The sequence below is a fragment of the Pseudomonas sp. GM25 genome, from assembly GCF_000282255.1.
GTDB lineage: Bacteria > Pseudomonadota > Gammaproteobacteria > Pseudomonadales > Pseudomonadaceae > Aquipseudomonas > Aquipseudomonas aphyarum.
On sequence record NZ_AKJQ01000037.1, the window covers coordinates 170,195 to 225,291 of the forward strand.

At 60.4% G+C, this 55,097-nt stretch carries 57 protein-coding genes and 2 tRNA genes (2 of these 59 running past the window's edge); 32 read left to right on the plus strand and 27 right to left on the minus strand.

All coding sequences use genetic code 11. The features are described from left to right. The 20 genes from PMI24_RS13900 to recX all read left to right on the plus strand — a co-directional run. A protein-coding gene (locus tag PMI24_RS13900; protein ID WP_007954902.1) for a phage baseplate assembly protein crosses the window boundary here: on the plus strand, nucleotides 1-696 show its 3' portion. Its footprint begins 348 nt before the window's first position; 696 of the gene's 1,044 nt are visible here — the last part of the coding sequence; its start codon lies off the left edge, out of view; its stop codon occupies nucleotides 694-696. Between the two features lie 27 nt (nucleotides 697-723). Next, the gene (locus PMI24_RS13905) at nucleotides 724-1,233 is read left to right on the plus strand and encodes a phage baseplate assembly protein V (protein WP_007954905.1); all 510 of its coding nucleotides are present in this window, start codon (nucleotides 724-726) and stop codon (nucleotides 1,231-1,233) included. Further along, on the plus strand, nucleotides 1,233-1,631 hold the full coding sequence (locus tag PMI24_RS13910) for a phage GP46 family protein (RefSeq protein WP_007954906.1): 399 nt from the start codon (nucleotides 1,233-1,235) through the stop codon (nucleotides 1,629-1,631). Before PMI24_RS13905 ends, PMI24_RS13910 begins: the two co-directional genes overlap by 1 nt. Beyond that, nucleotides 1,621-2,667 carry a baseplate J/gp47 family protein gene (locus PMI24_RS13915; RefSeq protein WP_007954907.1) on the plus strand — a complete coding sequence of 349 codons (1,047 nt, stop codon included), beginning with the start codon at nucleotides 1,621-1,623 and terminating at the stop codon, nucleotides 2,665-2,667. The genes PMI24_RS13910 and PMI24_RS13915 overlap by 11 nt, the downstream gene beginning before the upstream one ends. After that, a complete protein-coding gene (locus tag PMI24_RS13920) occupies nucleotides 2,655-3,254 on the plus strand; it encodes a YmfQ family protein (RefSeq protein ID WP_007954908.1) in 600 nt (199 codons plus the stop codon). Before PMI24_RS13915 ends, PMI24_RS13920 begins: the two co-directional genes overlap by 13 nt. Before the next feature lie 11 nt (nucleotides 3,255-3,265). Next, entirely contained in the window at nucleotides 3,266-4,417 is a 1,152-nt protein-coding gene (locus PMI24_RS13925) for a hypothetical protein (RefSeq protein WP_007954909.1), read from the plus strand. Then, nucleotides 4,414-4,929, plus strand: coding sequence for a hypothetical protein (locus PMI24_RS13930; protein ID WP_007954910.1), 516 nt, complete (start codon nucleotides 4,414-4,416; stop codon nucleotides 4,927-4,929). The genes PMI24_RS13925 and PMI24_RS13930 overlap by 4 nt, the downstream gene beginning before the upstream one ends. 127 nt (nucleotides 4,930-5,056) lie before the next feature. Then, entirely contained in the window at nucleotides 5,057-6,154 is a 1,098-nt protein-coding gene (locus PMI24_RS13935) for a hypothetical protein (RefSeq protein ID WP_007954912.1), read from the plus strand. Nucleotides 6,155-6,161: 7 nt separating this feature from the next. Beyond that, the gene (locus tag PMI24_RS13940) at nucleotides 6,162-6,728 is read left to right on the plus strand and encodes a tail fiber assembly protein (protein WP_007954913.1); all 567 of its coding nucleotides are present in this window, start codon (nucleotides 6,162-6,164) and stop codon (nucleotides 6,726-6,728) included. 22 nt (nucleotides 6,729-6,750) lie between these two features. Continuing rightward, nucleotides 6,751-7,677 carry a glycine-rich domain-containing protein gene (locus PMI24_RS13945; RefSeq protein ID WP_007954914.1) on the plus strand — a complete coding sequence of 309 codons (927 nt, stop codon included), beginning with the start codon at nucleotides 6,751-6,753 and terminating at the stop codon, nucleotides 7,675-7,677. Then, nucleotides 7,677-8,144, plus strand: a complete 468-nt coding sequence (locus PMI24_RS13950) for a phage tail assembly chaperone (RefSeq protein WP_007954915.1) — start codon at nucleotides 7,677-7,679, stop codon at nucleotides 8,142-8,144. Before PMI24_RS13945 ends, PMI24_RS13950 begins: the two co-directional genes overlap by 1 nt. Nucleotides 8,145-8,185: 41 nt before the next feature. Then, on the plus strand, nucleotides 8,186-9,073 hold the full coding sequence (locus PMI24_RS13955; RefSeq protein ID WP_007954916.1) for a gp53-like domain-containing protein: 888 nt from the start codon (nucleotides 8,186-8,188) through the stop codon (nucleotides 9,071-9,073). After that, nucleotides 9,074-9,520, plus strand: a complete 447-nt coding sequence (locus tag PMI24_RS13960; RefSeq protein WP_007954917.1) for a phage tail assembly chaperone — start codon at nucleotides 9,074-9,076, stop codon at nucleotides 9,518-9,520. An 18-nt stretch (nucleotides 9,521-9,538) separates the two neighbouring features. Continuing rightward, complete coding sequence (locus PMI24_RS13965) at nucleotides 9,539-10,741, plus strand: carbohydrate binding domain-containing protein (protein WP_007954919.1); 1,203 nt, start codon at nucleotides 9,539-9,541, stop codon at nucleotides 10,739-10,741. 11 nt (nucleotides 10,742-10,752) lie between these two features. Then, nucleotides 10,753-10,995 (plus strand): hypothetical protein, encoded by a 243-nt coding sequence (locus PMI24_RS13970; RefSeq protein ID WP_007954923.1) that lies wholly within the window; start codon nucleotides 10,753-10,755, stop codon nucleotides 10,993-10,995. Nucleotides 10,996-11,051: 56 nt separating this feature from the next. Next, nucleotides 11,052-11,615: a glycoside hydrolase family 19 protein gene (locus PMI24_RS13975; protein ID WP_007954927.1), complete on the plus strand. Its 564-nt coding sequence runs from the start codon at nucleotides 11,052-11,054 to the stop codon at nucleotides 11,613-11,615. Continuing rightward, the gene (locus PMI24_RS13980) at nucleotides 11,597-12,127 is read left to right on the plus strand and encodes a lysis system i-spanin subunit Rz (protein ID WP_007954928.1); all 531 of its coding nucleotides are present in this window, start codon (nucleotides 11,597-11,599) and stop codon (nucleotides 12,125-12,127) included. Before PMI24_RS13975 ends, PMI24_RS13980 begins: the two co-directional genes overlap by 19 nt. A gap of 68 nt (nucleotides 12,128-12,195) precedes the next feature. After that, nucleotides 12,196-12,696, plus strand: coding sequence for a CinA family protein (locus tag PMI24_RS13985; RefSeq protein ID WP_007954929.1), 501 nt, complete (start codon nucleotides 12,196-12,198; stop codon nucleotides 12,694-12,696). Between the two features lie 83 nt (nucleotides 12,697-12,779). Beyond that, nucleotides 12,780-13,838 carry a recombinase RecA gene (gene recA, locus PMI24_RS13990; RefSeq protein ID WP_003222269.1) on the plus strand — a complete coding sequence of 353 codons (1,059 nt, stop codon included), beginning with the start codon at nucleotides 12,780-12,782 and terminating at the stop codon, nucleotides 13,836-13,838. Between the two features lie 8 nt (nucleotides 13,839-13,846). Further along, entirely contained in the window at nucleotides 13,847-14,317 is a 471-nt protein-coding gene (gene recX / locus PMI24_RS13995) for a recombination regulator RecX (RefSeq protein ID WP_007954930.1), read from the plus strand. An 80-nt stretch (nucleotides 14,318-14,397) separates the two neighbouring features. Here the strand turns inward: recX and PMI24_RS14000 are convergent, their stop codons facing one another. Beyond that, nucleotides 14,398-15,516: a TIGR00730 family Rossman fold protein gene (locus PMI24_RS14000; RefSeq protein ID WP_007954931.1), complete on the minus strand. Its 1,119-nt coding sequence runs from the start codon at nucleotides 15,514-15,516 to the stop codon at nucleotides 14,398-14,400. A gap of 353 nt (nucleotides 15,517-15,869) precedes the next feature. On the opposite strand from PMI24_RS14000, the gene PMI24_RS14005 reads away from it, so the two are divergent. Continuing rightward, complete coding sequence (locus PMI24_RS14005) at nucleotides 15,870-16,064, plus strand: hypothetical protein (protein ID WP_007954932.1); 195 nt, start codon at nucleotides 15,870-15,872, stop codon at nucleotides 16,062-16,064. Here the strand turns inward: PMI24_RS14005 and PMI24_RS14010 are convergent, their stop codons facing one another. Next, complete coding sequence (locus PMI24_RS14010) at nucleotides 16,065-16,490, minus strand: PA3611 family quorum-sensing-regulated virulence factor (RefSeq protein ID WP_007954934.1); 426 nt, start codon at nucleotides 16,488-16,490, stop codon at nucleotides 16,065-16,067. A gap of 189 nt (nucleotides 16,491-16,679) precedes the next feature. Between PMI24_RS14010 and PMI24_RS14015 the strand changes: the two genes are divergently transcribed. The 3 genes from PMI24_RS14015 to PMI24_RS14025 all read left to right on the plus strand — a co-directional run bounded on the left by PMI24_RS14015 (nucleotide 16,680) and on the right by PMI24_RS14025 (nucleotide 18,736). Next, nucleotides 16,680-17,423, plus strand: coding sequence for a tRNA-uridine aminocarboxypropyltransferase (locus PMI24_RS14015; protein ID WP_007954936.1), 744 nt, complete (start codon nucleotides 16,680-16,682; stop codon nucleotides 17,421-17,423). A 224-nt stretch (nucleotides 17,424-17,647) separates the two neighbouring features. Next, complete coding sequence (gene erdR, locus PMI24_RS14020; RefSeq protein ID WP_007954938.1) at nucleotides 17,648-18,298, plus strand: response regulator transcription factor ErdR; 651 nt, start codon at nucleotides 17,648-17,650, stop codon at nucleotides 18,296-18,298. A 75-nt stretch (nucleotides 18,299-18,373) separates the two neighbouring features. Continuing rightward, on the plus strand, nucleotides 18,374-18,736 hold the full coding sequence (locus PMI24_RS14025) for a diacylglycerol kinase (RefSeq protein ID WP_003222276.1): 363 nt from the start codon (nucleotides 18,374-18,376) through the stop codon (nucleotides 18,734-18,736). Here the strand turns inward: PMI24_RS14025 and PMI24_RS14030 are convergent. After that, complete coding sequence (locus PMI24_RS14030) at nucleotides 18,733-19,659, minus strand: LysR family transcriptional regulator (RefSeq protein WP_007954941.1); 927 nt, start codon at nucleotides 19,657-19,659, stop codon at nucleotides 18,733-18,735. The genes PMI24_RS14025 and PMI24_RS14030 overlap by 4 nt on opposite strands. 144 nt (nucleotides 19,660-19,803) lie before the next feature. Between PMI24_RS14030 and fpr the strand changes: the two genes are divergently transcribed. Next, entirely contained in the window at nucleotides 19,804-20,583 is a 780-nt protein-coding gene (gene fpr, locus PMI24_RS14035; protein WP_007908723.1) for a ferredoxin-NADP reductase, read from the plus strand. Nucleotides 20,584-20,652: 69 nt separating this feature from the next. Here the strand turns inward: fpr and tsaA are convergent, their stop codons facing one another. From tsaA to rimO, 6 genes are all read right to left on the minus strand, one after another. Then, entirely contained in the window at nucleotides 20,653-21,351 is a 699-nt protein-coding gene (gene tsaA / locus PMI24_RS14040; RefSeq protein WP_007954944.1) for a tRNA (N6-threonylcarbamoyladenosine(37)-N6)-methyltransferase TrmO, read from the minus strand. Nucleotides 21,352-21,410: 59 nt separating this feature from the next. After that, on the minus strand, nucleotides 21,411-22,181 hold the full coding sequence (locus PMI24_RS14045; RefSeq protein ID WP_007954945.1) for an SDR family oxidoreductase: 771 nt from the start codon (nucleotides 22,179-22,181) through the stop codon (nucleotides 21,411-21,413). A 127-nt stretch (nucleotides 22,182-22,308) separates the two neighbouring features. Further along, nucleotides 22,309-22,776, minus strand: coding sequence for a DUF1456 family protein (locus PMI24_RS14050; protein WP_007954948.1), 468 nt, complete (start codon nucleotides 22,774-22,776; stop codon nucleotides 22,309-22,311). Nucleotides 22,777-22,849: 73 nt separating this feature from the next. Continuing rightward, nucleotides 22,850-23,560, minus strand: a complete 711-nt coding sequence (locus PMI24_RS14055) for an rRNA pseudouridine synthase (protein ID WP_007954950.1) — start codon at nucleotides 23,558-23,560, stop codon at nucleotides 22,850-22,852. A gap of 83 nt (nucleotides 23,561-23,643) precedes the next feature. Then, nucleotides 23,644-24,117 (minus strand): GNAT family N-acetyltransferase, encoded by a 474-nt coding sequence (locus PMI24_RS14060; RefSeq protein ID WP_007954953.1) that lies wholly within the window; start codon nucleotides 24,115-24,117, stop codon nucleotides 23,644-23,646. Between the two features lie 111 nt (nucleotides 24,118-24,228). Then, complete coding sequence (gene rimO, locus PMI24_RS14065) at nucleotides 24,229-25,566, minus strand: 30S ribosomal protein S12 methylthiotransferase RimO (RefSeq protein WP_007954955.1); 1,338 nt, start codon at nucleotides 25,564-25,566, stop codon at nucleotides 24,229-24,231. A 347-nt stretch (nucleotides 25,567-25,913) separates the two neighbouring features. Here rimO and PMI24_RS14070 point away from each other — a divergent pair, with 347 nt between their 5' ends. The 3 genes from PMI24_RS14070 to PMI24_RS14080 all read left to right on the plus strand — a co-directional run bounded on the left by PMI24_RS14070 (nucleotide 25,914) and on the right by PMI24_RS14080 (nucleotide 28,520). Next, a complete protein-coding gene (locus PMI24_RS14070; RefSeq protein ID WP_407681997.1) occupies nucleotides 25,914-27,755 on the plus strand; it encodes a potassium transporter Kup in 1,842 nt (613 codons plus the stop codon). A gap of 175 nt (nucleotides 27,756-27,930) precedes the next feature. Then, complete coding sequence (locus tag PMI24_RS14075; protein ID WP_007954962.1) at nucleotides 27,931-28,221, plus strand: Phd-YefM; 291 nt, start codon at nucleotides 27,931-27,933, stop codon at nucleotides 28,219-28,221. Nucleotides 28,222-28,232: 11 nt separating this feature from the next. Continuing rightward, entirely contained in the window at nucleotides 28,233-28,520 is a 288-nt protein-coding gene (locus tag PMI24_RS14080) for a type II toxin-antitoxin system RelE family toxin (RefSeq protein ID WP_007954964.1), read from the plus strand. A gap of 68 nt (nucleotides 28,521-28,588) precedes the next feature. Here PMI24_RS14080 and PMI24_RS14085 read toward each other — a convergent pair whose 3' ends face one another. From PMI24_RS14085 to PMI24_RS14110, 6 genes are all read right to left on the minus strand, one after another. Beyond that, nucleotides 28,589-31,306 (minus strand): adenosine deaminase, encoded by a 2,718-nt coding sequence (locus PMI24_RS14085; RefSeq protein WP_007954966.1) that lies wholly within the window; start codon nucleotides 31,304-31,306, stop codon nucleotides 28,589-28,591. Continuing rightward, nucleotides 31,293-34,055: a hypothetical protein gene (locus PMI24_RS14090; RefSeq protein WP_007954968.1), complete on the minus strand. Its 2,763-nt coding sequence runs from the start codon at nucleotides 34,053-34,055 to the stop codon at nucleotides 31,293-31,295. The genes PMI24_RS14085 and PMI24_RS14090 overlap by 14 nt, the downstream gene beginning before the upstream one ends. A gap of 187 nt (nucleotides 34,056-34,242) precedes the next feature. Continuing rightward, nucleotides 34,243-35,535: a virulence factor family protein gene (locus PMI24_RS14095; protein WP_007954969.1), complete on the minus strand. Its 1,293-nt coding sequence runs from the start codon at nucleotides 35,533-35,535 to the stop codon at nucleotides 34,243-34,245. Beyond that, a complete protein-coding gene (gene mprF, locus PMI24_RS14100) occupies nucleotides 35,535-38,174 on the minus strand; it encodes a bifunctional lysylphosphatidylglycerol flippase/synthetase MprF (RefSeq protein WP_007954970.1) in 2,640 nt (879 codons plus the stop codon). The genes PMI24_RS14095 and mprF overlap by 1 nt, the downstream gene beginning before the upstream one ends. A 280-nt stretch (nucleotides 38,175-38,454) precedes the next feature. After that, nucleotides 38,455-38,531 (minus strand) — tRNA-Met (locus PMI24_RS14105). Nucleotides 38,532-38,743: 212 nt separating this feature from the next. After that, nucleotides 38,744-38,820 (minus strand) — tRNA-Met (locus tag PMI24_RS14110). 280 nt (nucleotides 38,821-39,100) lie between these two features. On the opposite strand from PMI24_RS14110, the gene dinB reads away from it, so the two are divergent. Then, nucleotides 39,101-40,162, plus strand: a complete 1,062-nt coding sequence (dinB, locus tag PMI24_RS14115; protein WP_007954971.1) for a DNA polymerase IV — start codon at nucleotides 39,101-39,103, stop codon at nucleotides 40,160-40,162. Between the two features lie 48 nt (nucleotides 40,163-40,210). On the opposite strand, the gene PMI24_RS14120 is transcribed toward dinB, so the two are convergent. The 4 genes from PMI24_RS14120 to PMI24_RS14135 all read right to left on the minus strand — a co-directional run bounded on the left by PMI24_RS14120 (nucleotide 40,211) and on the right by PMI24_RS14135 (nucleotide 44,957). Continuing rightward, nucleotides 40,211-41,164: a hypothetical protein gene (locus PMI24_RS14120; protein ID WP_007954977.1), complete on the minus strand. Its 954-nt coding sequence runs from the start codon at nucleotides 41,162-41,164 to the stop codon at nucleotides 40,211-40,213. A 17-nt stretch (nucleotides 41,165-41,181) separates the two neighbouring features. After that, nucleotides 41,182-42,897: a proline--tRNA ligase gene (locus PMI24_RS14125; protein WP_007954979.1), complete on the minus strand. Its 1,716-nt coding sequence runs from the start codon at nucleotides 42,895-42,897 to the stop codon at nucleotides 41,182-41,184. 115 nt (nucleotides 42,898-43,012) lie between these two features. Next, the gene (locus PMI24_RS14130) at nucleotides 43,013-44,572 is read right to left on the minus strand and encodes an AmpG family muropeptide MFS transporter (protein ID WP_007954981.1); all 1,560 of its coding nucleotides are present in this window, start codon (nucleotides 44,570-44,572) and stop codon (nucleotides 43,013-43,015) included. A gap of 43 nt (nucleotides 44,573-44,615) precedes the next feature. Continuing rightward, the gene (locus PMI24_RS14135) at nucleotides 44,616-44,957 is read right to left on the minus strand and encodes an MGMT family protein (protein WP_011332761.1); all 342 of its coding nucleotides are present in this window, start codon (nucleotides 44,955-44,957) and stop codon (nucleotides 44,616-44,618) included. Between the two features lie 176 nt (nucleotides 44,958-45,133). On the opposite strand from PMI24_RS14135, the gene PMI24_RS14140 reads away from it, so the two are divergent. Then, a complete protein-coding gene (locus PMI24_RS14140) occupies nucleotides 45,134-46,141 on the plus strand; it encodes a DUF481 domain-containing protein (RefSeq protein ID WP_007954986.1) in 1,008 nt (335 codons plus the stop codon). A gap of 118 nt (nucleotides 46,142-46,259) precedes the next feature. Here the strand turns inward: PMI24_RS14140 and PMI24_RS14145 are convergent, their stop codons facing one another. Beyond that, nucleotides 46,260-46,469 carry a cold-shock protein gene (locus tag PMI24_RS14145; protein WP_002554837.1) on the minus strand — a complete coding sequence of 70 codons (210 nt, stop codon included), beginning with the start codon at nucleotides 46,467-46,469 and terminating at the stop codon, nucleotides 46,260-46,262. 353 nt (nucleotides 46,470-46,822) lie between these two features. Between PMI24_RS14145 and dcd the strand changes: the two genes are divergently transcribed. Both dcd and PMI24_RS14155 read left to right on the plus strand, forming a co-directional pair. Then, nucleotides 46,823-47,389, plus strand: coding sequence for a dCTP deaminase (gene dcd, locus PMI24_RS14150; RefSeq protein ID WP_007954988.1), 567 nt, complete (start codon nucleotides 46,823-46,825; stop codon nucleotides 47,387-47,389). A gap of 106 nt (nucleotides 47,390-47,495) precedes the next feature. Then, the gene (locus tag PMI24_RS14155) at nucleotides 47,496-47,705 is read left to right on the plus strand and encodes a hypothetical protein (protein WP_007954989.1); all 210 of its coding nucleotides are present in this window, start codon (nucleotides 47,496-47,498) and stop codon (nucleotides 47,703-47,705) included. 39 nt (nucleotides 47,706-47,744) lie between these two features. Here PMI24_RS14155 and pdeM read toward each other — a convergent pair whose 3' ends face one another. The 7 genes in view from pdeM to PMI24_RS14190 are tightly spaced (at most 59 nt apart) and all read right to left on the minus strand, a layout consistent with a single transcriptional unit that may run on beyond the window. Next, nucleotides 47,745-48,401: a ligase-associated DNA damage response endonuclease PdeM gene (gene pdeM, locus PMI24_RS14160; RefSeq protein WP_007954991.1), complete on the minus strand. Its 657-nt coding sequence runs from the start codon at nucleotides 48,399-48,401 to the stop codon at nucleotides 47,745-47,747. After that, nucleotides 48,401-50,887, minus strand: a complete 2,487-nt coding sequence (locus tag PMI24_RS14165; RefSeq protein ID WP_007954992.1) for a ligase-associated DNA damage response DEXH box helicase — start codon at nucleotides 50,885-50,887, stop codon at nucleotides 48,401-48,403. Before PMI24_RS14165 ends, pdeM begins: the two co-directional genes overlap by 1 nt. Nucleotides 50,888-50,946: 59 nt before the next feature. After that, nucleotides 50,947-51,711 carry an ABC transporter ATP-binding protein gene (locus PMI24_RS14170; protein ID WP_007954993.1) on the minus strand — a complete coding sequence of 255 codons (765 nt, stop codon included), beginning with the start codon at nucleotides 51,709-51,711 and terminating at the stop codon, nucleotides 50,947-50,949. A 13-nt stretch (nucleotides 51,712-51,724) separates the two neighbouring features. Continuing rightward, nucleotides 51,725-52,843: a succinylglutamate desuccinylase/aspartoacylase family protein gene (locus PMI24_RS14175; protein ID WP_007954994.1), complete on the minus strand. Its 1,119-nt coding sequence runs from the start codon at nucleotides 52,841-52,843 to the stop codon at nucleotides 51,725-51,727. Nucleotides 52,844-52,855: 12 nt separating this feature from the next. After that, on the minus strand, nucleotides 52,856-53,566 hold the full coding sequence (locus tag PMI24_RS14180; RefSeq protein ID WP_007954996.1) for an ABC transporter permease: 711 nt from the start codon (nucleotides 53,564-53,566) through the stop codon (nucleotides 52,856-52,858). Beyond that, complete coding sequence (locus PMI24_RS14185; protein ID WP_007955000.1) at nucleotides 53,563-54,291, minus strand: ABC transporter permease; 729 nt, start codon at nucleotides 54,289-54,291, stop codon at nucleotides 53,563-53,565. Before PMI24_RS14185 ends, PMI24_RS14180 begins: the two co-directional genes overlap by 4 nt. 56 nt (nucleotides 54,292-54,347) lie before the next feature. Beyond that, nucleotides 54,348-55,097: the 3' portion of a transporter substrate-binding domain-containing protein gene (locus PMI24_RS14190; RefSeq protein ID WP_007955002.1), read on the minus strand. 33 nt of this gene lie beyond the right edge of the window; 750 of the gene's 783 nt are visible here — the last part of the coding sequence; the start codon falls outside the window, past its right edge; it ends in the stop codon at nucleotides 54,348-54,350.

Consider the following 55,097-nt stretch of genomic DNA (forward strand, 5'->3'; position numbering starts at 1 on the left):
AACATCGTCCAGGCCCTGGCCGGGGAGTACACGCAGTTTGTGGTCAACGAAATTCCCGAGACCGCACGCCTGAGCAAACACACCATCGTTCCGGGTGAAACGGTGTTTCAGTCGATCGACCGTTTGCTCTCGCTGTACCGGGTGTTTTCCACCGATGACGCCGAAGGCAGGCTGGTGCTGGCCAAACCGGGCAGCGGCGGCCGCGCCAGCGATGCGCTGGAGCTGGGCAAGAACATTCTCTCGGCCAATGCGCCGATGGATCACAGCCAGGTGTTCTCCGAATACCGGGTGATCGGCCAGCAAAAGGGCAACGACAAGAAGAGCGGGGCAGCGGTCAGCGAGGTTGAATCCAGCGCGACCGACCTGAGCTTCAAGCGTCGGCGCACGACGATCATCAACGAAGGCTCGCAACTGACGTTCGAACTGGCCCAGCAACGGGCCCAGTGGGAAAGCGCCACGCGCATGGGGCGGGCGCTGACTACCACTTATCAGGTACAGGGCTGGCGCCAGTCCAACGGCGATCTGTGGCGCCACAACACGCTGGTGAAGGTCAAGGATCCGGTACTCGGTTTCGATGGCGACATGCTGATCTCCAAAGTGACGTATTCGCTGTCGGCGCAAGGCTCGGTGACCACGCTGCAAGTGGCACCGCCGCATACCTTCGACGCCAATCCGACCCCACCGAAAAAAGCCTGAGCCGGCACCTCCCTCCAAGGAAACCCTATGAGCCTACTGACACGCCTGCTGGCGCGCGGCACTGTCGTGCTCGCCAATTCGGCATCCAAGCTGCAATCGCTGCAAATGCGCCTCACCGCCGGTGAAGTGAACGACGACATGGAGCACTTCGAACCCTACGGTTTCACCAGCCACCCGCTGGCCGGTGCCGAAGGCGTCGTCACGTTTCTCGGCGGCGACCGTTCTCACGCCATCGCCCTGGTGGTCGCCGACCGCCGTTACCGCCTGCAATCGCTGGCGGCCGGCGAGGTGGCGATCTACACCGACGAGGGCGACAAAATTCACTTCAAGCGCGGGCGGATCATCGACATCGAAACCGCCACGCTCAACATCCGCGCCACCACCGCCGTGAACTTCGAGACGCCGGTGATCAACCAGACCGGCAAGATCGTTTCCAAAGGCGATCAAGTGGCCGGCGGCATCAGCCAGATCAAGCACGTGCATGTCGGCGTGCAGGCAGGCAGTGGCCAGACCGGCGCGCCGGCAGGAGGTCAGTGATGCTTTTCAGTCAGAACCTCCACGCCGCGCTGACCCGTGCGGTGCTGATCAGCCTGTTCACCTGGCGCCGCGCCGCCGACGACGATGCCCTCGACGACGAGGAGCGTTTCGGCTGGTGGGGCGACACCTTTCCCACCGTGGCCGACGATCGTATCGGCTCGCGGCTGTGGCTGCTGCGCCGGGTCAAGCTGACCCGCCAGACCCAGATGGACGCCGAGTTCTATGCCCGCGAAGCCTTGCAATGGCTGATCGACGACGGCCATTGCAGCGCCATCGACATCATCAGCGAACGCCTCGACGCCCAGCGCCTGAACCTGCGCACGGTCCTGACCCTGGCCGACGGCGAACGCCTGGACATCAACCCCGATAACAGTTGGCAGGTGATCTATGCCGTTTGAAACCCCTTCGCTGCCGGTGCTGATCAAGCGCACCCAAAGCGACCTGGCCGGCGATTCGCTGCGCCAGTCCGATGCGCAAGTCCTGGCCCGCACACTCGGCGGCGCCGCTTATGGTCTGTACGGCTACCTCGACTGGATTGCCGAGCAGATCCTGCCCGACACCGCCGACGAGTCGACCCTGGAACGCATCGCCGCGCTGCGCCTGAACCAGCCGCGCAAACCGGCGCAGGTCGCCACCGGCAACGTCAGCTTCAACGCGACGGCGGGCGCGGTGCTGGACGCCGATACGTTGCTGCAGGCGAGTGATGGCCGCACGTTCAAAGTCACTGCCGCGCGCACCACCGTCAATGGCGTCAACAGCACCAGCATCGCCGCGCTGGATGCCGGCAGTCTGGGTAACGCCGAGGCCGGGCTGGCGTTGACGCCGGTGCAGCCGATCGCCGGTGTGGTCAGCAACAGTTTTGTGGTGCTGGCGCCCGGACTGAACGGTGGCGTGGCACGTGAAAGCCTGGAGTCGTTGCGCTCGCGGGTGATCCGTTCCTATCGCGTGATCCCCCACGGCGGTTCCGCCAGCGACTATGAAACCTGGGCGCTGGAAGTGCCGGGCGTGACGCGGGCCTGGTGTCGGGGTGGCCTGCTCGGGCCGGGCACCGTGACGGTGTTCATCATGCGTGATGAAGATCCGCAACCGGTGCCCAACGACGAACAGTTGGCGGAAGTTCAGGACTACATCGAACCGCTGCGTCCGGTGACCGCGCAAGTGCAGGTGCAGCGACCGATTCAAGTGCCGGTGGTGTACCGCTTTAAGAGTGTCAACCCGGACACCACCGCTGTGCGCGCCGCCGTTGAAGCGCAATTGCGCGACCTGCACAACCGTGAAGCCGATCTGGGTGTGCCGTTGCTGATCAGCCATATCCGCGAAGCCATCAGCAGCGCCGGCGGTGAGTACGATCACACCTTGACCGCACCGGCCGCTGACGTGCCTGCCGGTCAAAGCGAACTGCTCACCTTCGGAGGTTGCGTATGGGGGGCATAAGATCCGCTGCGCAATATCAGGCGCAGCTTCGCGCACTGCTGCCCAGTGGCCCGGCATGGGATCCGGAGCGCGTGCCGGAGCTCGAGGAAGTGCTGGAAGGCGTCGCCGTCGAACTGGCGCGCCTCGACGCTCGCGCCGCCGACCTGCTCAACGAGATGGACCCGGCCGGCGTCAGCGAACTGGTGCCGGACTGGGAACAGGTGATGAACCTGCCCGACCCGTGCCTCGGCGCCACGCCGCTGTTCGACGACCGTCGCCTCGCGGTGCGCCGCCGCTTGCTGGCGGTCGGCAGCCAGGCCGTCGGTTATTACCTGGAAATCGCCAAAAGCCAAGGTTACCCCAACGCCACCATCACTGAACTCGAAGCTCCGCGCATGGGCCGTTCGCGTTTCGGCGCGGCGCACTGGGGCACCTGGGAAGCGCAGTTCATGTGGACACTCAACACCGGCGGCCGGCTGTTGCTCGGACGGCGCTTCGGCGCGAGTTACTGGGGCGAACGCTTCGGCGTGAATCCGGGCTCGGCGCTGGAATGCCTGATCCACCGGGCGGCACCGGCGCATACCAAGGTGCACATCAATTATGACTAGGGAATAACGCAATGGATTATCCGAAGAGTGTCCCCAGCGCCGGTCTGGTGAACGGGAAATTTATCGATGAAAACCCGCTGACCGGGACGCCGGGATCGCTGATCCCCGCTGACTGGGGCAACGGCGTCACGCAAGAAATCATCAATGTGATCAAGGCCGGGGATCTGACCCCGGACGAGAAGAAATACGATCAGTTGCTCCAGGCGATTCAGAGCGTTTCGGCCAAGGGCTGGAATCAGGATCTGGCGTTGCCTTTGGCAGCGTTGCCGTTGCCAACGGTTGCCACGACGGATGCGCGGATGCCGATTACGCCGGCGGCCGCATCGACCAGTGGCGGGCGAGTGTCGGTGCCGGCGGGTGTTTACGTCAGCATCGGTCAGGAAGTGCTGGCGGGGCAGTTGGGACGTTCGCGTACGTTCACCACTCAGGCCTGGAGCAGCGCCGATCTGCTGCCGAGTTCGGGTTACTTTCTGCGGGCCCAGGTGGTGGGTGGTGCGCTGACGTTCTACATGCAGCGCGGGACGATCTACGACGCTGCTCCGGAGGGCCTGAAGGGAACCGTGAACGGTGCGGCAGGTGGTGGTTTTCAGTCCACGCCGCTGGACATCTGTCTGGCGTGGGTGGTGACCGCAGGACCTGGATCGGTGCCGATTGTCAGGCCGATCTACAACCGTAACCGGTTGTCCTGGACTCAGGTGGTCAATGGCAATGGCGTGGTCTATCTGCCGCTCGACGCTCATGCGCGAACAGCGCGTCTGGTGGTCGGTAATCCGACCCCACACCCGACGGCTATCACTGGTGTGTCGTTTGCACCGGGCGGCTGGCTGGGAGGGAATTACTGTTTCCTCAATCCGACTATCAGTACGTCCAATAATTGGGACGGTTGGGGAACGGCAGGCGCATCGGTGGGAATCTTCACCAGTAACGTCGTCAACGACACCACGCTTTCAACGTTGACGGCCGGTTTCGATCACTCGGAACTGCGTTCGCTGTGGCAGGTATATCAAGCCGAGCACACCTGGAACGCAGGGAATGCCGCCAGTGACGAATTGCTATTCGGGATGGGGATCAAAAGCTTTTCTCAAACCGATTATTCGAACGGTATCGCAGTCAATTTCACGGCGGCGGTGAATGTGCATTTGTCTTGGGAGTTGATCCGATGAACATCATTCAGGAACTGCATCAGTTCGAAGACGGCTTGCGTCCGGTACCACCTTCTGCGGCCCATGACTGGGACGGTGAGCAATGGCTTGCCAGCGCTGACAAAGCCGCGTTACTGGAACAGCAGGAAACCGAACGCCTTTGCGCCAATGTCGATACCGCCGCCGACAGCGCGCGCACCGCACTGGCCGGCGATCCGCTCAAAGCCCTGGAATACGCCCAGGCTGCCATCGACGCGCAGGCGTTTCAGGACGCCGGTTATCCAAAAAAGGAAGTGCCGCTGTCCGTCGCTGCTTGGGTCGCCAAGGGCCGTTCGGCGAAGCAGTCCGCCGAGCAGATTCTCGACAAGGCCGCCCAGCTCAGCGACAGCCTGCTGACCCTGCGCACCTTGCGCCTGAAAGCCAAGAACCAGATTCGCACTTGCGCGAGCAAAGGCCAGATGGATCAGGCCCGAGCTGCCGCCGATGAGGCGCTGCAGGCCATTCGTGAACTGACCGCCAACCCGGCCTCGTAACCGCAATCGCATCACCCAAGCCCACTTCGTTGTGGGCTTTTTATTTTCAGGAACAGAAACGTTTGCCTCGTGGCGAAAGCTTGCGCGCGGCCACGTTTCATTTGTCATTACAGAGGAACGAGCACCCATGGATTACCCAAAAAGTGTCCCCAGCGTCGGACTGGTCGATGGCCGCTTCGTCGATGAAAACCCGGTGGCGGGAACGCCCGGGTCGTTGATTCCGGCGGTGTGGGGCAACAGCGTTACACAAGAGATTCTCAACGTGATTGCCGGCGCCGGGCTGACAGCCACCGAGGCCGATACCGGTCAGTTGCTCAAAGCCATTCAATCGATTGTCGGCAATGGCAGTCCGATGCGTTCGGTGGTCACCGGGCTGGCGGCTTCCAAGGCGCTGACGGCGCAAGAACTGGGACTGGTCTTGATCGACAGCAGCCCCGCGTCCATGACGGTGACATTGCCACCGGCCGGCGTTGCGCTGGGTGTGCGCGATGTGATCGTGCGCCGTGTGGACAACAGCGGTAATCGGCTCGTTGTCCAGACGTCCGACACCGACAGGATTCGTTTTCACACGCACCTTTCCGCCAGTGGGTATCCCTTCCTGGTACTGATGGGCAACGGTGACTGGTGGCATCTGCGCAGTGACGGAGCAGGTAGCTGGTGGCCGGTCGGTCGCTGTGACAACAGCGCTTTGGGCCGGCCGTTTTTTGAAACCACCACGACCCTCAATCCGGGAGGCTACGGCGTTCCGAACGGTGATCTTTTCAAGCGCTCCGAATGGCCCTGGCTATGGGATTTCGCTCGCACATCCGGGGCATTGACGACCGAAGCGGCCCGAGCGGGCATGGAGGGCGGCTGGACCAGTGGTGACGGCGCCACGAACTTCCGGATTCCCGAGATTCGCGGCGAGTTTCTGCGGGTACTCAGTGAAGGCAGAAACATCGATCCCGGGCGAACGGCCGGTAGCCTGCAATCGCACTCCTTGCAGAGCCACAACCACTATCTGCCGACGGGCACGGGAGCCAACTACAAACCGGCCCCGGGGATTCCGGATGGCGTCTGGGACGTAGGCACCAACGTCAACTTTTCACCGACCACCACAACCGTGGCGACAACCTATCCCAACCCCGCATTCGACTCCGATACGTACATCGGCAACATCGGCAACTTTTCGAGCGAAACCCGACCGCGAAACATCGCCTTTCCTGCGCGTATCAAACTGATCTGAGGTGCACATGTTCAATTACCTGATAGACGACAGCGGTGCGCTGACCGGGCCTGTGGAGTTTCCGCTCGTGCCGGGGATCGGCCTGCAACTGCCGAGCAATGCCGTCACGCTGAACCTCGAACTCTCCCCGGCCCCCGAGGGCTTCGCCTGGGCCTATGACAACGGATCCCTGCAACAGCGGGTCGATTGTCGCGGCGATGTTTTTCGCACCGATACAGGACAGCGGGAAACCTGGACTGCGCTGGGCGAATTGCCGCAAGGGTTCACCCGCCTGCCTTGGCCGGGTGGCTTTCACGCGTGGGTCGATAACGCCTGGCAGCTCGATGAGGCAGCACAACTGGCAGATCACAAACGCCTCGCACTTGTTCGACGTGATGCCCTGCTGCGCGACGCTGTCCTGCGCATCGCTCCCCTGCAATACGCCGAAGACATCGGCGACGCCAGCCACGAAGAGCAACTGCAATTGCTCGAATGGAAGCTCTACAGCGTGGAGCTGAATCGCATCGAACAACAGGTCGGTTTCCCCGGCGAAGTCACTTGGCCGGCTGTGCCCGGCGCAACCGTAACCAACTGATCGCAGCACAGGGAACCGTGCAATGGATTATCCAAACAGCATCCCCGGCGTCGGCCTGGTCAACGGCGGTTTTGTCGATGAAAACCCGGTTGCCGGCACGCCGGGTTCATTGATCCCCGCCGCCTGGGGCAACAGTGTCACGCAAGAAATTCTCAACGCCATCAAGGCCGCCGGATTGACGCCGGACGAGAGCAAAACCAATCAGTTGGCAACGGCCATTGGCGCCCTGGTCGACTTCACCAAACTGAAGAACACCCCGACCACGCTGGCGGGCTACGGCATCACCGATGCGGTGGGGCGCCTGTTGGCGGTCAGGCAGATCGAGACGGTCGGGATCACGGTTTACAAGCCGAACCCGAGAGCCAAACGGATTCGCGTGCGGTTAGTCGGGGCGGGTGGTTCGGGTGGTGGATGCGCGCCGATCCCGGCGACCAATCTGGGGATTGGCGGTGGTGGCGGGTCGGGCGCTTACGGGGAAAGTCTGTATGACGTCACGCCGGAAATGCTGGCCGGTGTTCCGGTCACCCTGGGCGCCGGTGGTGCCCCACGTAACGCGATTGGCCAAGCGGGTGGCGGCGCTTCTTTCGGTTCCTACCTGAGTGTTTCGGGTGGCATAGGCGGGCAGTCGATTACCGTCCCGACGTCCACAACGACGACCGGCTTTGTAAACGGCGGTCCGGGCGGGCAAGTCGTTACGGGCGGCAACCTCTGTAGCGCTCGGGGCATCCCCGGCACCTTTGCGATGTACAACGCCGGCTGGGGAGTGGTCGCTGGGGGCGGGGGACCCAGCCCGTTTGATGGTGGTGCTCCGCTGGTAGGCGTGAATGGCAATGGTACCGCCGGTGTTCGCGGCTCGGGAGGCAGCGGTTCCTGCTCGACCAATGCTTCTGCATCGGTCGTGAGCGGCGTTGGCGGCAACGCCTTCTGTGAAATCTGGGAGTACGAGTAATGGCCCGTTATGCACGCATTGAAAACGGTGTCGCGGTCGAAGTGATCGACACCGGTGACTACGCGATCGACCAACTGTTCGCGCCTGCATTTGTCGCGGCGATGGTGCAGGTGCCCGAAGGTGTCGACGTCGAAATCGGTGCGCCGATGGCTGAGGCGGCTTCTGTTATCGCGCCTTCGCGCGCACCGCAAAGTCCCGTTGTCGCCAAGGCCCTTGTAGTCGAGGACAACGAGCCTCCGGCAGCAGAGCGCACCTGGCGTCAGTCGGCTCTCTCGGCCACCGAATGGCTGGTCACCCGCCACCGCGATGAGCAGGAGTTGGGGCGCGGCACAACGCTCAAGGCCCAGCACTATCTGGAGCTGCTTGAGTACCGCCAGGCATTGCGCGACTGGCCGGGTGCCGGCGCATTTCCGTCATCCGTTTCACGGCCCTCGGCACCGCAGTGGTTGGTCGGCCAGATTGGCTGAGGCCCTCACGCAACCCATGTATTCAGATAAGGAGATAAATCGTGGACTACCCCAATAGTGTTCCCAGCGCAGGTCTGGTGAACGGACAGTTCGTCGATGAAGACCCGCTCAAAGGCTCGCCGGGCTCATTGATCCCGGCGAGCTGGGGCAATGGCGTCACCCAGGAGATTCTCGGCGTTGTCCGTGCGGGCGGGCTGACGCCGAGTGAGGCGTCAAATACTCAACTGCTGGGCGCCCTTCGCAGTTCCCAACTGTTCCAGACCGCTGCGCCATTCGACGTCAGCCGTTCGGCGGCGACGTCCGAGTTCGTCCAGCGCGCACTGGGCAACCATGCCGGGGCTCGTGGCGTTTCTGCAGCGACACAACTGACGGCCGCCGATGTGGGATGGGCAATCGGCCTGGGCGGCAATACGGCCTACACCGTGACCTTGCCGGACATCCAGGGCTTGCCCAACGGTTCGACAATCAGCTTTCACTGTCGCAGCAACGCAGTGGTCACCATTGCCTGCGTGGGCAGTACGCAAATAAGTCCGCAAGGCGCTTATTTAAGCTCGATCGTGATGAACAGTGGTGAGAGCGCCGACGTTGTCAAAGAAAACGGTGTCTGGACGGTGCATGGCACGGCCAGTCTGAAATATGCCCCGCTGTTTTCCGGTCTGGTGGCCAATCCCGGTTATCAAAAGCATCTCAGTGGGAATATTGATCAGTGGGGTTCGGGCATGTCGAATGCCGAAGGGAATGTATTCGTGACATTCCCGCTCGCATTCCCGAGGGGGTACTTCTCGCTGGTGGCTACCCATTCAGGAGGCGATGCGGCGATGGTCGCGGTCATCGCATACAACTCGCTAGGTTGTACGCTGAGAATTCGAAATGCGGCCGGGCAAGTGAGTGCAGGTTGGTCTGTTAACTATTTCGCCAAGGGATATTGAATGAATACCTTCAATATTTTGTTCAGCGCCAGCACCCGGGGCGCTTATGTACCGGGTATCAACTCGACGGATATTCCCGACGACGTTATCGAAATTCCCCAAGGCTACTGGATCTCGCTACTGCAACAATTGGCGGTCACTCCCAAAATGATTGGCGTGAGTGCCGAAAACGGCTATCCGATTCTGGTAGATCCCCCGTCGCCCTCGCAGGATGAAGTCGCTGAAATCGAACGTTCCTGGCGCACGGCACAACTGGCTGCAACCGATGGCTTGGTGGCGCGTGATCGCGATGAGCTGGAGGACGGCGGCGGCACCACGCTGACCACCGAGCAATATGCCGTACTGCAAACCTATCGGCGCGAGTTGCGCGACTGGCCCCAGGCCTCGTTTTTCCCGTTCAGCGAGCATCGGCCGGTAGCGCCGCGCTGGTTGGCCTCGGCGCTTTAGCGGATCAAGGAAACTGAAATGGATTATCCGAAAAGCGTTCCCGGCTCAGGCCTTGAGAATGGCAAGTTCGTCGATGAAGACCCTATCGCCGGAAAACCGGGATCGTTGATCCCGGCCCGTTGGGGCAACAGTGTGACCCAGGAAATTCTCAACGCGATCACGGCCGCCGGCCTGACGCCGGATGAGGAGCAGACCGATCAACTGGCACAGGCCATTCGGCAACTGGCGAAGCCCGATCCGCTGCAGCAGTTTCCTGTGCAGGTGTATCGCAAGAATCTGTTGATCAATGGCGGATTCAATATCTGGCAACGCGGCACGACCAATCAGGCGCCGAATATCGGTGGGTATGTGGCGGATCGCTTCCGGTGCGACTGGAACGGCAACGCCGGTATCAGCATTTCGCGTCAGGACTTTGCCCTCGGTCAAACCGAGGTCACGGGGGAGCCCGCTTATTTCCTGCGCTGGCAGCAGGCCACCGCAGGCACCGGAGCAACGGTGCATAAAGTCTCCCAGAGCATCGAATCGGTCAGGACCCTGGCCGGGCGAACGGCGACGGTCAGCTTCTGGGCGCGATCCGATGCGACGCGTCCGTTGCGAGTCACGATTGCCCAGCAGTTCGGGACGGGCGGTTCGGAAGGTGTGGTGAAGGTTGTCGACGTCTTTCAACTGACTACTTCGTGGAAGAAATACAGCGCAACGTTTCAGGTACCAACCATCGCCGGGAAAATGCTGGGTGTGAATGACTTCCTGACTTTGTCGTTCGATCTGCCGCTCAACGTGTTGCAGACCGTCGATCTGGCACAGATGCAATTGGAGGAGGGGCCGGTTGCAACACCGTTTGAATACCGTCCCTTGGCCGAAGAGTTGACTCTCTGTCAGCGCTACTTCGAAAAATCTTTTGTAAATCGTCTGCCGGTCCGTTCGAACAACGGTCCAGGAACCTGTATCGCCACCTTTTCCCAAGTGGCGCCAGCCAATTCCGGCCAGTATGGAATGTGTATCGACATGCAGGTGCCCAAGCGCGTACAGCCTACGGTCGTGACGTATTGCCCGGGTGAGGCGAGCAATCAAGTCTGGCATTCATCGCTGGCGAAGGCCTGCACAGGAACCATCCTGCAAAGTGTGAGCGAGCGAGGGTTTGCGCTTGCCACCGTGACGCCCGTAGGCAGCCTTCCCGGGCAGGCCTTGCAGGTCGATTGGACCGCGGACGCGGAAATCTAGGAGGAAAGTCCATGAGTTATCAGCTCACATCGTCCGGCGTTCTGCGCCAGAGTGATTCAGCGTTTATTCCACAGGATCCCAACAATCGTGACTGGCGCGAGTATCAGGAGTGGCTGTTGTCCGGGGGACAGGTACTGCCACTGGACCCGCCGCTCGAGAGTGCGACGGCCAATCAAGGCATGCTGGGTCTGTTCAAGCGAATGATTCAGGTCTCCCCGGACAGCACTCTGAAAACTGAGGCAAACAATGGCTGATCAGCTTTGGTCGCCAACCGTGATTCAATCGGCGCATCCAGGGAGGACCGAGCATTATGCAAATCACTGAAGACAACCTACTCAACATCATGCCCAACGCCCGCCGCCAAGCGGGCGTTTTTGTTTCTGCACTCAACGATGCCATGGCTCGCCATCGCATCGACACACCTAAACGCGTGGCTGCGTTTCTCGCCCAGATCGGACACGAATCGGGGCAATTGCAGTACGTGCGTGAACTGGGCAACAACCAATACCTGAGCAAGTACGACACCGGTACGCTGGCCTTGCGATTGGGCAACACGCCGGAGGCCGATGGCGACGGGCAGAAGTATCGCGGGCGCGGGCTGATCCAGATTACCGGCCGCGCCAACTATCGCCAGTGCAGCCTCGGGCTGTTCGGTGACGAGCGCTTGCTGGCGCTGCCGGAACTGCTGGAACAACCGCAATGGGCGGCCGAGTCCGCCGCATGGTTCTGGGCGCAGAACGGCCTGAACGCGCTGGCGGATCAGGATCAGTTCAACAGCATTACCCGGCGGATCAACGGCGGGTTGAATGGCTTGCAGGATCGCCTGGAACTCTGGGGGCGGGCGAGGGCGGTGCTATGCCTGCCTTCGGTCTGAGCGTCTGGCGGCTGATCGGCCTGATGCTGCTGGCCGCAGGCTCGGCGGCGCTGGCGTGGCAGTTTCAGGACTGGCGCTACGGCCGCCAACTGGCCGAACAGGCGCGGTTGCACGCCGAAACCCTCAATCAACTGACCCTGACGGCCGCCACCGCGCAACAGGCCGAACAGGACAAGCGTCTGGCCCTGGAGCAACGGCTCACGGCCAGTGAACAAACCCATTACCGAGCACTGAACGATGCCCAACGTGATCAGGATCGCCTGCGCGATCGCCTTGCCACTGCTGATCTGCGCCTGTCAGTCCTCATCGACGCAGGCGACGCTGCCCAAGGCTGCGGTGTGCCAGCCGCCTCCGGCACCGGCGGCGTGGATCATGCAGCCGTACGCGCCCGACTTGACCCGGCGCATGCTCGACGAATTGTCGCCATCACCGGCGAAGGCGACCGTGGACTGATCGCCTTGCAGGCCTGTCAGGCCTATATCAGAGCGCTGGCGCCTGCACATTTTGAATAAGCTTGTGTATTGAAAGCGCAACCGGCTCGTGTACGGTGGTACCCATTCCATCCGATCCGGAGCGCACCGTGAAAGAAATCACTCAACTGGCGGCCGAACTTGGCCGACGTCTGCAATTGCTCAATGCCCACGTCACTACGGCCGAGTCGTGTACCGGTGGCGGGATTGCCGAAGCCATCACCCGCATTCCGGGGAGTTCGGCATGGTTCGAGGCGGGTTACGTGACCTATTCCAACCGCCAGAAAACCCAGCAGCTGAATGTACCGACGGAGCTGTTCGGCACCGTCGGCGCGGTCAGTCGCGATGTGGTCGAGGCCATGGTGCGCGGCGCCCAGGAAAAAAGCCTGGCGCGGTTTGCCGTGGCGGTCAGCGGCGTGGCCGGGCCGGACGGTGGTTCGCCGAATAAACCGGTGGGCACCGTCTGGCTGGCGTGGGGCGTGGGCGACCAGGTTTTCTGCGAGGTCCAGCACTTCCCCGGTAACCGCGACGAAGTCCGCCGACAAACGGTGAAGGCCGCGCTAGAGGGGCTGCTGCGACTAGCGGCACGAGAAATCGAAAATCAGGGGTAGGCGATCCGTGAACGCTGTGGAATAATACTGGCTACTTATACAGGTGTTGGCCGTCAGGCCTTATTGATTACGTGAGGACTTTAATGGACGACAACAAGAAGAAAGCCTTGGCTGCGGCCCTGGGTCAGATCGAACGTCAATTCGGCAAGGGTGCCGTAATGCGTATGGGCGATCAGGACCGTCAGGCGATCCCGGCCATTTCCACCGGCTCTCTGGGTCTGGACATCGCACTCGGCATCGGCGGCCTGCCAAAAGGTCGTATCGTTGAAATCTACGGTCCTGAATCTTCCGGTAAAACCACACTGACGCTGTCCGTGATCGCCCAGGCTCAAAAAGCCGGTGCGACCTGCGCCTTCGTCGACGCCGAACACGCCCTCGATCCTGAGTACGCCGGCAAGCTGGGCGTCAACGTTGACGACCTGCTGGTTTCCCAGCCGGACACCGGCGAACAGGCCCTGGAAATCACCGACATGCTGGTGCGCTCCAACGCCGTTGACGTGATCATCGTCGACTCCGTGGCCGCTCTGGTGCCAAAGGCTGAAATCGAAGGCGAAATGGGTGACATGCACGTGGGCCTGCAAGCCCGTCTGATGTCCCAGGCGCTGCGTAAAATCACCGGTAACATCAAGAACGCCAACTGCCTGGTGATCTTCATCAACCAGATCCGCATGAAGATCGGCGTGATGTTCGGCAGCCCGGAAACCACCACCGGTGGTAACGCGCTGAAGTTCTACGCCTCGGTTCGTCTCGACATCCGCCGTACTGGCGCGGTGAAGGAAGGCGACGAAGTGGTCGGCAGCGAAACCCGCGTCAAGGTTGTGAAGAACAAGGTGGCTTCGCCGTTTCGTCAGGCCGAGTTCCAGATTCTCTACGGCAAGGGTATCTACCTGAACGGCGAGATGATCGACCTGGGCGTACTGCACGGTTTCGTCGAGAAGTCCGGCGCCTGGTATGCCTACGAAGGCACCAAGATCGGTCAGGGCAAGGCCAACTCGGCCAAGTTCCTGGCGGACAACCCGGAAGTCGCGGCCAAGCTCGAGAAGCAACTGCGTGACAAACTGCTGTCGCCAGCAGTGATCGCCGACTCCAAGGCTTCTGCGGTCAAAGAGACCGAAGACGACCTGGCTGACGCGGACATCTGATTGCACCGATGACAACCGCCGTACTCGATACCCTCGTCGCGGTGCGGCGAACCGCCATGGACCTGCTCGCACGCCGCGAGCATGGTCGAGTCGAGCTGACGCGCAAACTGCGTCAGCGTGGCGCTCCCCCCGAGATGATCGAAACAGCCCTCGACCGTCTGACGGAAGAAGGGCTGCTTTCCGAAGCCCGCTATCTTGAAAGCTTTGTCTCCTATCGCGCCCGCTCCGGTTACGGCCCACTGCGGATTCGCGAAGAACTGAGCCAGCGCGGTTTGCAACGCGCCGATATCGAACTCGCCTTGCGCGAGAGCGGTATCAACTGGCAGGAGCAGCTAACGGAAACGTGGCAACGGAAGTTCTCCGGACAGCTTCCCGGCGATGCCAAGGAACGCGCCAGACAAGGTCGATTCCTGGCGTACCGGGGATTCTCGATGGAGATGATCAACCGCTTGTTCAGCGGCAGAGGGATGGACGATTAAATCGCTCCAGCTTCAGCTCAGCTTCATCTAAAAAATAAAAACGGCCCGCTATTTCGATAGCGGGCCGTTTTTTTTTGCCTTCACGTTACCTTCGACGGTTCGCGGGTGCGTTGCGCGGTTTGGGGTTTTGACTGGGCCCAGTTTTCCGGCAGGTTGATGTAGTCCACCAGCTCCCGCAGACGCCCGTGATCCCGGGCATTGAAGGCGAATGCCAGACGCGTCAGGTGGCTGAATTGGGCCTCGTCGTGTTCTTCGCCGGCGTAGGCGTGTTGATGGAACTGGTCGCTCAGGCACAGATCGGCAAAGGCTTCCTGCATATGGTCCAGGGCCTGGTCGCTCAATTTGTGGTTCATGCGAATGACAAACTGGCGCTTGAGCCAGCGGCTGGAGTGGAAGTTGCCGTAGAACTGGTTGATCTGCTCCACCGCCTCTTCAACGTTGTAGACCAGGCGAATCAGCTTCAGGTCGGTCGGCAGGATGTAGCGGTTTTCCTCCAGTTGCTGGCGGATGAAGTCCAGCGCGCCTTGCCAGAACGTCCCGCCCGGTGCGTCCAGCAGAACCACCGGCACCAGCGGGCTTTTGCCGGTCTGGATCAGCGTGAGCACTTCCAGTGCTTCATCCAGAGTGCCGAACCCTCCTGGGCACAAGACCAGCGCATCGGCTTCCTTGACGAAGAACAGCTTGCGGGTGAAGAAGAAATGGAACGGCAGCAGGTTGTTGGTGCCGTCCACGGTGGGGTTGGCATGTTGTTCGAAGGGCAGGGTGATGTTGAACCCGAGGCTGTGATCGCGACCGGCCCCTTCATGAGCCGCGGCCATGATTCCGCCGCCGGCACCGGTGATGACCATCATGTTCGAGCGGGCAAGCGAGGCTCCGAGTTCCCGAGCCATGGCGTAAAGGGGATGTTCGACCGGGGTGCGAGCCGAACCGAAAACCGTGACCTTGCGTCGCCCCTTGAACTGTTCAAGCGTGCGAAACGCCTGCTCCAGTTCGCGCAGGGCTTGCAGGGTGATCTTGGCGTTCCAGCGGTTGTGGTCTTCCTGGGCCATGCGCAGCACGGTTAGGATCATGTCGCGGTAGATGGGGGAATTCGGGCTGTTGGGTGACACCAGGTTGAGTTGTTCTTCGACCTTGCTGATGAGGTCGTGGCCGCTTTCCTGAAAATGACGGCTGAGCAGGTCATTCGGTTGGTAAGGCATGCAACTTCTCCTTCTGCACAGAGCTTTCGGCCCTGACGTGCGGCGTCAGTGCCGCGCTGCAAGAAAACAAACGTCCGGCAGCTCCTTTCCTGCCGTTAATAAAATGATCGGGAATACGTTGAATCTAGACCCTCAAAGCATTTTTCGCTCATTGAGCATTGCGCCGCAAAGTCTTTCCTGGCAACTGCTTATTGCCGTTTTGCGAAGTGTTTTCACCGCTCGTCCGATGCTGCGTCGAGGGCTGAATGCTCTGATTTACTAAGTTAAAGGCGCCGTACGACAACTTTGCGTCAACGACCGTACGCAAGGTGCACGCTATTCAAGGATTTGCGGGTGGCAAGGAGGCAGGACACATGACCAGAGTCATTCTGGAGATCGATACGCAGCTGTATCGGTTGTTGAAAGCATCGGCCGAGACCAACCATGTGAGTCTCGAAGAGGAGTGCTGCCGACGCCTGGCGGGAGGGGATCGCCGCTCGCGTTACTTGCAGGCCTTGCTGGCCGAACTGCGCGCCGAGGATGAACAGCGGCGCGCTACGTCGCGATGATTACTTCTTCTTCGCTGGAGCCGCTTTCGGGCAATCCGATTCCTGGTAGCTGGCGGAGCCGATCGCCTTGTTGCTTTTCACTTCGGTGAAGTCGTAACGCATGATCGCGCCCTTGGCCATCAGCTTGCGGTACGACGGGTTGTTGCAGACCGAAGCGCCCAGCTGGAAATACACGGCTTTGGGATCGGCGCGCATTTTGTCGGCGTGGCTCTTTTGCACGCTCAGGTGATTGACCAGCGTGGTGCCTTCGACGGTGTAGCCCTGATCAAGAATGTCTTCGTTGATCGCCCGTGGCGTGCCGGCGCTGCTTTGTGCGGCGACATTGCGCAGCTCTCGGTTCAGATTCTGCTCACTCAGGGATGCAGCCTGAGCGCTGAAGGACGAGGCCAGCAGAATGGCAGCGGTAGGAACGATAAGGCGCAGCATGAAACTCTCCTGGTTCAGTGACTGGTGGTTCGACCAGCCACGTGACTGTGCGTTCAGTGGCGGCGAATTATAGGGGAGCCGGTCGGGAGGGTACAGGCTTGTGCCCGTCGCTCTGGTAAACTGCCGGCCTTTATTGCCCTGCCGAGTGTCGTTCGTGTCGAGTTTCCCTGTCTGCCGGTGCCGCCTGCGATGAATCATGCCCCCAACGCCGTGGCCCGCCTGCGCGATCAGCGCGAGGACGAAGGCATCAAACCGATCCAGGCCCGTGGTTTTCGCTCCCCGCGCTGCCGCGATTGCCGGGTGATCATCAGCCATTGCCTGTGCGCCTGGCGACCAACCGTCGATACGCGCTCGGGTGTCTGCCTGATCATGACCGGCAAAGAAGTGTTCAAACCCAGCAATACCGGCTGGCTGATCGCCGACATCGTGCGCGACAACCATGCCTTCATCTGGTCGCGGACCGAGCCCGACGAGCAACTGCTGGCGCTGTTGAACGACCCGCAATGGCAGCCGTATCTGGTGTTCCCCGGCGAATACGTCGAACCTTCGCGGGTGACCAACACCGTGGATCTCGATAGCAGCAAGCGTCCGCTGTTCATCCTGCTGGATGCGACCTGGACCGAAGCACGCAAGATATTCCGCAAGAGCCCGTATTTCGACCGCTTGCCGATCCTCAGCCTGTTGCCCGACAAACTCTCGCGCTATCGCCTGCGCCGCTCGACCCGCAGCGAGCACCTGTGCACCGCCGAGGTGGCGGCGCTGTGCCTGGAACTGGCCGGCGATTCGGACGCGGCGTCGGCGCTGGATGCCTATTTCGATGTGTTCAGCCAGCATTACCTGGGGGCCAAGCAGCAACTGGACGTCAATGTGTCGACGCCGGCCCACGCCGAATTGCTGCCCTATATCCGAAACGCGGCGCCAGTACCGGCCTGATCCTGGCCCATACTGCTAAAGCAGTGGCCGTGCGGCTTGACCACCCCGGCTTCGCTGGTCATGCTTGGCGCCGATTGGGGTGCGGCCAAGGTTTGAAACGCCGTTTTTGTTCGTGATTGGCGTTGAACGTGCCCCTGTGGATGCCGCTGCCGGGCGGTGTCTGGATTTGCTTTGGTGAGGCCCGAATGCGCGGGCCCGCCATCAAAAACAGGATCATTTGAAAAATGGCCACATACGACATCCTGATTGCCGATGATCACCCTCTCTTTCGTAGCGCACTGCATCAAGCGGTGACGATGGGCCTTGGCCCGGACGTACGCATGGTGGAGGTGGCGAGCATCGCCGAGCTGGAAACCCGCCTGACCGAAAAGGCCGACTGGGATCTGGTGCTGCTGGACCTGAACATGCCGGGCGCTTTCGGGTTTTCCGGGCTGGTGATGCTGCGCGGTCAGTACCCGCAGATTCCGGTGGTGATGGTTTCGGCCCAGGAAGAAGCCTCGGTGATGGTCAAGTCCCGGGAGTTCGGCGCCAGTGGCTTCATTCCCAAGTCCAGCGACCTGAGCGTGATTCAGGAAGCGGTGCGCAAAGTGCTGGATGGCGACGTATTCTGGCCGCCCCAGGCGTTCGAAGCGGTCAGCGTTTCGGATGAAGCCAAAGCCGCCAGCGATGGCCTCGCCAGCCTGACGCCACAGCAGTTCCGGGTGCTGACCATGGTCTGCGAAGGTTTGCTGAACAAGCAGATCGCCTACGAGCTGAGCGTGTCCGAAGCGACCATCAAGGCCCACGTCACGGCGATTTTTCGCAAGTTGAACGTGCGGACCCGGACCCAGGCAGCTTTACTGCTGCAACAACTTGAGTCAATTCCGAGCCAGTAAGCACTGGCGTCTTCACGCTTTTTTGACTTTCGTTGATCTAGCTTCCCCACTTCCTTTCGGTCGGTTATCTACTTTATGTCACCTTTCAAGGGCCAGACGGGCCTGAAACGCATCCTCAACGCTTCCGGTTACTCGCTGGACGGCCTGCGCGCCGCCTTCACCGGCGAAGCGGCTTTCCGCCAACTGGTGCTGCTCAACGTGGTGCTGATTCCGCTGACGTTTTTCCTCAATGTCAGCCGGGTCGAGCAGGCGCTGCTGATCGCGGTGTGCCTGCTGGCGCTGATCGTCGAGCTGTTGAATTCGGCGGTGGAGGCGGCTATCGACCGCATCTCGCTGGAGTTGCACCCGCTGTCCAAGAACGCCAAGGACATGGGCAGTGCCGCGCAATTCGTGGCACTGAGCATGATCGCCCTGGTGTGGGCGGTGATTCTGCTTTAAGCGATGCTCGGCAGAACGATCTCGTCGCTGCGCTGGACCCCGGCGGTGAAGGCGCGGCACAGGTCGAGGAATTCGCGCATGGCGGAGGTCTGGTACTTCTGCTTGTGCCAGATGAAATAGAACTGCCGCGCCAGATCCAGATCCGGCGTCTCCACCGGCACCAGGCTGCCGCGGCGGAAGGCGTCACGCAGCGCCAGACGCGAAATACAGCCAATCCCCAGACCTGATTCCACCGCGCGTTTGATCGCTTCGGTGTGTTCCAGCTCCAGCCGGATGTTCAGTGCGCTGCGGTGATGCCGCATCGCCTGATCGAAGGTCAGGCGCGTCCCCGAACCCTGTTCCCGCAAAATCCACGCTTCGTGCGTCAACTCTTCCATGGTCGCGCTGCCGCGCTTGGCCAACGGATGCTGTGGGGCGCAGAACACCACCAGTTCATCCTCGACCCAGCTCTGCACTTCGATGTCCGGGTGGCTGCAATCGCCTTCGATTAGACCCAGATCAATTTCGTAATGAGCCACTTGTTGCACGATATTGGCAGTGTTCTGCACATGCAGCTTCACCTGGCTTTCGGGGTGGCGCTGCATGAAACCGCCGATCAGCAGCGTCGCCAGGTAATTGCCGATGGTCAGGGTCGCGCCCACCGACAGCGAGCCGAAACCGGATTTGCCGTTGAGCAGGTCTTCGATTTCCTTGGCCTGATCGAGCATGGCCACCGCTTGCGGCAACAATTGTTTGCCGAGGGCGTTGAGGCTCAGGCGTTTGCCGGCGCGATCGAACAGCTGGCAGCTGGATTGGCGCTCCAGTTCGGTGATGGAGGTGCTGGCGGCCGATTGCGACAGGTTTAGCAGACCCGCAGCACGGGATACGCTTTCCTGCTGGGCGACAGCGACGAAGACTTGCAGTTGACGAAGAGTAAATCGCATATCGATATAACCGATAACCCTTATCTTAATAATCCAGTTAACAGATATTGTCGGCGCTATTAGAATGCGATGCAATTGCGCACCGTCGGCATTCTTCAACACGAGCCGGGCAGGCGCAGATCAATCTCCAGGAGTCCCACGTACATGAGCAACATGAACCACGAGCGTGTCCTCAGTGTTCATCACTGGAACGACACTCTGTTCAGCTTCAAGTGCACCCGTGATCCGGGCCTGCGCTTCGAGAACGGTCAGTTCGTGATGATCGGCCTGCAACAGCCAAACGGCCGCCCGCTTATGCGCGCTTACTCGATCGCCAGCCCGAACTGGGAAGAGCATCTCGAATTCTTCAGCATCAAGGTGCAGGACGGTCCGCTGACCTCCCAGCTGCAGCACCTGAAGGAAGGCGACGAGATCATCATCTCGAAAAAGCCGACCGGCACCCTGGTGCTGGACGACCTGAACCCGGGCAAGCACCTGTACCTGCTGAGCACCGGCACCGGTCTGGCGCCGTTCATGAGCGTGATCCAGGACCCGGAAACCTACGAGCGCTTCGAAAAAGTGATCCTGGTTCACGGTGTCCGTTACGTCAACGAAGTCGCCTACCGCGAGTTCATCACCGAGCACCTGCCGCAGAACGAGTTCTTCGGCGAAGCGCTGCGTGACAAGCTGATCTACTACCCGACCGTGACTCGCGAGCCGTTCGAGAATCAGGGCCGTCTGACCGACCTGATGCGCAGCGGCAAGCTGTTCAGCGATATCGGCCTGCCACCGATCAACCCGCAGGACGACCGCGCGATGATCTGCGGCAGCCCGAGCATGCTCGACGAGACCAGCGAAGTGCTCGACAGCTTCGGCCTGAAGATCTCGGCGCGTATGCGCGAGCCGGGTGACTACCTGATCGAGCGTGCATTCGTCGAGAAGTAATCCCGACGATGCAAACAGAAAAGCCCGCGTTGCCTGAGAAGGCAGCGCGGGCTTTTTCGTTTCTGGGGTTCACGCCTCGGCGGGGATGACTTCCAGGACGCGGATCTGCTCAGGCACAGGGTAATGCCAGCGCACGTCCAGATCCCAGAACTGCGCGCCGTATTCGCGCTCTGGCGCGGGCGTCTGATACGCCGGACGCGGATCCTGAGCCAGGCACTGCTCGATCAATTCGACCAGCGGCTCGGCCAGGCGCTGAGCGTGCGTGTGCGCCTGTTGCAGCGCCGTGTCCGTCCATTGCACGTCGATCAAGTGCGGCGCGGCACTGGCGATGCTGTTGGAGGCGTCAGCAATGATGTCGGCGTACGGCACGTAGGGTTTGATGTCGAGAATCGGCGTGCCATCCAGCAAGTCGATGCCGGAGATGAACAGGCGATTGGCTACGACCTTGTCCAGCTTCACCACCGACTGGCCGATGCCGTTCGGCCGGTGCGTGGCGCGGGTGGCGAACACGCCCATGGACTTGTTGCCACCGAGGCGCGGAGGGCGGACCTTGAGGCGCGGCTTTTCTTCCAGCGCCTGATGGAACAGGAACAGCAGCCAGACATGGCTGACCTGCTCGAGCCCCTGCACCGCGTCACCCTGATCGAACGGTGCCACCAGTTCCAGCACGCCACGGGCGGCGGGGGCCAGTTGCGGCTGGCGCGGGATGGCGAACTTCTCCTTAAAGCAGGAGCGGACGAAGCCGATGGGGGAGACGCTGTAAGTCATGGTTTGCATTCGAATCGGAGCAGGGCGGGCATGATAACCCGTCCGGCCGCGTCGCCGACCTAAAGACTGAAACCACCATCCAGCGGAATGATATTCCCGGTCATGTACGCCCCGGCAGTACTCGCCAGGCTGATCGCCAGCGCCGCCATCTCTTCCTCACGCCCCCAGCGTTTCATCGGGATCAGCGCGGTGTCTTCGGCCAGCGCCTGCTGGTCGCTGCCGATATGCTGGGTCATCTTGCTCGGGAAACGCCCCGGCGCGATGACGTTGACGTTGATGTGCTGGCTCACCAGTTCCCGGGCGAGAATCCGCGACAGCTGATGCAGGGCGGCCTTGCTCGGCCCGTAGGCGTAGGCCTGTTCTCCGAAGGAAGAAATTCCCGCCACCGAACCGATGTTGATGATCCGCGCCGGATTGGCGGCCGACCCGGATTGGCGCAGCAACGGCAGAAACTGCTGGATGCAACTGAACACCGAGGTCACGTTGAGTTGCATGACTTTCTCCCAGCCCTTGACCGGGTAGCTCTCCAGCGGCGCGCCCCAGGTGGTGCCGGCGTTGTTCACCAGAATGTCCAGATGAGTGATCTGCTCGCCCAGTCGCGCGGCCAGCTCTTTTACGCCTTCTTCAGTCGCCAGATTCGCCGCCACGCCATGACACGTGCCCAGGGCACTGAGTTCTTCAGCGGTTTGATGACAGGCTTCAGCGTCACGGGAACAGACGTACACGCGGGCGCCTGCCTCGACAAAGGCCTTGGCGATCATTTTGCCGATACCACGGGTGCCGCCGGTCACCAGGGCGGTGCGGCCTTGCAGGGAGAAATACGGGTGCATGGCGAATCCTGAGGGCTAGGGTTCAGTACACCCTAGTCGCCGGCCGCGAAAAGCGGAGCCACTATTTTTGCAAGGAATGGAGGGGCATGCATGAAAACGGCGACCGAAGTCGCCGTGATCGAATGGGTCAACCGCGAACGCGCAGGGTCAGGCCCTTGAGGAAGTTGCGCAGCAACTGATCGCCGCATGGGCGGTAGTTGGTGTGGCCAACCTTGCGGAACAGCGCGCTTAGCTCAGGCTTGGACACCGGGAACTCAGCGGCCTTGAGGATCGCGTGCATGTCGTCTTCTTTCAGCTCGAAGGCAACGCGCAGCTTTTTCAGGATGATGTTGTTGGTCACCGGCAGTTCGATCGGCAGCGGCGGACGGCTTTCGTCCTTGCCGCGCTTGAAGATCACCAGACCGTCGAGGAAGTGCGCGATGACTTCGTCCGGGCAGCGCACGAAACCTTCTTCGTCTTCTTCTTTCTTGTCGAGGTACGTCACGACATCGGCAAGCGTGACGTCCAGGCCGCCGAGTTTGATGATCTCGACCACTTTCTTGTCGCTGATATCGAGCATGTAGCGCACGCTGCGCAGAACGTCGTTGTGAACCATGTGTGCAATCCTGATTGTTCGCTGTGGGCATCGCGCGGGCGCGATGCCGGAAATGTAGGGTGGCTCGCGAGCCTTAGAATTTCTCTTTGCCGGACAGGTAGCGCCATTGGCCGACCGGCACCTTGCCGATGGACACGCCGCCGATGCGGATGCGGCGAATGCCGATTACTTTCAGGCCGACCGCTTCGCAGAACTGGGCGATGATCCCCGGCTGCGGGTTTTTCATGGCGAAGCGCAGACGGTTTTCGTTCTGCCAGCTGGCCTTGACCGGCGGCAGCTCCTTGCCCTTGTGGGTGAGGCCGTGCTGCAGACGGTTGAGGCCGTGGGCAACCATGTCGCCTTCGACTTCGACCACGTATTCCTGCTCGATCTTGGCCGCGTCGGCGGTGAGCTTGCGCAACACCTTCCAGTCCTGGGTGAACACCAGCAGGCCGCTGGCCTTGGGTTGCAGGTCGGCGCTGGCGGTCAGGCGCAGGAAGTGCCCGCGCAGCGGACGCTTGCCGTAGCGGTGTTCTTCGCTGAGGGTGTCGGCGCTCAGCGACTGCATGGCGCTGTCGACATCCATGCCGGCCGGCACGTTGAGCAGGATGGTCACCGGCTCCGGCGCGGTGGCCTTGGCGTCCTTGTCGAGCTCGACTTTCTGGTCGCCGACCTTGAATTGCGGCTCGTCGATGACTTCGCCGTCCACGGTGACCCAGCCGCCCTCGATGAACAGCTCGGCCTCCCGGCGGGAGCAACCGACCAGCTCGATGAGGCGTTTGGAGAGGCGAATCGGGTCAGTCATGACAGGGGCCGTAACAAAAAAGGGGTGGGCATTGTACCTGCCTGGGGCCGGTTAAGCCCGATTGCATTTGCGCCGTGTGGCTTTTAGCCGCGTACGGCGCGCTGCTCCGGTTGTTTCAGACGCATGTGCAACAGCGGATACGGCTGGCCCATGCCATCGACTTCCGAGCGGCCGATCACCTCGAACCCTTGCTTGAAGTAAAACCCCAGGGCCTGCGGGTTCTGTTCGTTGACGTCCAGTTCGTCGGCGTTCAGGTGTTCCATCGCGTACTTCAGCAGTTTCTTGCCAAGCCCCTGGCCGCGATGGGCCGGGTCGATGAACAGCATTTCGATCTTGCCCGCCGCGACCCCGGCAAACCCGGTGATGCGCTGATGGCTGTCCCGTGTGCAGATCAGCATGACCGCATCGAGGTAGCGGGTCAGCACCAAATTCTTCAGCAGCTCGATGTAGGATTCCGGCAGGAAATCATGAGTCGCGCGGACCGAGGCCTCCCAGACCTGGGTCAGTTCCTGATAATCGCTGAGTTTCGGCGTGTGGATGACCGAGTGGTGACGCATGCCCGATAGCCTCTTTGTCATGGATGAGGGAGTCCTTCCCACCCCAAACTCTAGCCGTAAAAAAGCCCCGCATCTCGTAAAAGAGAGCGGGGCTTTCTGTATTTTTCGCGCTTAGATCTGTTCGGCCCAGAGGTCGTATTCGTCGGCGTCGGTCACCTTGCACCAGACCTTGTCGCCCGGCTTGAGGTTGCTGCCGTTGTCGATGAACACGTTGCCGTCGATTTCCGGGGCATCGAAGAAGCAGCGGCCGACCGCGCCTTGCTCGTCGACTTCGTCCACCAGCACTTCGATTTCACGGCCGATGCGCATTTGCAGGCGCGCCGAGCTGATGGCCTGCTGGTGCGCCATGAAGCGCTCCCAACGATCCTGCTTGACGTCGTCCGGGACGATGTCGAGGTTCAGGTCATTGGCCGGTGCACCTTCGACCGGCGAGTACTGGAAGCAGCCGACGCGGTCGAGCTGGGCTTCGGTCAGCCAGTCCAGCAGGTACTGGAAGTCTTCTTCGGTTTCGCCGGGGAAGCCGACGATGAAGGTCGAACGGATGATCAGGTCCGGGCAGATCTCGCGCCAGTTCTTGATCCGCGCCAGGGTCTTGTCTTCGAACGCCGGGCGTTTCATCGACTTCAGAACTTTCGGGCTGGCGTGCTGGAATGGGATGTCCAGGTACGGCAGGATCTTGCCGGCGGCCATCAGCGGGATCAGTTCGTCGACGTGCGGGTACGGGTAAACGTAGTGCAGACGGACCCAGACGCCGAGGGTGCTCAGCGCTTCGCACAGTTCGGTCATGCGGGTTTTCACCGGCGCGCCGTTCCAGAAACCGGTGCGGTATTTGACGTCAACGCCGTAGGCGCTGGTGTCCTGGGAAATCACCAGCAGTTCCTTCACGCCGGATTTGACCAGACGCTGGGCTTCGTCGAGCACATCGCCCACCGGACGGCTGACCAGTTTGCCGCGCATCGACGGGATGATGCAGAAGCTGCAGCTGTGGTTGCAGCCTTCGGAAATCTTCAGGTACGCGTAGTGGCGCGGTGTCAGCTTGATGCCTTGCGGCGGCACCAGGTCGATCAGCGGGTTGTGATCCTGCTTCGGCGGCACGACTTCGTGCACCGCGTTGACCACTTGCTCGTACTGCTGCGGACCGGTGACGGCCAGCACGCTTGGGTGCACGTCGCGGATGTTGCCTTCTTCCACGCCCATGCAGCCGGTCACGATGACCTTGCCGTTTTCCTTGATCGCTTCACCGATGACTTCCAGCGATTCGGCCTTGGCCGAGTCGATGAAGCCGCAGGTGTTGACCACGACCACGTCGGCGTCCTGATAGGTGGACACCACGTCATAGCCTTCCATGCGCAGCTGGGTCAGGATGCGCTCGGAGTCGACCAGTGCTTTCGGGCAACCCAGAGAAACGAAGCCAACCTTTGGATTGGCCGGCGCAGGAGTGGTGGACATGTCTAACCTCGGTGTTTTGTGACATCGATTACCTTATTAAGGAATCGACGGACGGGCGCTTGAACTGCGCCTCTGATCAAAAAGTGCGCAATTCTAGCGACGAGCAGCGCACTTGACCAGCTTTATGCAGGGAAATACGACGAGTGCTGCGCTATGCTTCGCGCCGTTGCGCTTTACTGAATTTTTACAGTCAAGAAAACGTCTGTTACAGGGCGTAAAAACGCGCATGCTGCACACAAAGCATAGTGCTTCATATAAGAAGCCGGTCTGGGAATCAGGAGTGTTGGATGGGTCAGGCAAGTAGTCACGCGGCGGGCGCCGAAGGTTCGGCCACCAAGCCGCTGAGCATGCTGGTCGCGGCGGTCGGGGTAGTTTACGGCGACATCGGCACGAGCCCGTTGTACACCCTCAAAGAAGTGTTTTCCGGCGCTTACGGTGTGCCTGTCAATCACGACGGAGTGCTCGGCATTCTGTCGCTGATTTTCTGGTCGCTGATCTGGGTCGTTTCAATCAAGTACATGATGTTCGTCCTGCGCGCCGACAACCAGGGCGAAGGCGGGATCATGGCGCTCACCGCGCTGGCCCGTCGGGCAGCGGCGGGGCGCAAGAGGTTGCGCACGTTGCTGGTGGTCTGTGGACTGATCGGCGCGGCGCTGTTCTATGGCGACAGCATGATCACCCCGGCGATTTCCGTGCTCTCGGCCATTGAAGGTCTGGGCCTGGCCTTCGATGGCATCGACCACTGGGTGGTGCCGCTGTCGCTGGTGGTGCTGGTGGCGCTGTTCCTGATCCAGAAGCACGGTACGGCGCGGATCGGCATTCTGTTCGGGCCGATCATGGTCACCTGGTTCCTGGTCCTCGGCGCCCTCGGTGTGTACGGAATCAGCCACACCCCGGAAGTGCTGCATGCGATGAACCCGGCGTGGGCGGTGCGGTTCTTTACCGTCCATCCGGGCATGGGCGTGGCGATCCTCGGCGCGGTGGTGCTGGCGCTGACCGGTGCCGAAGCGCTGTACGCCGACATGGGCCACTTCGGCCGCAAGCCGATTGCCCGTGCGTGGTTCCTGCTGGTGCTGCCGGCGCTGGTGCTCAACTACTTCGGTCAGGGCGCCTTGCTGCTGGACAACCCGGAAGCGGCGCGCAACCCGTTCTACCTGCTGGCCCCAAGCTGGGCGTTGATTCCGCTGGTCGGTCTGTCGACCCTGGCCACGGTGATCGCCTCGCAAGCGGTGATTTCCGGTGCGTTCTCCCTGACCCGTCAGGCGATCCAGCTCGGTTACATCCCGCGCATGTACATCCAGCACACCTCCAGCGACGAGCAGGGCCAGATCTACATCGGTGCCGTGAACTGGTCGCTGATGGTTGGCGTGGTGTTGCTGGTGATCGGCTTCGAATCATCCGGCGCGCTGGCCTCGGCCTACGGCGTGGCCGTGACCGGCACCATGCTGATGACCACGATTCTGGTGTCGGCAGTGATGCTGCTGCTGTGGAAATGGCCACCGATTCTGGCGGTGCCGGTGCTGCTCGGCTTCCTGCTGGTGGACGGCCTTTACTTTGCCGCCAACGTGCCGAAAATCGTCCAGGGCGGTGCCTTCCCGGTGATCGCCGGTATCGCGCTGTTCGTGCTGATGACCACCTGGAAGCGCGGCAAGCAACTGCTGGTCGAGCGCCTCGACGAAGGCGCACTGCCGCTGCCGATCTTCATCAGCAGCATCCGCGTACAACCACCGCACCGCGTGCAGGGCACCGCCGTGTTCCTCACCGCCCGTTCCGACGCCGTGCCGCACGCGCTGTTGCACAACCTGCTGCACAACCAGGTTCTGCATGAGCAAGTGGTGTTGCTGACGGTGGTCTACGAAGACATCCCGCGCGTCCCGCCATCGCGCCGCTTCGAAGTCGAAGCCCACGGCGAAGGCTTCTTCCGGGTGATCCTGCACTTCGGGTTTACCGACGAGCCGGACGTGCCGCAGGCACTGAAGCTGTGCCATCTGGATGATCTGGACTTCAGCCCGATGCGTACGACTTACTTCCTCAGCCGCGAAACAGTCATCGCCTCGAAACTTGAAGGTATGGCCCGCTGGCGTGAGGCGCTGTTTGCGTTCATGTTGAAGAATGCCAACGGGAACCTGCGGTTCTTCAATCTGCCGTTGAACCGGGTGATTGAGTTGGGGACGCAGGTGGAGATGTAAGCCCCGCCACAACTGAAAAGCCCCCGTCAGCTTTGTGGCTGGCGGGGGCTTTTTTGTGCGCGTCCGGTTTAACAGTGCTTGGTCGGATAGTGGAAACAGCAAGTTGCACTATGTTTAATTCAGCACAATACTCTGTGCATTAACGTACACATCAGCATGTGAGTGAGAGGTGATTATGACGGCATTATTAGAGCGTGCTGACCAGGCTATTTCCGTGACTGCCATGGTCAGGAGCTTCAGCGCGAAGCTCAAGGAGATTTCCAGTCGTGCCACTGAGCGTCTGGTCATCTTCAAGGACAATCAACCGGCAGCGGTCATCATCAACGTGCAGGCCTATCAGGAAATGCTGGATGAACTAGAAAACCTTCGCATCGAAGCGGCAGCCCGTGAACGTCTGAGCAATTTTGATCAGACCAAGGCTGTCAGCCATGAGGATATGCGGGCAAGGTACGCCCGGAAGGATTAAGGGAGCGCTGGATGGTTTGGGGAGTGATTTATCATCCGGAAGTCCAAGGGGATCTTGATCAATTGGGATCAGCAGCTGCCAACCGGATTCTGGATGTAATCGAGGAACGGATCATCCATGGCGAGCCGGACAAAAGTGGCAAGCCACTGAGGGCCAGTCTTGCGGGTTGCAGACGAATACGAACGGGCGACACGCGAATCGTTTATAGAGTCGATGGCCGTGCCATCCAGGTGTTGATCGTTGCGGTGGGTGCTCGACGTGACGAAGAGGTGTATGGCGCTGCCGAAAGGCGCCTCTGAACATTAAGCCCCCGTCAGTTTTGTGGTTGGCGGGGGCTTTGTTTTTTTTTGCGTTTCGACCTGGAATTTCAGAAGCGGAATTGCTTGGCTTCCGCGCACATCCGCCGCAGCAATTCCTTGGCGCTTTCGGGCGACATCACGTGTGCGTGCAGCATGCGCGAAAGGTGCGCGTACTCCAGACGCAAACCCGTGGCAAAAATCCCCGGGTCGTCCGAGCCGATAACCACGCTCACGGGGCCGTCTGCTGGATGTTTGCCCAAACCCAGCCAATTGCGAGCGTGGTGATCGTTGTAGCGCTTGTGAATGCTGATCCGCAGGTTGCTGCTCGGCAGGGTTTCAATAGCGATCGAACGCTCACGCAGCAAGCGCAACACCGCGTTTTGAATGGCCCGGATGACTTTGGGGCGCAATACATCGTTTTCCCGTGAAACGACCACGTCCTCGCGCGCGGCCTTCAATTCTTCGCTGCTCGCGTCGATGCCGTGCCGGCGCAGGAAGTGCGTGACTGCTCTGGCCTTGCCTTGACGGGCGTTGGCAAAGCAGCGGGCTTCGAAGCGGCGATTTGGGTCCACATCGTCCACGCTCACGTTTTGCGCCAACGGATCGAGGGAGCGCAGTTTCCACGACTCGGCAAGGAGGTCAGAGGTGATGCGCGGATCGTTCCAGATCTTCATCGACAGGCGCTGGATTTCTGCTTCAATCAACGGCAGGCTGTCAATGTGGGTGCGGGTCGACAGCAGCATTTCTCTGGCGAATACCAGGTCGTCCAGACGCTCTTCGGCCGGCATGACGACGTAGCCGCTGACTGCCTGCCACCACGCTTTAGGATCCAGTCCGGAAGCTGTGCCATGGCCAATCCGGCAGCCCGCATCGAAGTCGAGAAAGACCACCGCCTCATGGATTGCGCGTATTCCGGAGACAATGTGCCCGAAGTCTTCGCCAGCGTGATAGGTAAAACGGCGGATCCCGGCGTGACGCATGCGCCGAAATACCGGGGCGAACACTTCGGGGCCGGCGTGCCGTTCATTGCTGGCGGCATCGATGCCGCGAATCAGCGTTTCGAGTCCAGGGGTGCGCTGGATCAGCGAGACCAGTGCTCGTGCACGTTGATCGGATTCGCGACGGACTTTCGCGTCCCGGCAAATCGCGCGCAGTTTGTCCCCGGTGAAGAAGCTTTCGCGCTCTTTCTTGTCACTCTGCTTGACGAAGTGCGGCACCAGTCCCAGGCGTAAGCGTCGGGAAGAGCTGGGAATGTGGCTGGTACCGGGTTGCTCTGGCGAAATGCCAGGCCATTGATCATCGCCTTTTTCCAGCCGACGGACCCGGCTCAGCAAGTCCGACAGAGAGCGATACTCGCGTGCTTCGCGCATCACCCCGGCTGGTCGCGCCACCCCTTCGCCAAGAAACTCCAGATAACCGCGCAAGATCAAACCGAGCAGTTTTGCACTGTCATCGGGTGTCATTTTCGGGGTGAACCGACCTTCCAGGAAGTCCACGCCTTTTTGCTGTCCGCGCTCGATCTGGCGGAACCGCTCGGCATAGTCCTTTTCTGTCGCTTCGCGCAACTCGTTGAGGGTGATGCTTTGAAACTGATCGAAGCCTTTCTGATCTGCTTGCTGGATCAGCAAGCGACAGAACTGCGCGCGTAGCAGGGCGTAGTGCCAGAAGAGCAGGCCGCTGGTGTGATCCATGCGGTTCTGATCGAAACCTTTGAACAGCGCGATCAGTTGCCAGGCTTCCTTGACCACTTTGGGCGTGCGCGAAGAAAGCCGTTGCATACAGTGTTCCTGGGCGCGGCGATAGGCGGCGACTGGCGGCTCGGCAAACGTCGGCTCGGCCCTGGACGTCGCGCGGTTCAACAGGCGTGCCTTGAGCGCGGCGGCTGCTTGGGTCCGCAGCATCAGTCGTTCCGGCGAAAGATCCGGGTCTTCTTGTTGCAGCAGGCGTTTCACACCATTGCCGATCGCGACCCTGATGCCGATGTCTTGTTTGATGGTCTTGGCCGTCAGGCCGCCGACCACCTGGTCCGGCCGCTCCAGCGCATCGAACCAGACCTTTTCCGCCTCGGTGGTGCCGTTGAGGTGCATATGCGTTTCGTCCAGCCCCTCAGTCCGGCACAGGTGATCGAGAAACGGATCGTCGTCTACCGGCAAAGTGGAATCGCACAGCCACGCATTAATCCGGACCATCGCGCGCTGCAACTCATCAGCTGACGGCGTGGCGTCGGACAAGTCCAGGCGCTGCGCCATCCAGGCTGATGTGATCAGCAGCGGCGGAACCACCAGCACCAGATCCTGCCACGGCTCCAACAGGCGTGTGCGCACGCGGATCGAACCGTCGCGACCTTCGCACAGGAACAGGTCGCCGAGGCACCACAACAGTTCCGGCAGATTGCCATTCAGATCATCATCCGTGCCTTTCTGTGGGTTTTGCGGGCGGCCCAGGCACAAGCTGCCCGGATACTGATCGGGCACGACGGCGCGGCCGTTGATCCGCTTCAAGATCCGCGCAATCCGGTTTTCTACCCCTTCATCCGTCAGCCCAGGATGCAGTCGGCGCATTTCCAGGAAACGTCCGGTGCTGTGCGCATCGTTGAGGATGGCCTGTTGCTGCGGAGTGAAATGCCTGCCCACCTCAATCTTGGTGGGCGCTGATTGCGCCACGCGCTCGAAGGCGCGCAACAGATCGAGGTTGCCCAGCACGCACTTGGCGAAGTCCACCAACTCACGAGCCTCGAACAGCTCGTTGGCGAGGGGCGAGGACTGCTCGGATTTATTTCGTGACATTGCGTGGCACGACGTTGAGGACATCGTAGAAGCCGTCCAGCTCAACTGAACGCTGATTGGCGGACTGAACAATGGGGCCTATTTTGATCCGGATGGTTGGCGGTTTCAGCCAGTTATCGAAGTTAGAAGAAGCTTTGATGTTCTTCGCTGTCTGACTGTCTCTCCAGTTTTTCAATGCTTCGAGTGCGGTAGTTCTCAGTGGGTTTGTAGCCCAGAATTCATGATTGTCATCATCGTAAGGGTTCAGGAAAGCCCATACCAACGGGCAAGAAAGGACAATGATTGCCAAAGGATGAAGGGAGACGTCCGTTCTAGTTCCCTGGATACGGCCGAGTGCCTCGCGCAGCGGTCGATCTGAAACTTTCGGGCTTTCCTTACGTCCTGGCAAGCCCGAAGTCAGTACGAGGATGCCGTGCAGGATGTTGGTGATTTGCCGATGCAGAATCTGTCCACTTTTCCAGGACGATGTGACCTTTTCATCCAGGTCCATCAGGTCATCATGGATACGTGAAGCAATGCTACCCAGCAGCGCTGGAGAAACTGCAGCGTTCAGGCGTTCGTCACATGCAAAGACGTGCCACTCTTCAAGATTCTTCATGAATTTGTCGAAATGTTTATCGTCTTGAATGGCTGTAGCGCTCTCCTCTTCCTTTGGTTCCTCATCGCCCTGTTCGTCGACTGCTTCGGTGGAGAGGCTGAGTTCATCCTGTGTTTTTTCGCGTTTGAATGGAGGAATGGTGGCGGATACTGCGTGGGAAGTCAGGTCACCAATTTCGTTGGACATCAACAGATCACCAATCACGGCGAAAAGTGATAGTGCTGACAACGACCTGAACATTTCACCACGCGCGCTGAACCGCTTGTAGACGATCAGTCTGAGAACTTCGCTAAATTTTCCACTTCGCTCCTGAATTAGATCGTCGATTGAAAACCAGCTCACACTTTGTCGGATTTGCAGATCACCATATTCGGCATTGTTCAGGTGATAAACCCAATTTGCGGTAGTAATGTCGAGATCTGAGCCGTTAAGATCATTGAGGTCCGACATAGTCGGACGCTCGCCACTTTTTACTGGATCGATTAAACCGTACACACGAAGTAGACTTTCTTTTTGAGTCAACTTGTGGGTTAAGCCAACTGAGCCAAAAGAGCTGCCGGGTATTTTGCCGATTTCTTGACGACGAGATCTGTCTATAGTGCCAATACGTGCAGCTATTTCGGGCAGTGAGGGAGATGAGTTTGTCCAGAGAAAGCGGAATACGGATGATCGGATATCTCTTTCCACGTTTTCCGGACGTCGCATCATGGTAATGGGCAGTGCCAAAGCGAAGAGTGCTCTGAGAGGACCTCCATTGTGCGACTCAATCCCCTGGGCAAGTGACAGCGCCAGACAGTGCAGTACGACAGCTCTGACCGGATCAACCGGTACACCGAACTCCAGCAAATCGGGCGCATCATCCTGATTAATGAGCCAATCAAAAGCAGATCTCAAAGCGTAATCGAAGTTGCCTCGTTCAATGAGATCGGTCGGAACTTGGCTAGTTCTTAACCGGGTCTCGAATACTTTCAATATCATTTGACGACAGGATTTCTTGTCATCCTGATTGAGTGCTTGCAAATAGCCAATGACTAGGCGCAGGTGCTCCATGGATACGAAATCGAAGAACGACTGTGACTGCCCTTCTTTATCGAGCAATAGCTTTCGGATCTGTTCGTTAGCCCACTGAGCCAGGTCTTGTCCGCTCTCCTCCTTCACGCTGGTCTTAACCGAGACTCCTGAACGTTGCATGATGCCGCCCAGTGGCAACATTGGAATTCGGTTCTGCGGTGGAACTATTTTCAGAAGATACTGTTCTTCCAGCTCTAGCACCGCATGACTGAGATTGTGTTTATCTTTTCCAATAATATTGGGGTCGTATTTCAGGACTTGCTCGCCGAATGTGTTGTAGATGTTTCGTCGCAGTAGTCTGCCATAGAGATCCAAGTCACCGGAAAGCAACAGAACAAGGCGTGGGGATGTGAGGTATTTTCGGATGGTCTCGAGAATCGTGTGACCGTGGTTGAAGTTGGTGTCGACGTCATCAAAGGCAAGCACAAATGCTTTTTTGTGGTTGAGCAGACTCAACGCAGTCTCAAGGTAAACGCCAAATTTTAGCTCGAACGAACGACCTTTCTTAGCTTTGTGCAACCCACGGCTCATGACCCAAGTGGCTTCTTCCCATTCATTACCGTACGCTGAATTGGGACCGATTCCATCCAGTAGACCCAAACCCTCTGCCAAAGCTTGGCGTGCCTCCTCCAACTTGCCTCTTTCGTCTTTTACATCCGCAATGGCGGCCTCAATCATCGAGAGAATGACAATGATGATGTTTTCTTTCGTTTCTACCAGTGTTGGGTCAATCATCGGAAGAACGTGAAGCTGATTCGCTACCTTTGCAATATCTGCTTCGTCTGGTTTGTCCAGTTTTTGGGGGGTGTTAAGTCGGTGTAGTGCATTCAGAAGAAAAGTGGTCTTGCCACTACCGCGTCCACCTTGAATGAGCATCGCATTGTGTGTGCGTGAGTAGCTCAGTGAGGTTTCTTTAACTTTCGCGTAATTGTCTTCGCTATAGTCGGAAATGCCGTTTACCTGTTCGACGATCAATGAATCGAGTCGCTTGAGAGCGTCACGTTGCAGAATGTCGTTACGTTCGTCGAACTTTCCAGTCCCACTGCTTGAGAGGTTGATGACTAGTGGCGGCTGGCTCATCGGCGGTATCCCTTCCTGAAAAATAAAGGGAGTTTACTTGGAGAAATTGATGATGGCGAGATAATGGCGTTTTTCGCGATGTCTCATTCAAGATCAGCAGGATCTTCCTCTGTATAGCAAGACAATCACCACAAAAAAGCCCCCGCAACTGCGAAGTCGCGGGGGCTTTTTTGTATGGCGCTTCAGATCACTCTGTCTGCTGATCCTTGCTCTGACGTTTCTCGATCAAGTCCACCAAGCGCTTGGCCAGCGCCGGGTAGTTCTCGTCGAAGTGGTGACCACCAGGCAGTTTCACGGCCTCGCCCACCGCGGTCTTGTCGGTGCAGCCGCTTTCGTCGGTTTCTTCTTCACCGTAGATGCACACGACCTTGGCCGGTGGCAGTTTGGCCATTTCCGGGCCGGTGGCGGCTTCTTTGCCGGCGTTGCCGAGCCAGCCTTCGACTTCGATTTCGAAGCTGCCGGTGCGGGCGAAGGCCAGCAGGATGATTGCGTCGACGCGCTGCTGCTCGGTTTCCGGCAGGCGGTTGTAGATGGCCGGCAGGACGTCGGCGCCGAACGAGTAGCCGGTCAGGATGAAGCGCTTGGTGCCCCATTTCTGGCGGTAGTGCTGCATCAGTTCGGTCAGGTCCAGGGCGCTCTGTTCCGGGCTCTTGTGCTGCCAGTAGTAGCGCAGGGTGTCGATGCCGACGACCGGGTAGCCGATCTTGGCCATTTCACCGGCCACGTCGCGGTCCAGATCGCGCCAGCCGCCGTCGCCGGACAGGAACAGGGTCACGGTGTCCTTGGCCTGGCCGGCCGGGACTTCCACGACTGGAATCTGCAGGCCACCGTTGGCCTTGTCGCCGCCGACGAGGATCTTGCGCAGTTCGTTGTTCAGCACTTGCGGCAGGTTGATGTCGTAGTCGCTGATGCTGGTTTCGGCGTTCGGTTGATCGCGCACGAAACCGGCGCTGGTGTCGTCCGGGTTGTCGTTCCACGCCACCAGCCAGTGGCCGTGGGCGGCGGCTTTTGGCAGCAGGTGAGTGCAGCCGGGTTTTTCCAGGGCCAGGTCGACGGAGACGGCCTGAGCCTTGTCGTCCTTCTGCTCGGACAACCAGCGCCATGCCAGGACGGCGCCGGGGCCGATGCCGCTGACCAGCGTCGCCGGGCCGTTCAGTTCGCGCAGGCCGGCTTGCAGGGCGCGGCTTTGCAGCAGGCAGTCCTTGGGCAGGATCACTTGGACGATCTGCGCCGAAGCGCTGCGGCTCAGGGTGCTCAGTTGCTTGTCGCTGAGTTTCTGGTCGTCGTTGACCGCCACCAGCACCTGCGCCTTGGGCTTGGTGCCGGGGATGACCCGGGTCATGGCGGCGCCATCGGCCGGGGTGAGCTGTTCGAGAGTCGGTTCCGGTGCCGGGCGTTTGAGGTACCAGAAACCGCCACCGGCAATCGCGGCCAGCACCAGCAGTGCGACCAGGATGTACTTCAGGGAGCGTTGAATCATCAGCGTTTCACCAATCCAGTCAAGCCGCCCGCGATCAGGGCAGCAGTGTCGGCCAGCGCCACCAGCGGATCGAGTCCGGCGGGCACGGCCATATAACGGGGTTCCCAGTCGGGCTGGAACTTGTCTTTGAAGCGGCGCAAGCCTTGGAAGTTGTACAGCTGCTCACCACGGCGGAAAACCATCGAGCCCAGACGCTGGGTCAGCGGTGCCCCGCGCCGGGGTTGCAACCCCGACAGCGGCACCATGCCCAGGCTGAAGCGCGCGTATCCGTGACTCTTATAGTGTTGAATCAGACCGACCATCATGAATTCCATGGTCAGCTTGGGGGCGTCCGGGTGCGCGCGCATCAGGTCGAGACTGGCCAGGTCATGGCTGTAGGTCTCGAGCAGGTTGGCGAACGCCACGGGGCGGCCTTCGAAGCGAATCACCGCAATGCGGAAATGCTTCAGGTAATCGTCGCTGAAACGGCCGAGGGAGAAGCCTTTCTCGCGCACGTTCTTGCCGGTCAGCCAGGCATCGGAAATCACCTTGAGCTCATCCATCGGCGCTTGGCCCGGTTCATGGATCTCCAGCGACAGACCGTCGCGGGTGCCACGGTTCCAGGTGTAGCGCAGGTCCTTCATCTCCTTGCCCTTGGCTTCCAGGTCAAAGCGATGCAGATCGACCCGGGCTTCCTCGCCCAGCTTGATCGCGGTCAGGCCGATGTCCATGTAGTACGGCAGGTTCTCGGCGCGCACTTGATAGAACACAGGCCGGGCGTGATGGATGTCGCACAGGTCGCGGAACTGCCAGATCATCTCGGCCCGTTGCTGGCCGGGGCCGATCGGGTCGTACAGGGCCACCAGACTGCGGCCACGGCGGGCGTACATCAGGAAGGCTTCGTCGTTGGGATGAAACAGCAGCGCCTTGTCGCCGGTCAGGGCCAGGCCGCCGTCCGGTTGCGAGGAGGCCATCAGAATCTTCGAGGCGCGTTCCAGTTCATCGGGTGTCGGCAGATGGATCACCGGGCGAGCGGTGCGCAGCAGCCAGGTCAGGGCGATCACCAGCAGCAACACGGCGGCACCGAGCAGCGAGCGCAGGCCGCGCGGGGCATCGGCGTCGAGGGTGAACTGCCACCACAGTTGATGGCTGTACGGAACGTCCTGATAAGCGAACAGCAAAAGCCAGGTCGAAGCACCGAGTACGCACAGGCTGGCCACCAGATACAGCGGCGAGAACGGCAGTTCGGTCAGACGGCTAGGGCGGTAGAACGAACGACGGAACACCCCCAGCAGCGCGGCGGTGAGGGTCATCAGGGTCGCTTCTTCCCAGTCGAAACCCTTGAGCAGCGAGAGCAGGGCACCCACCAGCAACAGAATGGTGGTCAGCATCCACGCCGCCGACAACCGGCGACGCAGGCCCTGGGCAAGCATTAGGCACAGTACGCCGATCAGGCTGGCGCCAAAGTGCGAGGCGTCGACCAGACGGTGAGGAATCAGAAAGCCGATGTGTTCCAGACGGGTGTCGATCTCTGGCGTCGCGCCGGAAAACAGCAGCACCACGCCGGACAGGAACACCAGCACCGCGAGGATCGGTGCCGCCAGACCGGAAGCCGCTCGCATGGTCTGCGACTGAAACAGGCGCTGGCCTTCGTTGAGCAGCAACAGCACGCAGGCCACCAGCAACGGCAGCACCACATAGATCAGGCGATACAGGAGCAGGGCGGCAGCCAGTGGAGCGGCGCCGAGCTTGTCGGCGAACGCCGCGAGCAGAATCGCTTCGAAAACCCCCACGCCACCTGGAACGTGACTGAGCACGCCAGCAGCCAGCGCCAGCAGATAAACCAGCAGGAATGCACCGAAGGGCGGCGCTTCCGGCAGCAGCAGATAAAGGACGGTTGCAGCGGCGGCGACGTCGAGGGCGGTGATGACCAGTTGCAGGAACGTCAGGCGGCGACCCGGCAGGCGCAGGGTGCGACGACCGGCGCGGACCAGCAGGTTGTCCGGATAAGGTTGTTCCGGCAGGCGACGGCGATAGATGCCGATGGCCAGGATCGCACCGAGCAGCAGCACTACGCCGGCAATCGTTCCCAATAAAGTCTCGGACAGCCCCAGTGCCTGCGACGCAGCAGGCAGGTTGCTCAGGGTCGCAAGCGCAGCCAGCGGCGGCAGGGCGCAGCCCAGCGACAGGCTGGCGAACAGCGTCATGTGCGCGACTTCGGACGCGCCCAGCCCATGTCGTGCATATAAACGGTAGCGCACCGAGCCACCGGACAGCATCGACAGGCCGATGGCATTGCCGATGGCAAACGCGGTGAAGCCGCCGAGAGCCAGAGTTTTCGGTGCCAGTGTCACGCGGGCATAACGACTGGCCGACCATTCGTAGCCGAGCAGAATAATGAAGCCGACGACTGTCGCACCGAGGGCACCGAGCAGGGCCGGTTTCGGCACGTCGAGAATCGAGTCGTGCAGGGCGTCGAGATCGAGTTCGCTGAGTAGATGGCGACAAGCAATCAGCGCGATGGCGAACAGCAGCAAAGTAACCGCCAGACCGATTGGTTGCCGGTATTTGCTGATCCGATCCAGCAGGCGCAGACGCTCAGGCTTGATCGGTGGGTTCGCTGTGACGGTGTCTTGTGAATCAGACGAGTTGGCGCGCATCAATCACCTCTTGGATTGTGCGCGACAGGATGGAGGTATCCAGCCAAGTAACCAATCCCTGTAGAAAAAAATAATCACAAAATACTACGCCTCTCACCGGGTATCGGCGAGGGCAGGTCTTGGATTGCAGACGCCTTGCCTGCGACTTCAAGCATAGTCGCAACTTGGCGGGTCTGAAGATCCTGAACGGTTCACTGCACAGTGACAGATCATTGTTGCGAAAGGACTTTTTCCACAGATACAAAAAAGGCCACTCTTTCGAGTAGCCTTTTTTGATGTTTGGTTGCGGGAGCCGGATTTGAACCGACGACCTTCGGGTTATGAGCCCGACGAGCTACCAGACTGCTCCATCCCGCGTCTGTGTGGCGGCATTCTACAGGCGAACGGCGGGGTGTCAACCGATAATCCCGAGAAGGGTCAAATAAGTGTGCAATCGCGGCAAACGGTCGCAGGTGGCTGCTTAAGTTTCGGAATTGAAACGGATTCCTGTTTGCAGAACGTCGTGCATCGTCGTGAAAAACAGACGCGCACAAAAAAGGCCAATCTTTCGATTGGCCTTTTTTGATGTTTGGTTGCGGGAGCCGGATTTGAACCGACGACCTTCGGGTTATGAGCCCGACGAGCTACCAGACTGCTCCATCCCGCGTCTGTGTGGCGGCATTCTACAGAGGAACGCCGGGGTGTCAACCTTCAATTTTGATAAAACCTCTTCAGCTTCAATCGGTTAGCGCTGACGGACGGTCTTTTCAGAGGCTGCAGGTCAGGCACAGCAAGGGTTTCAGCTCTATTGGAGGTTGGTTTTCGATTGAGAAAATAAATTCAAAGTCCGTTTCCTACAAACTGAAAAGAACATTCATACCACTGGTGCTATATACAGGTGTCAGTGAGATACTGCCGGTCCGGCTCGCCATGTTTCCTTTTCTGTCATGACTCAGCGAAAAATCATCCACGTCGACTGTGACTGTTTCTACGCCGCCATCGAGATGCGGGATGACCCGAGCCTCGCCGGCAAGCCGTTGGCGGTCGGTGGCTCGGCGGACAGGCGCGGGGTGATCGCCACCTGCAACTATGAGGCGCGGGCTTACGGCGTTCGCTCGGCGATGTCCTCTGGACACGCCTTGAAGCTGTGCCCGGACCTGACCATCGTCAAGCCGAGAATGGACGCCTATCGCGAGGCGTCGAAGGAAATTCACACGATCTTCAGCGATTACACCGACCTCATCGAGCCGCTTTCGCTGGACGAGGCGTACCTCGACGTCTCGGACAGCGCGCATTTCGGCGGTAGCGCCACGCGGATCGCCCAGGACATTCGCCGCCGGGTGTCCAATCAGTTGCACATCACCGTCTCTGCCGGCGTGGCGCCTAACAAGTTTCTGGCCAAGATCGCCAGCGACTGGAAAAAGCCCAACGGCTTGTTCGTGATCACTCCAGATCAGGTCGAGGAGTTCGTCAGTGGCTTGCCGGTGAGCAAGTTGCACGGGGTCGGCAAGGTCACGGCCGACAAGTTGAGCAAGCTGGGTATCAGTGACTGTCTGCAATTGCGCGACTGGGACAAACTGGCGCTGGTACGGGAATTCGGAAGTTTCGGCGAGCGCTTGTGGAGTCTGGCCCGAGGGATCGATGAGCGGTTGGTGCACAACGACAGCCGCCGTCAGTCGATCAGTGTCGAAAATACCTACGACGTCGATCTGCCGGATCTGCGCAGTTGCCTCGACAAGCTTCCGGAACTGCTGGAAACCCTGAAAACCCGCATGGCGCGGATCGACAGCAGCTACCGGCCGGGCAAGCCATTCGTCAAAGTGAAGTTTCACGATTTCACCCAGACCACACTGGAGCAGGCCGGGGCAGGGCGGGATCTGGGCAGTTACCAGTTGATGCTGACGCAGGCGTTCAACCGCGGTGGCAAACCGGTGCGGCTATTGGGAGTGGGCGTGCGGCTGGAGGATTTACGCGGCGGGTTCGAACAAATGGAGTTGTTCGAGCGATAGACGGACAAAAAAATGCCCGAACCAGGTTCGGGCATTTTTTCAGGGGGTTCAGTTCGGCCCCGGATCCGCCACCAGACGCCCCGCATCCCGGGTCAGGGACTTGAGGAATTCGGCCTGCAACTCAGGATCGTTGCGGGTCAGTTCGATCAGGCTTTGTTCCAGTTCACTGGCTTCTTCTTCGAGGCCCAGTTCCGACAGACGCTTGACCCGGTGCACCCACTGGCTCACTTCGTCGTCTTCCAGATCGTCGTAGATCAGCCCGTGAGCCTCCAGCAGCTTGCCGCGCAGGTGAGTGCTGATCGCCAGAGACGAATCGGAATGCACGTCATCCTTGCTGTCTTCGACGCTGATCTGCAGTTTGCCTACATGATTGAGGTCGTTTTCGGCGAACGGGCTGTCCAGCAGGTTCAGACGCAGCACGCCGTTGCGATCGGTGGTCATGTCGAAGGTCTGCTTGCCGGCCTTGACCTGAACCGGGCGCTCGCTCCACGGCAGGCTCGAATACTCCGTGCGCTTGTCGCGCTGGACTTCGTCGATGCCGGCCAGATTCTGTTGCGCGCGACCGTTGGATTGCACGTTCATGAACGGGTTGAGCCCGGCGAAACCGTAGCTGAGCCAGTCACGTGTCACGCTGTCGGGCAGATTGCCGAGGGCAAACACGTTGACCACGTTCGCGCCGACGCCGCCGACCACCGCCACCGCGCCCAGCGGAATCTCGTAGATCTCCCGCCATGGCTGGTAAGGCGTGTAACGGTCGTAATGGCGCGTGACCTCGAACTCGGTGACTTCGAAAGTCTTCTGTTCGTTGATCTTCACGCGCCGTTGCGGCAGCTCAAGCACCTTGGGCTCGCCGACATCGATCTGCAGGCTGTGATCGAGCAGCTTGCGCTCGACACGTTCCTCGTGCTCGCTGCGTTGTGACATGTGATTGGCACAGCCGCTGACCAGCAGGGTGCCGCACAGGGCGGCACCACCGAGGCCTAAGGTGTTTCGCTTGAACATGACGTCTCTATCTGGTTTCAGCGGCGGATACGGGCCTGAAGGAAGGACAGCACGTCGGCAACCGGCAGCGCTTGCGCCTGGCCTTCGGTACGGCTCTTGTATTCCAGGTTGCCTTCGGCGAGGCCGCGGTCGCTGACCACGATCCGGTGCGGAATGCCGATCAGCTCCATGTCCGCGAACTTGATGCCCGGGCTGGTTTTCTTGTCGCGGTCGTCCAGCAGCACTTCGAAGCCGGCCGCGGTCAGTTCCGCGTACAGCTTGTCGGTGGCTTCGCGCACCTGCTCGGTTTCATAGCGCAGCGGCACCAGGGCGATCTGGAACGGCGCCAGAGTGTCGCTCCAGATGATGCCGTTCTCGTCGTTGTTCTGCTCGATGGCGGCAGCCACCACGCGGGAAACGCCGATACCGTAGCAACCCATTTCCAGGGTTACCGGCTTGCCGTTCTCGCCCAGCACTTCGCACTTCATCGCCTTGCTGTACTTGTTGCCCAGCTGGAAGATGTGCCCGACTTCGATGCCGCGCTTGATTTCCAGGGTGCCTTTGCCGTCCGGGCTTGGGTCACCAGCCACGACGTTGCGCAGGTCGGCCACGGTCGGAACCGGCAGATCACGCTCCCAGTTCACGCCGAAGTAGTGCTTGTCGTCGATGTTGGCACCGATGCCGAAGTCGCTCATCAGCTCGACCGAACGGTCGATGATGATCGGCAGCGGCAGGTTCAGCGGGCCGAGGGAACCGGCGCCGGCGCCGATGGCGTCACGCAGTTCGGCATCGGAGGCCATGACCAGCGGGCTGGCAACGCCTGGCTGGTTGGCAGCCTTGATCTCGTTCAGCTCGTGGTCGCCACGGATGATCAGGGCGATCAGCTTGCCTTCTTCTTCGGCGTGCACGATCAGGGTCTTGATGGTCTTTTCAATCGGCAGATTGAATTTCTCCACCAGGGCCGCGATGGTCTTGGTGTCTGGCGTGTCGACCAGGCGCAGCTCTTCGCTTGGCGCGGCGCGCGAGGTTTCACGCGGCACGGCTTCGGCCTTCTCGATGTTCGCTGCGTAGTCGGAACCGTTGCTGAAGACGATATCGTCTTCGCCGGACTCGGCCAGCACGTGGAACTCGTGGGAACCGGCGCCACCGATCGAACCGTTGTCGGCTTCCACCGGACGGAACTTCAGGCCCAGGCGGGTGAAGATGTTGCAGTACGCTTCGTGCATGCGGTCGTAGGTGATCTGCAGCGACGCCTGATCCGCATGGAAGGAGTACGAGTCTTTCATGATGAATTCGCGACCGCGCATCAGGCCGAAGCGTGGACGGATTTCGTCACGGAATTTGGTCTGGATCTGGTACAGGTTGATCGGCAGCTGTTTGTAGCTGCTCAACTCGTTGCGCATCAGATCGGTGATCACTTCTTCGTGGGTCGGGCCCGCGCAGAAATCACGACCGTGGCGGTCTTTGATGCGCAGCAGCTCAGGGCCGTATTCTTCCCAGCGCCCCGATTCCTGCCACAGCTCGGCAGGTTGGGTGCTCGGCATCAACACTTCCAGAGAGCCGGCGGCGTTCATTTCTTCGCGAACGATGGCTTCCACCTTGCGCATCACTCGCAAGCCCATCGGCAGCCAGGTGTACAGGCCCGAGGCGAGTTTGCGGATCATGCCGGCGCGCAGCATCAGCTGATGGCTGATCACGACCGCGTCGGAAGGCGTTTCTTTCTGTGTGGCGAGCAAAAATTGACTGGTGCGCATGGTTGGCCGTTGTCGGTTGCTATGACTGGAAATGACGGAGCAGTGTAACGGCGAGATCCGCCGACGTACAGAAGTGCGGCCCCGGCGGAAAACCTTCCGCCGGGTGCGAGATGTCTTACGATTCTTCCACGACGGAGGTCGGTGCAGGTTCCGGCGTCGGCGTCGGGCCTTCGCGGCGGCTTTCCTGGAACCAGTGCAGGGCGATCAGCACCAGGGTCGGAACGCCGAGCAGCGCGGTGATCAGGAAGAAATTGTGGTAACCGAATTTCTCCACCATCACCCCGGAGTAGCCGCCGATCAGGCGCGGCAGCAGGAGCATGATCGAGCTGAGCAGGGCGTACTGGGTGGCGGAGAATTTGAGGTTGGTCAGGCTCGACAGGTAGGCGACGAACGCCGACGTGGCCAGGCCCGAACTGAAGTTGTCGAGGGAGATCGTCACCACCAGCATCTGCAGGTTCGGGCCCATGTCGGCGAGCATCAGGAACAGCAGGTTAGTGGCCGCCGACGCGGCGCCGCCGATGAACAGGATCGGCAGGATGCCGAAGCGCACGATCAGCAGACCGCCCATGCCGGCGCCGACGAGGGTCATGATCAGGCCGAAGATCTTGCTGACGCTGGCAATCTGGTCCTTGGTGAAGCCCTGGTCGATGTAGAACACGTTGGCCATCACGCCCATCACCGTGTCGGACATCCGATAGGTGGCGATCAGACCGAGCAACAGCAGCGCCTGCCAGCGGTAGCGCAGGATGAAGTCGTTGACCGGCGTCAGCACTGGCGCCAGACCGCGACGCCCCATGGCCGAGAGGCACAGGCAAGTCAGCGTGGTGTAGAGAATCGCGCGCAGGAACGCCCGGTCTTCCAGCAGCAGGTCCAGCGGGCTCATGTCGCCGAACAGCACGCTCGCGAAATCGGTGTTGTAGAGCTGGGTGAACATCGCAGGCACAGACACCAGCAAAATGATCAGCACGAACACCGACATCAACTGATGCATGAAGGTGTAGCGCCCGGCCTGCAACTGGGTGCGCAATGGCACGGGCGGCTCGCGCATCAACAGGGTGGTGAGCAGGGCAGGGACCATCAGGGCGCCGAACAGCACGTAGGTGCCGGTCCAGGCGGAGTGCTGGTAGTTGAAGCCCGTGGAGCCGAAGCCCTCGGCGAAGAACAGTGCACCGGCCGTCGCGAGCAACGCAGCGACCCGATAACCGGACATGTAACTGGCGGCCAGTGCGGCCTGACGGTTGTCTTCGGCGATTTCCAGGCGATAGGCGTCGACGGCGATATCCTGGGTGGCAGAGGCGAATGCAACGACCACCGCGATAGCGATCAGCCAGGACAGGTGTTTCTGCGGGTCGCAAAAGCCCATGCCGATCAGACCGAGGATCACCAGCGTCTGTGAAAGTACCAGCCACGAACGGCGGCGCCCCAGCTTGCCCAACAACGGCAGGCGCCATTGGTCGAGCAGGGGCGACCAGACCCATTTGAAGGCATAAGCCAGACCGATCAGGCTGGCGTAACCGATCGTCTCGCGGGCCACACCGGCTTCACGCAGCCAGACCGAAAGTGTCGAGAACACCAGCATGTACGGCAGGCCGGCGGCGAAACCCAGCAACAACAGCACGAGCGTCGAAGGACTGGCATAGGCGGCGAGCGCGGCGCGCCAGGTTTTACGGGGCATGGGCTGAAGTCTGCCTCAAGATTGCGAAAACAAAGCGCGCACTCTAACCGCTGTGCTCTACCGGACGCCAGCCATGGCGCCGAATATCCACACGATTGTTCAGGACGGTGATGCCTTCCATGCGCAATCGTGCCCGCTGTTCGTCCCCGGACGGGCTGCCCGCCGGCAGGCTGATCCGACCGCCGGCGCCGAGTACACGGTGCCACGGCAGCTTGGTGTCGCCGGGCAATTGGCTCAGGGTCCGGCCGACCCAGCGGGCGGCGCGCCCCAACCCCGCCAGTTCGGCCAACTGACCATAGCTGACGACCTTGCCCTCAGGCACTTGGGCGAGGGTGGAATAGAGTGCCGTGCGTCGGATTTGCGGATCGTTTTCGCAGGCATGCATCGGGTCTGTCACGTGCGCGGTTCCTGAGCTTGATCGCGTTATGTCCTTAAGCGTAATCGGTGGAGGGGCAATTGAGAAATGAACTCAACAGAAATAGCCGGGTCACTCCTTGTCAGGGAATTATTCCTACGGATAATGCCGACCCTTTTTCGCAAACCAGAGTCCCCGATTCGCTTATGTTGTCCAGAACCCTGCTGTGCCTTGCTGTCTTCAGTGCGTCCACACCCTTGCTTGCCGATACCGTCTGGTTGAAGAACGGTGACAAGCTGAGCGGCAAAATCACGCTGTTCGACGGTGGCAAGTTGCTGGTCCAGACCCAGTACGCGGGTGCCGTGACTATCGACTGGAAGCAGGTCAAGACCCTGGAGAGCGACCAGGAGTTGCTGGTCAAGCAGGACGCCTACAACGGCGAGAAGGCCAAGTCGCTGAGCGCCGCCGAAGACGGCAAGGTCACTCTGGCCAACGGCGAAGCGCCGAAAACCGTGGAGCTGGCGAGCATTCAGCAGATTCTCAAGCCCAAACCGGTGGTCGAGGATCTGGTGTGGAAGGGCAATGTCGACCTGGCGCTGGATTATCAGCGTGCGGAGAAGGACACCGACGATTACGACATCGGCTTCAAGACGTCCGCCCGCCACGGTCGCTGGCGGCACACCGCCGAGGGCGAGTACAACCGCGAAGTGCAGGACGACGTGACCACCACCGACAACTGGCGCGCCGAGTACGCACTCGACCGCTTCCTGACGGACAAGTGGTTCTGGCAGGGCCGCCTGAACTACAAGCGCGATCACATCGAAGAGCTGGCGCGCCAGCGCGTGGTCGGTACCGGTCCGGGTTACCAGTTCTGGGATGACGAGCTGGGGGCGTTCTCCCTCGGCTCGCTGCTCAACCGCACTGACTACCAGTATCGCGATGGCAGCAAGGACAACTTCTATTCAGTCGCCATGAAGTGGGACTACAACCGCTACCTGATCGGCAAGAAGGTTGAGTTCTTCACCAATGGCGAAGTCGGCAAGCCGCTGTCCGGTGTGGCCGATTATGCGCTGGATGCGGAAATGGGCCTGCGCTACAAGGTCACCGACTGGGCATCCCTCAACCTCAAGGCTGAGCGCGACATCATCAGCGGCACCGAGGATGCGGACTTGAGCAAGACCCGCTACACCGCCGGCTTCGGCGTCGCCTGGTAAGCAACAAAAAAGATCGCAGCCTTCGCAGGCTGCGATCTTTTTTTGCGCCCGGAAAAACAGACGCCCACAAAAAAGCCCCGCTTTTGAGGGCGGGGCCTTTTACTAAAGAAGCTACAAGTTAGATAACTTGTACTTCTTCAGCTTGCATGCCTTTCTGACCGCGGGTAGCGATGAAAGAAACCTGTTGGCCTTCTTTCAGGCTTTTGAAGCCGTCGGATTGGATAGCTTTGAAGTGAACGAACAGGTCGTCACCGGATTGTGGAGTGATGAAGCCGAAGCCTTTTTCATCGTTGAACCACTTAACGGTACCGGTTTGGCGATTAGACATGGTGTAACTCCTTGAACAAAGATAACTGCGACTCAGGAAGAACCCTGGCCGAGACTGAGTGCAAAGAGCAGGAAAAATTCTTGTAGATGGTTGGATCGAAATTCAACATATCGTGTAGAGATTCTCAGTGACACAAGCAGCACAGTGGCGCCACCTTAACCCTTTTTCCGGAACGTGCCAATGCTTCTTGCGAAGGTTTCTCTGTTTTAAGGATCGGCGGTGTGACGGTTCGTCGCCAGGCCGCGTAATTCCTGCACGTTCGGCGAGATTTGCAGCCCGGACTTTGAACCCGGCGGCGCGCCCGGTAAGATGCCGGACAGATTTTTTCCACCTCGCTATTCAGGACACCCGCCATGAGCATCAAATCGGACAAGTGGATTCGCCGCATGGCGCAGGAACACGGCATGATCGAGCCGTTCGTCGAGCGTCAGGTACGTGGCAGCGACGACAGCCGTGTGATCTCCTACGGTGTGTCGAGCTACGGCTACGATGTGCGTTGCACCAATCATTTCAAGGTGTTCACCAACATCAATTCGGCCATCGTCGATCCGAAGAACTTCGACGCCGGCAGCTTCGTCGACGTCCACAGCGACGTCTGCATCATTCCGCCGAACTCCTTCGCCCTGGCCACGACCGTTGAATACTTCCGTATTCCACGCAATGTCCTGACCATCTGCCTGGGCAAGAGCACCTACGCTCGCTGCGGCATCATCGTCAACGTCACCCCGCTCGAGCCCGAGTGGGAAGGCCAGGTGACCCTGGAGTTCTCGAACACCACCAACCTGCCGGCGAAGATCTACGCCAACGAAGGCGTGGCGCAGATGCTGTTCCTCGAATCCGACGAGGAATGCGAAGTCTCCTACAAGGATCGTGCGGGTAAGTATCAGGGCCAGCGTGGCGTGACCCTGCCTCGCACCTGATCCGTCCATCCGGCAGTTACCGGGAATTCTTCGGCGGGTAGACACTCTATGGGGTGTACTGCCCGTTTCGCGAACAGCGGGACGGGCCTTCGCCGAGGAGTGCTCCATGAAGATCGATCCGCAAATCACTGCCGAACTGGCAAGGCTCGAGCCCAATCAGATTGGCGTATTGGCCTGGTCCTTGTTGGCACACCCGCCCGTCGCCATGGCTGGCGGAATTCCTCACCAGCCCGATCCCGATACCCCCAACGAAGAACCGACCGAGCCCGGCGAACCGACGTTGCCGGACAAACCGCCACCTGCGCCCGTCGCTTGATTGAATGCATGGCCCGTCGGCTGAAACCTGAACAGGACTTCAGCCGACGGGCCATATTTCGTTGTCGCCAATGACAAAGATCCGACAGCTGTCTTCCTTCTCCACCGGATAACCGCCGGTGAAGGCGCCAAACGCCGGCAACAGGCTGATGCGCTCCCCCAGCCTGAAACACGCCAGCCGCAAACGCTGACGCCCCTTGCCGTTCAATCGATAGACCGGGTGGACGTGGCCAGCAAGCACGTGGCGTTCAGGGTGCGGATCGGGTTCGTGCTGCAACGCGAAGGGCCCCAGCAGCATCGGCTCCGGCACCACCCGAATGTTCAACGTCGCTGGAGGATCACCGGCACGTTTATCGTGATTACCGCGTATCAGCGTGATCGGCAGATCGGCGTGGCGTAAGCGCCATTCAGACAAAGCATTCAAAGTGCCCGAGGCATGCGAACCGGGCCCGTGCAGAAAATCCCCGAGAAAGATCAGTTGCCGACACGGCAGTTTCGCCAGCAACTGCTCGATCACGGCAATGTTGCTCGCTGTCGTGCCCTGCGGCACAGGCTGCCCCAGGCGCCGGTAAGCGGCAGCCTTGCCGAAATGCACATCGGCAATCAGCAGCGCCTGTTGCGCGGGCCAGTACAGCGCTTTTTCCGGCAACAACCAGAGGTCTTCGCCTGCCAGACGCACCGGGTAGGGCGCGCTCATCAGGATTGGCCCTTGTCAGCAGTTTTCTCCAGGTCGCCGACCATTCGGCGGATCCGGTCGGCGAGTTTTTCCGAGCTCATGCTTTCGCGCATGCGTTCCACCAGCAATGGAAAGCCGAGTGGTGTAGGACGTTTGATCAGGTGCATGTCCAGTTTCATCTGGTTGATTCGCTCCAGTGTCTGTTCCAGTCGACGAATATCCAGTTCTTCCCGCAGGACTTCTTCCCCGGCCTGGGCCAATAGCAGGTTGTCGGCGTCGTATTGTTTGAACACTTCGAAGAACAGCCCGCTGGAAGCCTGCACCTGACGGGTGCTTTTCGGCGCGCCGGGGTAACCGGCAAACACCAGCCCGGCAATCCGCGCGATTTCCCGAAACCTGCGCAGCGCCAGTTCCCCCGCATTGAGGCTGGCCAGCACATCCCTCAATAAATCCTCGGGACTGAGCAGCGCGCCATCCAGCTGCACAGACCAGTCAACGGGCGTGGCGCTGAGCAATTCCAGTCCGTAATCGTTGACCGCAATCGAGAAAGTCACAGGCAGGCGCTGACTGACCCGCCACGCCAACAGACTGGCCAGCCCCAGATGCACCTGACGTCCGGCAAACGGGTAGAGGAAAAGGTGCCAGCCTTCGCGGGATTTCAGCACTTCGGCCAGCAGATTGTTGACGGTCGGCAGGCCCGACCAGCGCATCTGCGTTTCCAGTAACGGGCGCAAGGCCTGCATTTCCGGGCCGGCGAATTCACCTTGTGCCGCCGCGCTGAATCGGGTGACCACCGCTTCGGCCAATTCATTGGAGAGCGGCATGCGTCCACCATTCCAGCGCGGTACGGCGGCTTTTTTCGCGGTGCTGCGTTTGACGTAGGCGGTCATGTTTTCCACCCGCACCAGTTCCAGCAAGCGTCCGGCGAACAGGAAGCCGTCGCCCGGTTTGAGGCGGGCGATAAAGCCTTCTTCAACGCTGCCCAGTTGTTTGCCGCCACCACCCTTGCTCCAGAACTTCAAATGGATCGAGGCATCGCTGACGATGGTGCCGATGCTCATCCTGTGACGGCGCGCCAGGCGGGCATCGGGGACGCGCCAGATCCCGTGCTCATCCGGCTCGACCCGGCGGTAATCCGGATACGCCGTCAGCGACATCCCGCCGTGGCGTACGAAAGCCAGCGCCCAGGCCCAGTCCGCGAGCGTCAGGTCACGATAGGCCCAGGCGACACGGACTTCTTCGTACAGCTCATCGGGAACAAAGCCACCGCCCAGGGCCATGCTGACCAGATGCTGCACCAGTACATCCAGCGGTTTGTGCGGTGACAATCGAGGTTCGATCCGCCGCTGCGCCACGGCATCGCGAGCGGCCGCGGCTTCGATCAGTTCCAGACTGTGGGTCGGCACCAGGGTGACCCGCGACGTTCTGCCGGGCGCATGGCCCGAACGCCCGGCACGCTGCATCAGTCGCGCCACGCCTTTGGCCGAGCCGATTTGCAGCACCCGCTCCACCGGCAGGAAATCCACCCCCAGATCCAGACTTGAAGTGCAGACCACGGCTTTGAGTTGGCCGTTCTTCAGCGCTTGCTCGACCCAGTCGCGGGTGTCGCGGGACAGCGAGCTGTGGTGCAGGGCGATCAGGCCGGCCCAGTCCGGTCGCGCTTCCAGCAACGCCTGATACCAGATTTCCGATTGCGCCCGGGTGTTGGTGAACACCAGGCTGCTGGCGCAGACGTCCAGTTCGGCGACCACCTGCGGCAACATTTTCAGACCGATATGCCCGGCCCAGGGAAAGCGTTCGATCGCCGGTGGGAGCAGGGTGTCGACCTTGAGCGACTTTTCGCTTTGCCCCTGAATACTCACGCCGCCACCCTGTGGGATGAGTACCTGTTCGGCGTGGGACTGATTGCCGAGCGTCGCGGAAACGCCCCAGACGATCAGCCCCGGCTGCCAGCGCCGTAGCCGGGCGAGGGCCAGTTGCAATTGCACGCCACGCTTGTTGCCGAGCAATTCGTGCCATTCATCCACCACAACCATGCGCAGCGTCGACAGCGCCGTTTGCGCGTCGGCGCGGGCGAGCATCAGGGTCAGGCTTTCCGGGGTGGTGATCAACGTAGTTGGCAGGCGCCGGTTCTGCCGGGCGCGCTCGCTGCTGCCGGTGTCGCCGGTGCGCAGGCCGACGCTCCAGGGAATCTGCAGATCGTCGAGCGGCGTTTGCAGGGCGCGCGCGGTGTCGGCGGCCAGCGCGCGCATCGGCGTGATCCACAAGACGGTCAGCGGTTCGGCGGGTGGGGGGCGTTTGCGAGTGGTTGCAGCAACAGGCCCGGAGCGGGCAAAGCGATTGAGCGCGGCAAACCACACCGCGTAGGTTTTACCGGCACCGGTGCTGGCGTGCAGCAGGCCGGATTCGTCACGTTTGACCGCGGCCCACACCTGCTTCTGAAAAGCGAACGGCTTCCAGTCGCGGGCGCTGAACCAGTGTTTGGCGAAGTCGGTGGAAGTGCCCATGCCGGCGACGTGTGCTCTGAAGGTGTTCCTTCAGTGACCGCGCCGGCCGGGCAATAGTTTTACTTGAGATTGCCGCTGAGGAATTGCTTCAGGCGTTCGCTTTTCGGATTGCCCAGCACTTCTTCGGGCGCGCCTTCTTCTTCCACCAGCCCCTGATGCAGGAACAGCACCTGGCTCGAGACCTTGCGCGCAAAGCTCATTTCATGGGTGACCATGATCATGGTCCGGCCTTCCTCGGCCAGGCCCTGAATCACCTTGAGCACTTCGCCAACCAGCTCCGGGTCGAGCGCTGAAGTCGGTTCGTCGAACAGCATGACTTCCGGCTCCATCGCCAGAGCCCGGGCAATCGCCACCCGTTGTTGCTGGCCGCCGGAGAGGAACGCCGGGTACTGATCGGCCACCCGCGCCGGCAAACCGACCTTTTCCAGATAACGCCGGGCGCGGTCGTCGGCTTCCTGTTTGCTGCAGCCCAGCACCCGGCGCGGGGCCATGGTGATGTTTTCCAGCACGGTCATGTGGCTCCACAGGTTGAAGTGCTGGAACACCATCGCCAGTCGCGTGCGCAGGCGTTGCAGTTCATCGGCGTCGGCGACGTGCATGCCGTGGCGGTCGGTGACCATGCGGATCGCCTGGCCGTCGAGGCTCATCGCGCCGTCGTTGGGTTGTTCGAGAAAGTTGATGCAGCGCAAAAAGGTGCTTTTGCCCGAGCCGCTGGCGCCGATCAGGCTGATCACGTCGCCGGTCTTGGCCTTGAGCGAGACGCCTTTGAGCACCTGATGGTCGCCATAGCTTTTGTGCAGGCCTTCAACGGTCAATTTGTACATGGGACAGGCATCCTCAAGGCGAAAGTAGATAGCCGCTGCGATAGGCTTCGGCGCCCGCGACGTGGGCGATCACCATCCCGGCGGTGGCCATGCGCCGCAGCGAGCGGGCATAGAGCAGACCGGAAGCGGTGCAATGGACTGGCGTGACCCGGTCGCTGATCGGGTCGATGATTTCGGCGATTTTCTGCCCGGCTTCCAGGTACTGGCCGGGCGTGGCGGTGTAGACCAGCAGGCCGCCGACGGGAGTAGCCACCGGTTCCACGCCGGCCAGGGGTGTGGCGGGATGTGGCAGGGCCGGCAAGGCTTTGGGTTCACCGACGATGGCGCCGAAGTGGATCAGGTAATCGATCAGCGCGTGGCAATCGCGACTGGCCAGCGGATGGGTGACATCCCCCTGGCCGCGCAACTCGACGGTGACCGAGAAACTGCCGAGCGGAATGTCGAAGTGTTCGCCGAAGCGCTCCTTCAATTGCCACCACAGCAGGGTGAAGCACTCGTCGAACGACTGGCCGCCGGAGTCGGTGGCCAGCAGGCTCGCCTGGGATTCGATATAGCGCGCCAGCGGCTCGACCTGCGGCCAGGCCTCGGGCGTGGTGTAGAGGTGAACCACGGATTCGAAATCGCAATGCAGGTCCAGCACCATGTCCGCATCGCAGGCCAGCCGTTGCAGGGTCAGGCGCTGGGATTGCAGCTGAGTCGTGGCGGTGTGGCGGGCGAGGGCGTTGCGCAGGCTGGACCGGATCAGTTCGAGGTTGCGCTGCGGGTCATCGCTCAGTTGCGCTTCGATTTCGTTGCCGATTTCTTCGCTGAGGTCGACGAACCAGCGGTTGAAATTCTGCCCGCTCTCCAGCTCGTAGCGGCCCAGCGGCACATCCATCAGCACCTGTTCGAGGCCGACCGGGTTGGCCACCGGCACCAGCACGATTTCGCTGCGCAGGCGGCCGGCGGCTTCCAGCTCCGCCAAGCGCTGCTTGAGGTGCCAGGCCACGAGCATGCCGGGCAGTTCGTCGGCGTGCAGCGAGGACTGGATGTAAATCTTGCCCTGGGCCTTGTCCGGGCCGAAGTGAAAGCTGTGGATCTGTCGTGCGGTCCCCGGCAGCGGGGCCAGCAGGTCGTGTATCTGGTGGCGCATCTCAAAAGGGTCCTAGTGGGTCGGGCCGAGGAAGGCCAGCCATCGGCGTTCGGCAAGGCGGAACAGGCCGACCAGCGCAAAGGTGATGGTCAGGTAGATCAGCGCGGCGATGCCGAACGACTGGAAGGTCAGGAAGGTCGCCGAGTTGGCGTCCCGCGCGACTTTCAGGATGTCGGGGATGGTCGCGGTGAAAGCCACGGTGGTCGAGTGCAGCATCAGGATCACTTCGTTGCTGTAGTACGGCAACGAACGGCGCAGCGCAGACGGCATGATCACGTAGGCATACAGCTTCCAGCCGGTCAGGCCGTAGGCCTTGGCCGCTTCGACTTCGCCGTGGTTCATGCTGCGGATGGCCCCGGCGAAAATCTCCGTGGTGTAGGCGCAAGTATTGAGGGCGAAGGCCAGGATCGTGCAGTTCATCGCATCGCGGAAGAAACTGTCGAGCACCGGTTGCGCGCGCACGGCGGCCAGGCTGTAGATCCCGGTGTAGCAGATCAGTAACTGGATATAGAGCGGCGTGCCACGGAACAGATAGGTGTAGAACTGCACCGGCCAGCGAATGTAGAAGTGCGGCGAAACGCGGGCGATCGACAGCGGAATCGACACGAGGAAACCGAAGAAGATCGAGGCGCTGAGCAGCCACATCGTCATCGCCAGCCCGGTGATGTTCTGGCCGTCGGTATAAAGGAAGGCTTTCCAGTATTCCTGCAGGAGTTCGATCATCGTACGGCCTCCCGCGCACCGGCGGCGTAACGGCGTTCGAGCCAGCGCAGGATGATGTTGGAAGCACTGGTGATCAGCAGGTAAATCAACGCGGCGAGGACCAGGAAGTAAAACAGTTGATAGGTGCTTTTACCGGCGTCCTGCGCAGCCTTGACCAGATCGGCCAGGCCGATGATCGAAACCAGCGCGGTGGCCTTGAGCATCACCATCCAGTTGTTGCCGATGCCCGGCAGGGCGAAGCGCATCATTTGCGGGAACACCACGAAACGAAAGCGCTGGCCGCGCTTGAGGCCATAGGCGGTGGCAGCTTCGACCTGACCGCGCGGTACGGCGAGAATCGCCCCGCGAAAGGTTTCAGTGAAGTACGCGCCATAAATGAAGCCCAGGGTCAGGACCCCGGCGCTGAACGGGTCAATCTCGATGTATTCCCATTCCAGATAATCGGTGAGCGTCGTCAGCCAGGTTTGCAGGCTGTAGAAGATCAGCAGCATCAGCACCAGGTCCGGCACCCCGCGAATCAGCGTGGTGTAGAGCTGGGCGGGCAGGCGCAGCAGTTTGACTTTTGACAGCTTGGCACTGGCGCCGAGCAGGCCGAGCAACACGGCCACCAGCAGCGACAACGCCGACAATTTGATGGTCATCCAGGTGCCTTCCAACAGCAAAGGGCCGAAACCCTTGAGGCTGAAGGCGGAGAGCCCCAGATTTTGTAAGAGGTTTTCGAACATAAATCAGCAACCTGACTGAATGAAAAAGGCGCCCATCGAGGATGGGCGCCGGGGCATTATTTGCCGCTGTACAGATTCAGATCGCCAAAGTGTTTCTTTTGAATCTCGGCGTATTTGCCATCATCGTGTAACGCTTTGATACCTTTATCCAAAAGCGCTTTCAGCTCGGTGTTACCTTTCTTAATACCGACAGCGGTCTTGGCTGGCAGCAAGTGGTTGTCGACCGGTTCGCTGACGGCATAGTCGGCGCCCTGTGGCGACTTCAGAAAGCCTAGTTCGGCCTGCAACATGTCCTGAATGCCCGCATCGAGACGGCCGGAAGTCAGGTCGGAATACACCTGGTCCTGGTTCTGATAGGCCTGGGTTTTCACGCCGGCCTTGTCCAGCACGGCTTTGGCATAGGCTTCCTGGATGGTGCCTTGCTCGTAGCCGACGGTTTTGCCTTTCAGCGAGGCGACGTCGTCGGTGATGCCCGAGCCTTTTTTCGACACGTATGCAGTCGGGCCGGAGAACAGCTCGCTGGAGAAGTCGATGACTTTTTCGCGGGCTTCGGTAACGGTCATCGACGAGATCACACCGTCGAATTTGTTGGCCTTGAGGCCCGGAATCATACCGTCGAAGTCACTTTCGACCCATTTGCACTTGACCTTCAGCTCGGCGCAGATCGCGTTGCCCAGATCGATGTCGAAGCCAACCAGGCTGCCGTCTGCCGCTTTCGACTCGAACGGTGCGTAGGAAGGGTCAACGCCAAACCGCAGTTCTTTGTATTCCTTGGCCAGCGCGGAGCCGGCGGCCATGCACAACGC

Bases quoted from the DNA above. Each gene is read 5' to 3' on its own strand.
- PMI24_RS13905 (WP_007954905.1), top strand. From the start codon at position 724: ATGAGCCTACTGACACGCCTGCTGGCGCGCGGCACTGTCGTGCTCGCC.
- PMI24_RS13910 (WP_007954906.1), top strand. From the start codon at position 1,233: ATGCTTTTCAGTCAGAACCTCCACGCCGCGCTGACCCGTGCGGTGCTG.
- PMI24_RS13915 (WP_007954907.1), top strand. From the start codon at position 1,621: ATGCCGTTTGAAACCCCTTCGCTGCCGGTGCTGATCAAGCGCACCCAA.
- PMI24_RS13920 (WP_007954908.1), top strand. From the start codon at position 2,655: ATGGGGGGCATAAGATCCGCTGCGCAATATCAGGCGCAGCTTCGCGCA.
- PMI24_RS13925 (WP_007954909.1), top strand. From the start codon at position 3,266: ATGGATTATCCGAAGAGTGTCCCCAGCGCCGGTCTGGTGAACGGGAAA.
- PMI24_RS13930 (WP_007954910.1), top strand. From the start codon at position 4,414: ATGAACATCATTCAGGAACTGCATCAGTTCGAAGACGGCTTGCGTCCG.
- PMI24_RS13935 (WP_007954912.1), top strand. From the start codon at position 5,057: ATGGATTACCCAAAAAGTGTCCCCAGCGTCGGACTGGTCGATGGCCGC.
- PMI24_RS13940 (WP_007954913.1), top strand. From the start codon at position 6,162: ATGTTCAATTACCTGATAGACGACAGCGGTGCGCTGACCGGGCCTGTG.
- PMI24_RS13945 (WP_007954914.1), top strand. From the start codon at position 6,751: ATGGATTATCCAAACAGCATCCCCGGCGTCGGCCTGGTCAACGGCGGT.
- PMI24_RS13950 (WP_007954915.1), top strand. From the start codon at position 7,677: ATGGCCCGTTATGCACGCATTGAAAACGGTGTCGCGGTCGAAGTGATC.
- PMI24_RS13960 (WP_007954917.1), top strand. From the start codon at position 9,074: ATGAATACCTTCAATATTTTGTTCAGCGCCAGCACCCGGGGCGCTTAT.
- PMI24_RS13965 (WP_007954919.1), top strand. From the start codon at position 9,539: ATGGATTATCCGAAAAGCGTTCCCGGCTCAGGCCTTGAGAATGGCAAG.
- PMI24_RS13970 (WP_007954923.1), top strand. From the start codon at position 10,753: ATGAGTTATCAGCTCACATCGTCCGGCGTTCTGCGCCAGAGTGATTCA.
- PMI24_RS13975 (WP_007954927.1), top strand. From the start codon at position 11,052: ATGCAAATCACTGAAGACAACCTACTCAACATCATGCCCAACGCCCGC.
- PMI24_RS13980 (WP_007954928.1), top strand. From the start codon at position 11,597: ATGCCTGCCTTCGGTCTGAGCGTCTGGCGGCTGATCGGCCTGATGCTG.
- recA (WP_003222269.1), top strand. From the start codon at position 12,780: ATGGACGACAACAAGAAGAAAGCCTTGGCTGCGGCCCTGGGTCAGATC.
- recX (WP_007954930.1), top strand. From the start codon at position 13,847: ATGACAACCGCCGTACTCGATACCCTCGTCGCGGTGCGGCGAACCGCC.
- PMI24_RS14000 (WP_007954931.1), bottom strand. From the start codon at position 15,516: ATGCCTTACCAACCGAATGACCTGCTCAGCCGTCATTTTCAGGAAAGC.
- PMI24_RS14005 (WP_007954932.1), top strand. From the start codon at position 15,870: ATGACCAGAGTCATTCTGGAGATCGATACGCAGCTGTATCGGTTGTTG.
- PMI24_RS14010 (WP_007954934.1), bottom strand. From the start codon at position 16,490: ATGCTGCGCCTTATCGTTCCTACCGCTGCCATTCTGCTGGCCTCGTCC.
- PMI24_RS14015 (WP_007954936.1), top strand. From the start codon at position 16,680: ATGAATCATGCCCCCAACGCCGTGGCCCGCCTGCGCGATCAGCGCGAG.
- erdR (WP_007954938.1), top strand. From the start codon at position 17,648: ATGGCCACATACGACATCCTGATTGCCGATGATCACCCTCTCTTTCGT.
- PMI24_RS14025 (WP_003222276.1), top strand. From the start codon at position 18,374: ATGTCACCTTTCAAGGGCCAGACGGGCCTGAAACGCATCCTCAACGCT.
- PMI24_RS14030 (WP_007954941.1), bottom strand. From the start codon at position 19,659: ATGCGATTTACTCTTCGTCAACTGCAAGTCTTCGTCGCTGTCGCCCAG.
- fpr (WP_007908723.1), top strand. From the start codon at position 19,804: ATGAGCAACATGAACCACGAGCGTGTCCTCAGTGTTCATCACTGGAAC.
- tsaA (WP_007954944.1), bottom strand. From the start codon at position 21,351: ATGACTTACAGCGTCTCCCCCATCGGCTTCGTCCGCTCCTGCTTTAAG.
- PMI24_RS14045 (WP_007954945.1), bottom strand. From the start codon at position 22,181: ATGCACCCGTATTTCTCCCTGCAAGGCCGCACCGCCCTGGTGACCGGC.
- PMI24_RS14050 (WP_007954948.1), bottom strand. From the start codon at position 22,776: ATGGTTCACAACGACGTTCTGCGCAGCGTGCGCTACATGCTCGATATC.
- PMI24_RS14055 (WP_007954950.1), bottom strand. From the start codon at position 23,560: ATGACTGACCCGATTCGCCTCTCCAAACGCCTCATCGAGCTGGTCGGT.
- PMI24_RS14060 (WP_007954953.1), bottom strand. From the start codon at position 24,117: ATGCGTCACCACTCGGTCATCCACACGCCGAAACTCAGCGATTATCAG.
- rimO (WP_007954955.1), bottom strand. From the start codon at position 25,566: ATGTCCACCACTCCTGCGCCGGCCAATCCAAAGGTTGGCTTCGTTTCT.
- PMI24_RS14070 (WP_407681997.1), top strand. From the start codon at position 25,914: ATGCTGGTCGCGGCGGTCGGGGTAGTTTACGGCGACATCGGCACGAGC.
- PMI24_RS14075 (WP_007954962.1), top strand. From the start codon at position 27,931: ATGACGGCATTATTAGAGCGTGCTGACCAGGCTATTTCCGTGACTGCC.
- PMI24_RS14080 (WP_007954964.1), top strand. From the start codon at position 28,233: ATGGTTTGGGGAGTGATTTATCATCCGGAAGTCCAAGGGGATCTTGAT.
- PMI24_RS14085 (WP_007954966.1), bottom strand. From the start codon at position 31,306: ATGTCACGAAATAAATCCGAGCAGTCCTCGCCCCTCGCCAACGAGCTG.
- PMI24_RS14090 (WP_007954968.1), bottom strand. From the start codon at position 34,055: ATGAGCCAGCCGCCACTAGTCATCAACCTCTCAAGCAGTGGGACTGGA.
- PMI24_RS14095 (WP_007954969.1), bottom strand. From the start codon at position 35,535: ATGATTCAACGCTCCCTGAAGTACATCCTGGTCGCACTGCTGGTGCTG.
- mprF (WP_007954970.1), bottom strand. From the start codon at position 38,174: ATGCGCGCCAACTCGTCTGATTCACAAGACACCGTCACAGCGAACCCA.
- dinB (WP_007954971.1), top strand. From the start codon at position 39,101: ATGACTCAGCGAAAAATCATCCACGTCGACTGTGACTGTTTCTACGCC.
- PMI24_RS14120 (WP_007954977.1), bottom strand. From the start codon at position 41,164: ATGTTCAAGCGAAACACCTTAGGCCTCGGTGGTGCCGCCCTGTGCGGC.
- PMI24_RS14125 (WP_007954979.1), bottom strand. From the start codon at position 42,897: ATGCGCACCAGTCAATTTTTGCTCGCCACACAGAAAGAAACGCCTTCC.
- PMI24_RS14130 (WP_007954981.1), bottom strand. From the start codon at position 44,572: ATGCCCCGTAAAACCTGGCGCGCCGCGCTCGCCGCCTATGCCAGTCCT.
- PMI24_RS14135 (WP_011332761.1), bottom strand. From the start codon at position 44,957: ATGCATGCCTGCGAAAACGATCCGCAAATCCGACGCACGGCACTCTAT.
- PMI24_RS14140 (WP_007954986.1), top strand. From the start codon at position 45,134: ATGTTGTCCAGAACCCTGCTGTGCCTTGCTGTCTTCAGTGCGTCCACA.
- PMI24_RS14145 (WP_002554837.1), bottom strand. From the start codon at position 46,469: ATGTCTAATCGCCAAACCGGTACCGTTAAGTGGTTCAACGATGAAAAA.
- dcd (WP_007954988.1), top strand. From the start codon at position 46,823: ATGAGCATCAAATCGGACAAGTGGATTCGCCGCATGGCGCAGGAACAC.
- PMI24_RS14155 (WP_007954989.1), top strand. From the start codon at position 47,496: ATGAAGATCGATCCGCAAATCACTGCCGAACTGGCAAGGCTCGAGCCC.
- pdeM (WP_007954991.1), bottom strand. From the start codon at position 48,401: ATGAGCGCGCCCTACCCGGTGCGTCTGGCAGGCGAAGACCTCTGGTTG.
- PMI24_RS14165 (WP_007954992.1), bottom strand. From the start codon at position 50,887: ATGGGCACTTCCACCGACTTCGCCAAACACTGGTTCAGCGCCCGCGAC.
- PMI24_RS14170 (WP_007954993.1), bottom strand. From the start codon at position 51,711: ATGTACAAATTGACCGTTGAAGGCCTGCACAAAAGCTATGGCGACCAT.
- PMI24_RS14175 (WP_007954994.1), bottom strand. From the start codon at position 52,843: ATGCGCCACCAGATACACGACCTGCTGGCCCCGCTGCCGGGGACCGCA.
- PMI24_RS14180 (WP_007954996.1), bottom strand. From the start codon at position 53,566: ATGATCGAACTCCTGCAGGAATACTGGAAAGCCTTCCTTTATACCGAC.
- PMI24_RS14185 (WP_007955000.1), bottom strand. From the start codon at position 54,291: ATGTTCGAAAACCTCTTACAAAATCTGGGGCTCTCCGCCTTCAGCCTC.